Here is a 56,269-nt window from a genome sequence, read left to right as displayed (position 1 = left end):
TCGCCCGGCTTTCAATCTTCAGGCTGTCTGTCAGACTCTTCATGACAAACTCAGCCATGGGACTGCGGCAGATATTGCCCAGACATACAAATACAATTTTCTTCATAAAACTACCTCTTATCTATTATAACAGAATAATGACAAAAACTGCCCCTCAATCGTTTACAGATTGCTGCCTGCCGTAGAAAATTCATGCCAGAGATGTTTCCCAAGTCTGAGGACAAGCAAAAAACCACCTTAACGGCGGCTTTCTGTAGGGAGATTATTTTTTAAAAAAGAAAAAAGTTTTAGGAGTGTCGTTAATTTCTTAACTGTTTATAGTATAATATCCATAGCTTAAAGAAACCTTAAACCAACTCAGGTTTTTGACTCTTTTTTCCAATTTTTATTTTAAGGGCGCTCAATTTCCAGCCGAGGCCACTTCTCCTGCCAGTTTTTCTTGCTGAGACGCGCAGTATAGAGTTCTCTGCGTTCTGGATTTTCCAAAAAATGCGGCGTTGGCCGCACCTGAAAGTTTAAGATATCCTCCAGACCGTAGGGCGCAAACAGCTGCAGCTCCCCATTTGTCCGCAGACGCAGACCGACAGCTGTGCAGCGCTCAGGGTATTTGCTCATAGCATCTCTTGCATCCCTGTAAGGTACCGTTCCGGGACTATGAACATGCATATAGACCTGATTTTTGACTTCCCATTTATACTGGGGAAACTGTTCTTTCACCCCTTCTTCAATGTTCATCGTCTCTTCATATGAGACTGCCGGATCAAAGAAAATCACATCCACATCTGTGTCCGCATCAAAAGCCGGCCGATTGGACAAAGCATTCCAGATGAAGTTGCGCACAGATCCAGCTGTCAGCCAGCAGTCCTGCAAACCGAGCCCCGCTATGATCTGCAAGATGGTCATCATGTCCCGGTCTGCAGCCAAAAGCCGCAGAATACTGTCTCTGTCCATCGGTTCAGTCCTCTGCTGCGTCATACTTGGTCAGCATGTTGGGAACATACCTATCAAGGCTCTTGCGAATCTCCCCCCGAATCGCTGTATCCATCTGGCTGCTGATACTGATGATGGCTGCCTTGGTTTCAGCTGCGATTTCCTTCTTTTTTGTGAGAAAGCCCGCTTTTAATTTGCTGCGGGCAGCAGCCGCAGTCTGAGCCTCTGTCAAAGCCCGCTGACGTTCCATGGCTTTTTTCATGGCCCGCAGAGCATGTTCCTGCTCTTTGTCTGTATAGTATCCATCAATCGGTATGAGCATAGTAGTCCCTCCTCAGCTGACTGTACTCTTCTTCCAGCCTGTCCCGCTTCCTGCGGAAAGCCTTATCCTGCTAGACGACGCTTATAGGCCTGCTCTGATCTCCACAGCAGATTTTCCATTTCAGAGAAATAATCTGCCGCATCGTCCGAAGAAGCTGAAAATCGCTGTAATATAAAAGACATCCGGTCTGTCTCCGCATCTACCAGACTTCTTAACTCTCCGGCCCGGTTATCGAGCTCCTCGCAGCGCGCTTCAAAGCTTATCTTTTCAAGTCGGTATTCGTCTTCAAAATCATTCAGCTCCTGAGCTTTTTTGCTGACATCTTCCCAGCTTACATCTTTGCTTTCCATTGCTGAAATTCCCCCGCTAGCTGTGCATCTGTGGCTAGCACCTTTTCAATCGCAGCCTGCAGCTGATGGTCCAGGCGCGCAAACGCTGCTGCCGAATCAGTCATCTGGGCCGCTGCATGAGCAATCTCGGCCTTAAAGCCGTCCACATACTGCTCCCGCGTCACTCCTTGGCTGGCAAAGATGCCCTCCACCTCTTCGGCCGACAGCTCTGTATAGCTGCTAAAGTCAATCTTGGACCAGAGAGCCTCTATCTCTTCATTGGCTTCCTGGGTCAAGGCAGTGACCTCATCTGCTCCGATCTGCGCTGCACTGGCCATACTGGAGGAAAGGATCTGCCCCTGCGCTGCATCCAGATAAATCTGCTCTGTGCCGCTGATTCCCTTGGCCGACCACTTCTGTTTTAATTCCTTGTAATGAGAAAAACCTCTCAGGCTGTTCGCATAGGCCTTGTAAACACCGCTGACCAAGGGCTTGCCCCCCTTGCCATCTACAAGTTGACCAGTTACAGGATCAAACTCCCACTCTTCAATTTTATGGCTCGAACCATCAATCCAATGAATCGTGCTAGGCATAGAATTTGTAATATCAATCGGACTATCATACCATTCTGGATGGTTGAAATCATTCCCAATTACTACATCATCATTTTTTCTACGGTAATCTATAAACATAGAAGGGTTGCTTTCAATAAATGCTTTTTCTTCCAGTGTGAGTGCACCGTATTTAAACCAAGCATTAAAGGTGGTTGTAGGAATGTGGTATTTAGCTCCTACTTTTAGCATGTAGGAACCTTGTGAATAACCTGATAGTTGACTGACTTCATATCTAGGATCGTCCATAATCTCTTTTACAAATTGGTCAGCAACCTTATATTGTGGAGATAAGTAAGTTTGCCTTGCAATTATGGCACTATAGAAATCGCGTGAAAAAGGACCTTGTTTATTCACCGGACTATCAGGGTCCGTTCCAGCAGCAATCACGGCTACATTTTTATAATCCGGCTGACCATTGACAATCGGTGCAACCGCCAGACCTTGAAAACCTGTTTCTTCATCATTTTTAGTAGCAACAACTTGAAATTCTTGCTCTCCTATTTTAATTTTATCAGTTTCTTTAAGATCATTCGGAGACGGATTTGGATTTGGTGAACTAGTGATTACCGAATAACCATTTCTTTTTGCATAGTCTGGATCAACACTATATACATTGGGATATTGATTCAAACTGTTCAATTCCTTATCAGTATAGGTATACATTAGCTTGTCCCCTTTTCATCATTAGAATAGTAAACTACAACAACAGAATGCGTTATACCCTTTCTCTTATTTAAAAAATCATCCTGCTCATTTGTGATAGAACCATTATAATTTTGGGTTTCATTTAGTGCATGCCCTATTCTATATTTAATTTTTTGTTTATCTGAGAATCTAATTTCCACATCACAAGACCAAGAACCCGGCGGATAGGTATAATCAGGGTTGCTAATCTTAATCTCCTCAATCCCCTCATAGGAATTTTTAAGAGCATTGACTAAGCTAATCTCATACTCCCGATTGCGTCTTTCTTCCTGAGATTTGCCAAGCATACTGAACATAAAAATCCCTCCTGCTGTGACAACAGCTAATAATAAAACGATAAGCAGCCACTTGCGGCCTTTTGTGAACCCAGTTTTTGTCATCGTGCTTGTTCTCCTTTGTTTCTATTATACTATCATTTCAGTTAAGCCAATCACAAAAAGGAATGATTGCTGCAATCATCCCTCCATATACTCATAACCCAAATGCTCATAGGCCTTGCGGGTCGCCACGCGCCCGGTACGGGTCCGCATGACAAAGCCTTTCTGAATCAGATAGGGTTCATACATGTCCTCAACAGTTTCGCGCTCTTCAGCGATGTTAACCGAGAGAGTCCCCAGACCGACCGGCCCGCCGCCATAAACTTCAATCATGGTTTTGAGAATCTTCTGGTCGACATAATCCAGCCCTTCCCGATCCACATCCAGCATGGTCAGAGCCTGATCCGTTATCTGTCCGTCAATGAGGCCATCCCCCATAATTTGAGCATAATCCCGAACCCGCTTCAGCAGACGGTTGGCAATCCGTGGCGTCCCCCGGCTGCGCAGAGCCAGCTCCTGAGCCGCCTCATGGGTAATAGCCATCTCAAAGATCTCAGCTGTCCGCTCGACAATCTCTGTCAGGTCAGCTTCCTCATAGTATTCCATATGGCCGGTAATACCAAAACGGGCCCGCAGAGGATTGGACAGCATGCCAGCCCGGGTAGTCGCCCCAATCAAGGTAAAAGGCGGCAGATCCAGATGCACACTGCGGCTGGTTTCCCCTGTCCCAATCATAATATCAATGTAAAAATCTTCCATGGCGCTGTACAGAACTTCCTCTACAGCCATGGGCAGACGGTGGATTTCATCGATAAAGAGCACATCGCCCGGCTCCAAGTCATTGAGAATGGCCACCAAATCACCGGCCTTTTCAATGACCGGTCCCGAAGTCTGCTTGATATTGACGCCCAGCTCATTGGCAATCACAAAGGCCATGGTCGTTTTCCCCAGCCCCGGCGGTCCGAAAAGCAGGGCATGATCCAAAGCCTCATCCCGAAACTTAGCAGCCTCAATAAAAATTTTCAGCTGATTTTTGACCTTGTCCTGACCGATATATTCCTGTAAATACTGGGGACGCAGAGTGCGCTCTGCCAGCTCTTCATCGCCCAGCAATTCATTATCTAAAATTCTACTCATGCTTACTATTATAGCAGAAAATCAAGAGGCGGACGAATTTCACACATTTTGAAGAGCAAAATAGTCGGACTTCGGCAAACAAGAAAAAAAGCCACCGAATTCGGTGGCTTTTATGGGAGATTATTATGAAAAAGTTTAGGATTTCTATCAAATAAAGTTAGGAGGTCTTCATTTGATACTGATAAGTATACCGCCTTTAGCTTAAAGAAATCTTAACTCAGTATAACACCTCTTTTAAAATATAACATTCGAGTTACAATTCGATAAACATCCTGTCTTTTCTCCAAAAAAATCAAGAAAGACAGACTGCTTTTGCCAAGTCGCGGCCTCAAAACAGCAGATTTGCTGCTTCCTCTCGGGAGTTAGAGAAAGGATTTCTCGCGATAGGACGAGCAAGTCCGCTGCCATCCTGTCCGCTCCTGCCGAACCACTGCTCAAAAAACATCAAAAGCAGACTGAGACGTTAGCCGCAGACAACACTGGGGCCGGGCAAGGCGAAGCTCATCTGAATTGAATATTTTCAAAGAGTATCAATGGTGTCCTAGAGACTTTCCTCGTTTTGAAGCCCCAAAAAAAGACCACCGGATTGGGTGGCCTTTATGGGAGATTATTATGAAAAAGTTTAGGATTATCAAATAAAGTTAGGGGGCTTCATTTGATAAAGATAAGTATAGCAGTCCAAGCTTAAGAAATTCTTAAAGCAGCTGCTTTCTTTTTGCTTTTTATGATAAAAGCTTTTTCTCTTTTTAAATTGACGGACATTCTTTGAAGCTCTCTGCTTTTTCAGCAGACTTGTCCAGCCATCGGACGATTCTTTGAACAACTCAATCCCAAATCCCCCACGCAAAAGAAAGCTAGTCTTTAACACCGGCAAAATAAACTGTTGTGCTGGTGAATATCTGGCCGGCTCTCAGAATAACGTCAGCCTGCCGGTCGCTGTGGATTGCATCGGGCAGAGCCTGACTTTCTATGGCTAAGCCATTATGCTGCACCATAGGCCGACCCTTCAAGATAACCTTCTCATCCACAACATTAGCCGTATAGAGGACCAGACAGGGAGCCTGGGTCTTAAAGGTCAGCCAGCGGCCAGAGTCCGTATCATAGAGCGAGCCTGCCGTCGTCCGGCTGCTGTCCAGCTCAAAGGGATGGTCCAGACCGGAAACGATGTGGATCTGCTCATCCTGATCCGCAAAAATATCCTGAAGGCTGACACCTTCCTGCAGGCGCTTGACAAAGCCCGGCTCCCTGTCAGCCTTTTTTGCTGGTATGCCATCGGGTGCAATCGGATACACACCGCTGGTATGAAGCTGCAGGATATGGCGGTCAATGGGCTGCTGAAAATCACCGGATAGATTGAAATAGCTGTGGTTGGTCGGATTGACCAAGGTATCTCGGTCTGTCTGTACCTGATAAGAGATCTCCAGCTCTCCCTTTTCAGTCAAAGTGTAGGAAACCCAGACCTTCAGATTGCCCGGAAATCCGCCGCAGCCATGGGCCCGCTCCGTGTAAAGGGTCAGGCCGTCATCGCTGACCTCTTCCAGTTCGAAAAGACTGCTGTCCCATCCGCTTGAGCCGCTGTGGTTGCAGTTTGGGCCGTTATTGGCTTCCAGCTGATAGGCTCGGCCGTTGAGCTCGAAAGCCGCTCCGGCGATGCGGCCCGCTACCGGGCCGATACTGGCACCATACTTGGGACTGTTGCCAATGTAGTCTTCAAACCTGTCAAAACCGACTACAATATTGGCCCAGCGCCGCTCTCTGTCAGGAGTGATATACTGGACCACCGTGGCCCCATAGTTCATGACAGTCAGACGGTAGCCCAGATCATTCTCAAAGGTATAGGTCCGAACTTCCTGCCCTTTAAAGCTTCCAAAAACGGCCTCTTGGTAAGATTTCATGCAAAGCTCCTTATCAAAAATCACGAACCTGCCATTTCCTGTCCTCAAAAGGCAGGTCAAGCTTGTCCTCCCAGGAAACGGCCGTTTGGCGCAGAACCTGATTTAAGTCTTCAATATGCTGCCGGCCGGCTTCATCAAGCCAAGCCTTAGCTGCTTCAGGCCCCTCTTCTGCAAAGACAGAGACCGCTGGCTTCCAAGTTGCCCGACCACAGAGAACACCATTAAAGAGCGAGCCAGCTTCATGGGCAATTTTCAGCGTCTCTTGGAAGAGCTGAGCGGAAACACCCGCGCTGAGAAAGATAAAAGGAAGGTGGGTCGCCGCTGACTGCTCCCGAAAATAGTCTTTGACTTGGTCCAGACTGTAGACCGGATCCAGCCCTTCCGGAGCAAAGCCTTCTGCAAACTTCATATTGACAGGCACTTCTACCTTGAGAACATCAACATGGTAGCGATCTTCTGAAAAGACCTTCATGGCTTCATTGACCTTGTGCGGCTTGACCCTGGCATAGTCGGCATCCAGAACGCTGCTGTTCTGGGCATCATAGGTCAGAATTTCCAGAAAATAAGGAAGGTCTTCAGCCAAGCATTCGCTGCCGATGCGCTCCACCCAAGCCTGCTTGACGTCATTGATCTCCGGCTTGTCGTCCACATCATAGTAGAGGAGCACTTTGACCGCATCAGCACCGGCTTCCCTAATACGCCCTACAGACCAGTTGGGCAGCAGATCAGGCAGGCGGCCTTCTGCTGTCGCATCATACCCCGTCTTTTCATAGGCTACAATGAGGCCGCAGTCGGCAGCCCGCAAGTCGGCAGCCGGCAGGCCAAACTCTGGATCCAGCAAAATAGAAGTCGCATAGGGTGTCAGCTGGCTGGAGATTAATTTCTTAAAGTCAATCAGGGCTGAATCGCCTGAAAGAACCTGTTCTCCGCTGGCCAGCATTTTCTTGAGAGAACCCCGCTGGTCAATGGCTAAAGCTCCGATAATCCCCTGTTCATCTGATAATTTTTTTAAATGAGCCACCTTGCCGTGGCTGATGTTTAATTTTTTCATAACATTTCCTTTTTTATACCTGCTCCAAGGGGTGGATGAGAACTCCTTGGACCACACGGTTGACGGTCCCTGTCGGAGATGGCGTATCCGGCCGATTTTTGACCTTAAGCGAGGTCAGGAGGGCAAAGATTTGGGCATAGACGATATAAGGGAAGACCCGATAGCCGTCGTCCAAGATAGGACTCTCCAGCAGCACCTGCTCCACTTGGTCCAGATCTTCGCTGCAGTCAGTCAGCAAGACAAGCCTGCGGGCGATGCGGTCACCAGCCACTTCGCGAATCAAATCCAAATCATAGGCCTTGGTATAGGAATCTGCAGAGCCAAAGACCAGCACCAGCGTTTCTGAGTTGATGAGCGATTTAGGACCGTGGCGGAAGCCGACCGGGCTCTCATACATGGTCGCAATCTGACCGGCTGTCAATTCCAGTATTTTCAGCTGCGCTTCATGGGCCAGGCCAAAGAAAGGTCCTGCCCCCAGATAGATCACACGGCTGTAGTCCAAAGCGGCCAATCGCTGTATATCTGCTGCCTGATCCAGCACTTTTTGGCTCAGCGCCTGCACTTCTGCCACCTTTTTCTCTTTGACAGCCACACTTTCCCTGTCAAAGACCAGCAAGGCAGTCAGCAGCATGGAGCTGAAGCTGGAGGTCATAGCAAAGCCGGCATCATTCGAAGCCTCGGGCTGCAGGAGGAGGAGATTACGCTCATCTCCCTGAGCCTGCTGGGCCAGCTGCCCTTCTGCCGCACAGGTAATCGTGACCTGATAGAGCTGATCGACCAGCTGCTTGGCCAAGTCTACCGCCGCCACACTCTCCGGCGAATTGCCGCTGCGGGCAAAGGAAACCAGCACTGTCGGTACCTCTCGATGCAGATGCACCAAGGGGGTAGCTACAATATCAGTAGTGGCAACAGCGCAAAAGTTCCACTTGCGCTCATCATAAGCCTGTCTCAGATAAGGCAGCAGCGTGTCTCCCACATAAGCGGAAGAGCCTGCCCCGGCAAAAATCACCTTGATATAATCGTGCTTCTCCTCAATCTTGTGAAGAAAAGCGGCAATGGCAGCAGCCTGAGCCTTGTAAGCTTCAAAAGCCTGCTGCCAGACCTGCGGCTGCTGGTAAATTTCCCGGCTGGTGATGTCAGCCCCCAGCTCCAGCAGCTCTTCCTTTGTATAATCTAGCATTTTTTGAATCTTCCTTTCTGTCTCTTGCAAAAAGGGGGCCGGAAACAGCTCCCACCCCCTTCTTATCCTTTTCTCACTCTAGGAAGCTCAATCCTCTGCCGCCTGCCGCTTTGACAGCGGCGCTGCGAAAAGCTCACAGCTATACGGGATTTCGCTGTCCACGAGTATCCTTTTTCATCATATATTGTCTTTTCAGGCAGCCGGCCAGCACTATCCAGACGACTGCTCTCCCTTTTTATCGTCAGTTAGTTTATCTTTTATTCCGTCGTTAGCTCCCTCGGACAGTTTCACTACTAAAAGCAAACTAAAAGACTATATACTCTTTAAAAATCGAAGAGGTGGCTGATACAAAAGAACCTTGCTTCGGATATTTCTTTCGTTTGATTTACAAGCCCCTGCTTTGACAGCAGGCTTTGCTTGTCTTTCTCCACAGCCTCTTTGATGAAGACCGGCTGACACAAACTGCCCTTGCCTGATCTGCATCGGTATCCCTGCCGTCTTCGCTGTTCTTTGAGTGTTACTCGTCTTCATCATCCTGCAGGCTGGCTAAAACATCGTTGACTTTGACAATGTTTTCTGCCGCCTTGGCTGGATAATCGACCTCCAAACCTGTCAGAGAAGCATTGATAAACTCAATCACCATGGGCAGATTGACCCCAGCGTAAAGCTCAATGTCCCGGCCTTCCATAATGAAACGGCTGATTACATTGCAAGGAGTGCCGCCCAGGAGGTCCGCAAAGACCAGATAGTCATCCAGATTCTGGACTGTGTCCAAGAATTTAGCTGCGAAGTCTTCTGGACCTTCCTCCGGAAGCAGGGCTACTGCATGGATGTCCTCCTGAGGTCCCATAATCATCTCTGCGGTCTGCTTCAGCTCCTCACAGAAACGGCCGTGACTGACTAAGATTAATTGTTTGCTCATAGACTGCTCCATTATTCCATTCCCAGAACAAAATGACCAAATGCAGCAAGAGAAACCGCCAGCACAATGATAATCAAAATGGCTTTTGTAGAATTCATACCTTTCTTACCGAGAAGCCAGAAGATGAACCCTGTGAAAATAGCTGGAATCAAACGCGGGAAGATAAGGTTGAGCATATCTTGGAAATCAATGGCTTTTTCACCGATATTCAGCACCCATGATACTTCGAAGTTAATCATCGTCGCTACAAGAGCTCCAACCATGAAGATCCCCAATACAGAAGCCGCCTCAACAAGTGCTGTCAGAGTGCTTTGCATGTTGGTGATGAGATTGACCCCTTCTTTGTAGGCAAATTCCAACTGTTTCCAACGGAAAATGTCATAAGCAACCGCTACAGCAATCCAAAGGAAGATGCCAACAGGGTTTCCTGCAATCGCAAGAGTGGCAGCAATAGATCCCATGATAGCTGGTACAAGTGATCCAAAGATAGAGTCTCCAAGAGGAGCAAATGGTCCCATGAGACCGGTCTTAATACCATTGACTGCATCTTTTGATTTGACACCGTCTTTTTCTTCCATAGCTAGGTCAAAACCTGCAATAATCGTGTGGAAGAAAGGTGAAGTATTGAAGAACTGCGTATGCAGTTTCATCATTTCCTGCAATTCTGGAGTGCCGTCACCGTACATTTTACGCAGCTGAGGCAGCAGCATGTAAAGATAGCCTGAACCCTGCATCCGCTCATAGTTCCAGCCTAATTGGAAAGTAAAGAGGCTGCGCTTATTGATCTGTTTGAAATCTTCTTTGCTTAATTTATAATTAGAATTCGTCATCTTCAATTTCCCCGCTTTCTGAGTTTGTGCTGGCAGCTGGCGCAGCTGCTGCTGTTCTTTGGCTGTATTTGAAATGCTGTACTGCAAGGAAGATACCAAAGATAGCTACACCAATCATAGACAAGCCTTTGAAGTTGTTGGCAAATGTGATGGCAGCATCTTTTGGAAGAGCTCCAACAACGCTGGATACAGCTTCACCGAGTGACTGAATGTTTGAGTAAAGCACCGTCAGCATCGCAGTCAAGCCAAAACCAAGAGCTAAGTAGTGAAGATTGCGTTTAACCGGAAGGTAACGAAGTAAGATAGCAAACCCGAGTCCTGGAAGCATTCGACCTGCAAGTGTCAAGCCGTCTGCCAGCCATTTGACATTGTTTACAGCGTCAACAACCGCTTGTACAAAGTTGCCGCCCAATGCCAAAGCAAGGAAGACCGGAAGTGCACGAGAAAGTGCCCAAGGAAGTGCACCTAAGAGATAGTTGCGCTCAATACCTTTATAGTCAAAGCGTTCAACTGCTGAATCCACACGGTGTGCGAAGTAAGTAGTTGTCATACGTCCAAGGATATCTGTATAAACGAGCAAGGCAGCTACAGGTACAGCAATTGTAGAGATTGCGATATCTGGCTTGATGCCCTGTGCTACTGAAAAGGCTGTCGCAAGAACGGCACCGGAAGTGGCATCGATCCGGGAAGCACCCCCAAAGGTACCGACACCGAGTACGAAGAGCTGCAGATTTCCACCGATCAAGAGACCGGTGGTCACATCGCCCATGATCAGACCGGTGATAAAGCCGGCAAAGACAGGAGAACCTGCAGAAGAAACGATTGTCAGCTCGTCACAGATTTGATAAGCTGAGTACAAAGTAAGTAGTAAAATTTGCCACCATTGTATCATGACAATGACCTCCTAAAATTTTTCTTTATTTTAATAGTTTCATGAAGTCTTCAACTGGGTCGTTGGGAACCATTTGAGCCGTCAGTTGGACACCCTTTTCATGCAGTTTATGAAAAGCCTCCACATCTGCATCCAGGACATTGATGGAGCGGGTGATAGAGCGGGTCTCATCTGACTGAGACATATTGCCTACGTTCAGCGTTTCCAGCGGCACACCAGCCTCTACCAGACGCAGGAAGCGGTCGGGCTTCTTAGCCACGATAAAGAGGCGCTGCGAATCATACTTGCCGGCCAGGATATTCTCTGCCGCCTTGGCAACCGGCAAAATACTTAATCGGACACCGGCCGGAGTGGCTAATTTCAGGCCGCTCTTTTCGATGTCATTCTGAGCAACATCATCGTCAATGACCATAATGCGTGAGATATTGAGCTTGGTAGTCCAGAGATTGGCTACCTGTCCATGGATTAAACGCCCATCGATGCGGGCACCTACGATTGTCATAGATTTTCCCCCTTTATTGTTTTAAATGTAGGTTGGTTAACTAAGTTGATGGAATCTTTGTACTCCCCTTCGGTTTCAAAGATAATGATGCGGTTGCGGCCTTCTTTCAGCAGACTATGCGGAAGATAGAGCGACAGGGTCGGTCCGACCTTCCAGAAACGGCCGATATGGACACCGTTGACAAAGGCGACCCCCTTGCCAAAGCCGGTCAGATCCAGATAGGTGTCGTGAAGCGCTTTCATTTCAAAGTCAAAAGCGTAGAAAGCCGGCTGGTCTTGCTGCCAGTCCTTGGAAAAGTCAATCCTGTCCGTCCGATCCAGCGGCAGCGGATAGTGCTGCCAGTGGAGCAGAAAGTGCAGGTCCTTGCAGACGCCGGTCCGAATGCCCTTGCGCTGCGTCTCAGCCAGCAGCTTGTGGCCGTAGTTGACCCGACCCATATTTTCCAGCAGGATATCAATCCGCTGGCGGCCTTTCTTCTGACCGGCGGCCAGAATCTCCTGACCAATCTCTGTCTGGTACTGGCTAGCGGCCAGCTGGCCGTTGACATAGAGCTGCAGGCGGTCACGAGCGTCAATGACCCTGATCTTTTCCTGGTCAGCATCCCAGACTGCTTCTGTCCGATAGAGCAGGTAGCCGACATTCTGACCCAGCTCCTCCATTTCCAGAGGATACAGGCTTTCCTCAGGCTCTGCCAAGTCCGACAGGGTCTCAAAGAGGCTGACCTTCTGGCTGAGCGGAATATCCCTCAGCTCACAGCTTTCTTTGACCAGCGGCTCCATTTGCGGATATTCTGGATAGTAGGTCTGCAGCATCCTGCGGACAGCCTCATATTTAGGCGTCGGATTACCTGCTTCATCCAGAAGGGCATCGTAGTCATAGGAAGTCACCTGCGGCAGATCGCGAGTCCCCCGGGCTGAGCAGCCGTTCATAAAGCCAAAGTTGGTGCCGCCGTGAAACATATAGAGATTGATGGAGCCCAGCTCCAGCACCTCGCGGACAGCCTCGGCCAATTCCTCAGGGTCACGCCGGATGACCGGCTCTTTCCAGCGGTTGAACCAGCCATCCCAGAACTCCATGCACATGAGCGGCCATTTCTTGCCATGCTCTGCAAAAAATTCCTGCATCTGAGCGAAATTATAGGCGGCTTTGGAGCCAAAATTGCCGGTCACAAAGAGATCGTCATCAATCAGCGTGCCGGCCCGCAGCGTTGCCCGCCAGGGACCGTCCGAGGTGAAGAGCGGACAGGTCACCCCGCGCTCTTCCATGAGCTGCCTGACAGCCCGCAGATAGGCCTTGTCCTCACCGTAAGAGCCGTATTCATTTTCCACCTGCATCATGAGAATATTGCCGCCATTATCCAGAAGCCTTGGCACCAGCCGCGGCAGCAGCGCATCATAATAGCTGGCCACAGCCTGCAGGAAGCCCTCATCTGAGGAGCGGATGCGCAGATTTTCATTCAGCAGCCAGGCAGGCAGGCCGCCAAATTCCCACTCCGCACAGATAAAAGGCGAAGGGCGGACGATGGCATAAAGCCCCAAGTCCTGAGCTATCTGCAAAAATCTCTCAATATCCAATATCCCTTGAAAATCAAACACTCCCTTTTGAGGCTCGTGCATATTCCAAGGGAGATAAGTCTCCACTGTATTAAATCCCAGAGCTTTTAGATTATAGAGCGAGTGGTACCAATCCTGGGGCTGAACCCGAAAGTAATGAATGGCACCTGATAAAATCTTAAACTCCCGGCCATCTAAGCGAAAAGAAGGACCTATTTCAAATCTTGCCATGTCTCTATCCTCTTTGTTGAAGCCGCTTTCATTTCTTGTTAATATTAATATACTAAATTTTTGCATAAATGTCAATATTTTTTTAAAAAATATGTTAAAATCTTAATAAAGAGGGATAACTAAAAGAGAGGTGAATACAATGGCTATTCCAAAATACCAACAAATCAAAGATGAGCTCAAGCAGCAAATCATTTCTGGCAACTTTGAAAACGGTGATAAATTCTACACCGAAGCTGAGTTGATCAAGATGTTTAATGTCAGCTCCATCACTGTCGTCCGTGCTTTGAATGAACTGGCCAATGACGGCTATATCATCCGTCAGCAGGGCAAGGGCACCTTCGTTTCACGCGCCAGAAAGCACAAACTGGTTGAGTTTTCTGATGTGGAAACCTTCCCTATCCAAAAGGATAAGGTGACCGTTCTGTCCATCAAGCGCGGCAATGATCTGAAAATCCTGGATAAGCTAGAATTGGCTCCGACACAGTTCTACTACAAGATTGACCGCATCAGGAGAACCGGCGATAAAGTCTATATTTATCACCAAACCTATATTCCTGAGCAGTATATCAATCCCAACTATCCGGATCTGGACTACTACAGCTCAATCTACAACCGCTTCAAAACAGACTACCACATTCACATGAATGATGAGCACTTTGAAGAAATCAATGAGATTGTCTTTCCGACACCCAAAGAAGTTGCCAAAACATTAGAAATTGACAGCAACTTCCCGACCGTGCATCAGGTCAAAATCACCAAGCTGGAAAATACCGGACAAATCCTTGAATACAGCGAAACCTATAAACGCGGTGATTTCTTCAAGATTAAGTTCATTTCCTGCAATCGGGACCACTGATGAGAAAACGATAGCTATCTTAGCTGTCGTTTTTTTGCAGTTTGCTTACTTCTATTATAAACTGACCTATACCAATTTGCAATCCCTCTAGTTGATTTTTTATAAAAAAATGTCAAAAACAAACAAATAATGAGAGACGGTACCTTTTCAAGCTGATTCAGCGGAGAAAGAAGGGAAAATCTGTTTGTTTTCGGTCAGACTTGGACTCTTAAAGCAAGGCGACACTGATGTGGTTTGAATTTGATTTTCATTGAGTATAAGACTTGCTGGCAAGATCGGAGACTCCGCCTGACCGATTTTTTATACAGGGGCTGAGACTGACTCCCATCTCAGACTGTTGGAGCTGACGTGGTTCGAAGAGTATAAATGACTATAAAAGACCCAGACCAAAGCCTGAGTCCTGCACTGATTAGAAGGCGGCGGGCTGCTGCTTCCGCTGACATTGCCCAATCAGAAAGCAGCGAATGTTTGCCGCCTCTCTGCCCTTATTTCTTTATTTCTAACTCACGGACCTGAAGCAAAACAGCGGGCAGATCCGCTCCAGCCTGAAGAAGGGCTGCCGCTGTATAGGCCCCTTCTACCAGAGGGACAGTCTGGATGAGGATTTCCTTGTCAGAGAAGTCTGCAGCCATTTCCAGATTCATGCGGGCGGAGCCCAGATCGTAAAAGGCCAGAATCCGTTCCTTATCATTGGCGGCCAGGGCGGCCGTAATTCTGTCAAAGCTGGTCCCGATACTGCCGTCTTCCAGACCGCCCACATAGCTGACAGCCACATCGGCCGCCACCTGAGAGATCAGGTCAAAGACGCCCTGAGCCAGATTTTGGGAGTGAGAAACGATGAGAATGCCTGTATCTGCCATCAGCCTGCCTCCGTTTCTAAGAGGGCCTCAAAGAGGAGGCCGGAAGAGGCCGCCCCCGGGTCAATGTGACCAATCGAGCGCTCACCTACATAAGAAGCACGCCCCTTGGCAGCTTTCAGATCCTTGGTTGCTTCCACCAGAGAGAGGATTTTTTCATGCGTCAAGTCTCCAGACTGCAGGGCCGGAGGAATCTCCGCCCAAACGTCCACCATGGTCTTCTCACCTCTTGCTGCCTTGCCCCGCTTCTGGATCATATCCAGCCCAGCCTGAATGACTTCTGCCAAGCCCTGCCCTTCTTTTTCAGCCTTGGCCATGCCCATAAAAGCGGAGCCATAGAGAGGACCGGAGGCGCCGCCGACCTTGCTGATCAGCTGCATGGAAACGGCCTGAAAAATCTCTGCCGCGCCGGCACAGTCTTTAGCAGCCAGATCTGCTGCCGCTGCCGCCATTCCCCGAGCCATATTGGCTCCGTGGTCTCCATCGCCGATGGGTGTGTCCAATTCAGACAGGTAGTCCTTCTGCTCCTGAATCTTATCATTGAACAGCTCTATCCATTTTCTTGCTTGTGCTGCTTCCATAAATACCTCCTTACCAAGCTGCAGTTGTGACCGGACTTTCGAGAGCTGCCAGCCAGTCAGGATGGTTCAGTTTGATAAAGGTCAGGGAAATCCCCGCCATATCAATAGAGGTCATGTAATTGCCCACTTTCTTGTAAACCGCTTCGACCCCAGCCTGAGCCAGAAGATGCGCCACGTCCGCCGCAAAGACATACTGCTCCATGAGCGGCGTTGCGCCCATGCCGTTGATGAGAAGGCCAATCCGGTCTCCCGCCCGCAGATCAAAGGACTGGCTAAGCTTGTCCACCAATTCCCGGGCCAGCTCCTTAGACGGCTGCATCTTTTCCTTACGGTAGCCGGGCTCGCCGTGAATGCCGATGCCAAATTCAATCTCATCGTCAGCCAGCACGAAGCCTGGCTTGCCGACTTCCGGCACCGTGGCTCCGCTCAGAGCCAAGCCGACCGTGTGGATATTGCTGACCAAGTCATCCGCCAAAGCCTTTATTTCTGCCAAAGATTTGCCTGCACGCGCCGCATGGCCCAGAATCTTGTGAACCAAAATCGTGCCTGCCACACCGCGCCGGCCCTGAGTATAGAGGCTGTCCTCTACCGCAATGTCATCGTCCACCACGACACTGGCTGCCTCGATTCCCTCCATCTCAGCCAGTTCCTGAGCCATTTCAAAGTTCATGATGTCGCCGGAGTAGTTCTTGATGACCATGAAAACCCCAGCGCCTTCGTCTGCTTCCTTGATAGCCTGCAGGATCTGATCCGGTGTCGGTGAGGTAAAGACCGCACCGCAGACAGCTGCCGACAGCATACCATCACCGACAAAGCCGGCATGAGAAGGCTCATGCCCGCTGCCGCCGCCCGAGATCAGTCCGACCTTTCCCGTCTTCTCGCTCTTGCGGGCAATGATATCAAAACCTTCCACCCGATAGACCAAATCACTGTGCATGTAGGCCAGCCCCTCCAGCATCTCATCGACCACAGCCGCTGGCTCATTGATAATTTTCTTCATAGGTGTCCTCCGTTTCTCGACGCTTTCAGAAAAGTTCTAGAAAAGAAAGCGCTGTCATTTTTTGATGTTATTTTAACATTTTATTTTACCGAAAGCAACTGCCCGCCCTGAGTCAGAATCGGCAGGAAAAGCAAGATGATCTCAAAAGGGCAGGCTGCGGACCTAGGCTCCCTTTCATCCGCCTCTGCCAACTGCAGCCTCAAATTTCTTGACAGAAAAAAGTAGACAGTGTATACTAAAGATAGATAAGTAGACAGTGTATACTTTTAAAGGAGCAGCCAGATGAAAAGAAACACCGACCAACTCAAAGAAAAGCTGATTCAGACCGGGATTGAAGAAATCCGCAAGCACGGGATTGAGCAGTTCTCACTCAGAACCGTGGCCAAGGCCTGCGGCGTGACCCACGGCAGTCCTTACCGCCACTTTGAGAGCAAGGAGGGCTATCTGAGGGTGGTGCTGGCCCAGCTTTCGCTCTTGCTCAATCAGGAAGTCAGTCAGGGGATTGACCCTGCAGCATCTGCCCGAGACCAGCTGGCCCAGCTGGGTTTCAATTTCATCTCTTTTGCCCAGGCCTATCCTCATTATTTTGAGGCCCTCTTTATCAAATTCCCTTTTAAATATATGAAACTGACCCCGGAAACCATTCTGCTGGAGTCGGACCTGCCGGGATTTGACCGCTTTAAAACCATTGTTTTGCAGCTGCGCAGGGAGGAAGGTTTTAGCAACAGCGAAGCAGAATCCCTCTTTCACTTTTGGAGCTTTATCACCGGTCTGGCCGTTCTGGCCAACAGCCCCATTGGGCAGGACCTGGATACGCAAGCCATCCAAAGCACCATCGACCACATGCTTGACATTTATATCAAAGGAGAACGATCATGAAAGTTCTGATTATTTACAGCTATCCCAGCCCCACCGGTTTTAATCCGGCTATTCTCAAAGAAGTTCAAACCAACCTTTCTAAAAAGCACGAGGTGAAAACTGTGGACTTGTATGCCGAAAATTTCGACCCGATTTTGCGCTTTGACCAGGACCATAAACGCCGGGACTTGCACAAGGACCCTCAAATGGCACCCTACCGGGACTTGATCACTTGGGCCGACCATCTGATTTTCATTTTCCCTATCTGGTGGAGCGGCATGCCGGCCATCCTCAAGGGTTTTATCGATCGGGTCTTTGCGGCGGATTTCGCTTACTCTTATAAGAAAGTCGGTCTGGAAGGCCACCTGCAGGGCAGATCTGCCTGGATCATCACCAGCCACAATACACCCGCCTTTGCCATGCCCTTTGTCCAAGACTACGGCAAGGTCCTGAAAAATCAAATCCTGAAACCTTGCGGCATCACTCCCGTCAAGCTGACTGAGCTCTGCGGTGTGGAAAAGAAGACGGACGAGCAGCGTCAAGAAATGCTGAAGAAGATTGGGGAGATGGCACGGACTATCTAATTTTACTAAAATTATTTTTCTTAAGTGGTGACGGACGTCAGCGAACTCCGTTGGAGTTCCATGACTAATAATTGAGCCTACAGTCTCAATTATTCCGTGCTACATAGCCGAGTCTCAGCTATGTAGCTTTCACCACGGCGAAAAATAACTAGTAGTCTATGTTTTTCTCAAATCACAAAATCCTAATCTTGGCAGTCACTCTATACTTTTCCCAACAAATATATTTTAATAGCGAGCCACAAAAATAGACACTTTCCTCAAAGCGCCTATTTTTTTATGTGTTTTTAGTCCAACCCCACACGCTTGAAAATCTCATCCACGCGCTTGGTGTAGTAGACTGGGTTGAAGATTTCGTCGATTTCTTCCTGGGTCAGGCGGGAAGTGACTTCTGGGTCGGCTTCGAGGAGCGGCTTGAAGTCAATTTATTCTGAAATTAGCTGTAAAGTAATAAAATTGTTACACTCTAAAATCCTATCTTAAACGCTCGGGCATAAGCTTTGTGGAACTTGAACTGGCTAGCATCAACATTAACTTCTGGTTTAACATCACTATAACTACGTTCCTTGAAACTCCAAAATTCTTTACCGTTACTATTTTCTGCATATCCTATAATATTTGTGTCATAGAGTAATTGTAAAGTATCCTCTGGAGTCTTCATCATCACAGGGATTGTTTCTCCATAGCGCTTTTGTTTTTTTATAAACGATTCATATTTGTCTTCAAAGGTTGAATATGTAAAACGTTTCGTTTTAAAACTTTTAATAAACTTCCGAAACACATTAAACTCTTCATCTTTCATGTAGATTAGCATGAAATCCTTAAGCTCTCCAAGCAAATACTTAGAATAGTCAGACTTTACAATATCTAAAAAATTATCTTTACTGAATGTCTCACCTTGATTTTTATCTACTAAATCATTCAACATGGTAAGGATATCTCGTGGTTTATATAACGAATACCGTAAAAATTCTATAAATGAGTCCTCTTCCTCTCCATATCCTTTTCCTGAAACTTTATATGGGAAATAGTAATCCCAAGTCAGCCCCTTTTGACGACTTAAACTTTGTTGTTTTGAGAAAAAATTATCGGCAATTTCAAATAATTTAGAACTTCTATAATTGGCATAATCAGTACTCCAATTTATTAGCACCGAGTTATCCTTCAATTTTTGATTCATATTATGTATAGACATGGAATATACAATATCTGGTCTAATTAACAACGCAACTTTTATCCCTTTATTTTTCAAATTAGAATTATTTAATTCAATGACAGCATTTACAAGTCCTCGCAAGCATTCCATGTAATCGTCGTGGCTTATATCGCTGGGTCTAGCATCAATACCATCAATAAATAATATGAATTTTTTATCAAGGTGTATTTCTGAAAAAACACTTTTAAATCCCTCTAATAATTTTGTAAGAGTTAATTGATAGTTGCTTTCTGTATATTTCTCAGATACATTCACCCCCAATTGAACTGTTGGTTTAAAAATTCCCCCATCAATCATTGCATTAATTGAATTATTAGAGTTTTCTACAAATTCTATTGCCTGCACAAACTCAGGAGAAAAAGCATTGCTATAAAAATTATCAATTATTTCATTTAATTTTTTTAAAGGACCTTTGTGAAACATCTTTTGAGGGATTAAATCTTTTATTTCTTCACTTAAGACAAGATATATCACGTTCATCCAAGCATCCTTATATGATGACATATCTAAAGATTTATTATTCTTCATCCTTATAAATTTATCATATACTGTATTTTGAACAAATTTAATTTTAGACTCAATTCCGTCTATGTTCTTTTTGGCAAAATATACTGAATAGGCTGTTTTTCCAGATCCTTTTTCTCCAATGATGAAATATTTACTAGGATTTTTTATTTCGTCTACTATTTTGTCTGCTAAGAAAACTTTATTAAAAAGTTCAAATTCCTCTGCATTAGAATTATAATATTCATATGCATCGCCTTTAATTTTTTCCAGTTCTTCAATCTTTTTCATGGCTATTATCTTCCAACTCTCAACTATAATTTTAATTTTTGCAAAGCGTAAACATATATGAAGCTTAGTCCAACCCCACGCGCTTGAAGATCTCATCCACGCGCTTGGTGTAGTAGACTGGGTTGAAGATTTCGTCGATTTCTTCCTGGGTCAGGCGGGAAGTGACTTCTGGGTCGGCTTCCAGCAGCGGCTTGAAATCGACCTGATTGTCCCAGGACTGGGCGGTCTTGGGCTGGACCAGATCGTAAGCCTGCTCGCGGGTCATTCCTTTCTCAATCAAGGTCAGCATAGCCCGCTGGCTGAAGATAAGACCGAAGGTCGAGTTCATATTGCGCTTCATGTTTTCTGGGAAAACGGTCAGATTTTTGACAATATTGCCGAAGCGGTTGAGCATGTAGTCAATCAGAATGGTGGTGTCCGGCGCGATGATGCGCTCTGCAGATGAGTGGGAAATGTCGCGCTCATGCCAGAGGGAAACATTCTCAAAAGCCGTCACCAGATGACCGCGGATGACGCGAGCCAGACCGGTCATATTTTCAGAGCCGATTGGATTGCGCTTGTGGGGCATGGCCGAGGATCCCTTTTGACCCTTGGCGAAAAATTCCTCTACTTCACGCTGCTCAGACTTCTGCAGGCCGCGGATTTCCGTTGCCATGCGTTCGATGGACGTGGCAATCAGGGCCAAAGTTGAGAAGTATTCAGCGTGGAGGTCGCGCGGCAGGACCTGAGTTGAAATTTCCTGAGCCCGGATGCCCAGCTTGTCGCAGACATATTGTTCCACAAATGGCGGGATATTGGCAAAATTCCCCACTGCACCGGAGATTTTCCCAGCCTCCACACCGGCAGCCGCAAGCTCAAACCGCTCGATATTGCGCTTCATTTCGCTGTACCAGGTCGCGAGTTTCAATCCGAAAGTCGTCGGCTCCGCATGCACCCCATGGGTCCGGCCCATCATGATGGTAAACTTGTGCTCCCGCGCCCGCTCCGCAATGATGTCCGTGAAACGGCGCAGGTCCTCACGGATGATGTCATTGGCCTGCTTGTAGAGGTAGCCGTAGGCCGTATCCACCACATCGGTCGAGGTCAGGCCATAGTGGACCCACTTGCGCTCCTCACCCAGGGTCTCCGACACCGCCCGGGTGAAGGCCACCACATCATGGCGAGTCTCCTGCTCAATCTCCAAAATGCGGTCAATATCAAAATCCGCCTTCTGACGAATCAGGGCCACATCCTCCTTGGGAATCTCACCCAGCTCCGCCCAAGCCTCATCAGCCAGAATCTCGACCTCCAGCCAAGCCCGGTACTTGTTTTCCTCAGTCCAAATGTTCGCCATCTCAGGGCGTGAATAACGGTTGATCATTTTTTATTTTTCCTTTCTTTTTGATGTTTCACTTAAGTGGGGCGGACGTCAGCAGCTTCCTTCGGAATCTCATGACTAAATCTTGAGCCCAAGGTCTCAAGATTTCCGTCGCTCACGCTCTCCCCACGGCGTGAAACATCGGGTAGGCAACCTGCGGTCGCAAAGTTAAGGCTTTTCTTCAATAGCTTTAGTTTGTCTATACTCAAATGCTTCTGCATTTTCAGTCAGTTCTATTGTCAATTCTTTATGAGAATACAAAATTTCTTTTACTTTTTCAAACGGAACTTTAAAGTATTCTTTACGACCATTGACTTTATTTACTCGATATTCTGAGAGTTGATTGTGCAATGTCGTCTCTAACGCAAATGCTTCTTCACTGAAAATTAAGGCATGAACATCAAATTGGAATGGTACAGACGCACTGCTTAATTCCCGAATACGTTCCAATGGTTCTAATCGACGAGTGACGCCTATCTTGTAGACACCTTCCCCAAAGGAACCAATATTGGAAATAACATAGACATACCCTGCAGTAGCGTGACCTTCGCGATAATCTATGTCTTCCTCAATTTCATCTAATTCTGAAAGTTTGTCTTGATATTCAGCTAATTGAAGTTTCAATTCTTCAATTTCTTCATCCTTAGCGTTTTTTAACAATTCTTCCACTTTTTGAAGCATGTTCTTAAAATGGGCTCGGTCTTTTTCAAGTTGTTTTCTACGAGCTTTAATTTCCGCTTGAAGTTTTTTATCCTCACGTTCTTTTTCTCGCTGTTCACGGAGCAACTCTTTTTCTTCTTGCTTTTGAAGCTCATACTCTGCTGCTAAGCGTAACTCCTCAATTTTTAACTCCAGATATTGATAAGTTATTTCGACTAAATTTCGTGAATACATTTTATTCAGTTGTTCAAATGCTTTTCTAAGAGCCTTAACTTTTTTGTCAACATTTACCACTGAAACCTTAACTAACAAAGCATCGGCTTCTCCATTAAATCCTCTCAAAGCAGCTTTAATCAGTTGGTTTTGCATAGTTCTTCCCTTGCTTTTACTATTATCTAAAAGCATTGGAGAGATTATTCTACCAGCAGTTCCATTTTTAGTCATGGATTTTTGTTGCATCCTTAAAGTATCTAGTTTGTCTTTATATTTTACACTATCAGAAAATTTATAGTGCCTTTCAAAGAAACCAAATTCTTGTAAATTTAGATTATCATTAGCAACAGCTATTTCCTCATTCAAATGTGCTAATTCTTCTTTCTTTCGATTAAGTTCAGCATTTAATGAGATAATTTCTTTACTTATTCTTATTTCTTGTTTTAAATTTGCTAAATCAGACTTTTTTAATTCAATATCAGAAGCTAGCTTTTTTAACTTAGCCTCTAAAACTTCATCTCTTGGTTTTCCAAAATTAAATAGTCCCATAAAACCTCCCTACTCAAACTCCTCTTTCCCTATCACCACTGACGGATAATGTCCCAGTTCATTCAAGTTAGTATCCAGTGGTAAGTCACAAATTATCATATATTTATTAGGAAGTTAAGTTATCAGTTCTTGAAATTTTTCTTGCACTTTTTCATGGTCACTACTAGCGAACATGACTTCCACAATTGCATTTTCTTTGCCGTCTTCTACAAAAGCATTCACGATAATTTGAATCATAATATTTACCCAAGACCACAACTTATATTCAAGTTATTACATTCGGTGTGAGTAATCCTTCCTTTCAGTGTGAAAAGGATTTTTAAATCGAGTATAAACTTCAGCCTCTCTGATTTATTCTATTCTATCCAATTAAGTATTTCAGTTGCTTTTTCTATGGTGTACTGCTTCTTACCTGGCATCGCAAATCCAGGTAATGCTTCTACAGTAGGCCAATCAAAAAATATTGCTGAAATATTTGACGTTTCATTTCGAGCTGGATAATAATATTTTCTGGGAAGATATTTACTAAAAAACTCTTCTTTTGTGAAATTTTCAATTAGCACATCTTCTGGATTAGTATGATAAACCCAATATGCATCGTCACATGTCAAAAACAAACCTGAACTACCAGTTAAATTTTCTTGTACATAATAAAAGATTTGATTATGATTCTCATCAAATGTTCGACTAACTAAAGCGCTATTCTCTACCCTAACAATATTACTAAAACAGTTTCTGTATTCTTCATCATATCCGTTAGCGTAAAATTCTCTATAACTTTCTTGACCAGCATATCCAGTTGATTTTGATAAATCAAAATCTTTATCAAAATTTGGAACAAATACATCATTACATAGTTCAGCTTCCAAGCTCATATCTTTTGTTTTAAACGACACTCTAGTTCCAACGGGAATCTGATCATTTTTGTCATAAAAATAAACTCTTACTTGATATGATATCTTATTTTTAGTAGCCCTAAGATACTCAGCAATTCTATTTTCATAATATGCTTGACTTTGTCTAGAGAATATATTCTTTTTAGTTTGTTGCATATTAGATTCACTAAACTGAATAAAACCATTTTTGGCATTATCCTTGATTTTTCTCTTGGCCTCAGCCTCATTAGGTATAAAATTATAAAATTCTTTTGCTAAAATATGTCCTCTATGAAAGAAGTTTTGACCATTTACTTTTTGCGGATTTCCCTCTGGAAGATCTAGTGTTAAGTTTAAATCCGGAGTGTCATTATGTGATGTTTCTCCATCTAAAGTAACATGCCATCCTTGCGACTTAGATTTAGGTAATCTAGGTATGACAGTTTTTCCTCTTAGTATCTCAAAATAAGAACCTTCTTCGTGATACTTTGTTTCAAAACCAACTATGGATTCAAACTCATTTTTTCCACTCATTCCAAGTCTAGTATATACTTCTGACTCCTTCATTTGATACTTAACCTTTCATTTTTGGAAACTTCTCGATAATGTTGTCTTAATAGTTCGACTTTTAAAACTCCTGCACCTCATCCGGCTCATCACTAAAGACCGTCACATGCCCCATCTTGCGGTTGTGCTTGGCTTCTTCCTTGCCGTAGAGGTGGAGGTGGGCCTTGGGGTGCTGCTGGACATAGGTCCGGGCGGCTCCCATGTGCTGGCCCAGGACATTGAGCATGACAGCGGGGGCGTGGAGGCTGATCTCAGGCAGGGGATGGCCCAGGACGCCCAGGATATGGGTGTCAAACTGAGAAAAGTCGCAGGCCTCGATGCTGTAGTGGCCGGAGTTGTGGGGCCGCGGCGCGATTTCATTGACCAAAATCTCCTCACCCGCCACAAACATCTCTATACATAGTGTACCAGAAAGCTGCAGGTCTGTGGCGATTTTTTTGGCCATTTGGACTGCCTTATCGGCTAGGCTTTGGGAAATGCGGGCTGGGACGATGGTTTTGGATAGGATATTGTGGCGGTGGATATTTTCCTGAACGGGGAAGACCGTGATGTCCTGGCCGTTGCCGGAGACGATGACCGAGATTTCCATGCTGAAGGGCACAAAATCCTCCAGCACGCAGAGGGCCGTGTCGGCCAGGTCACGCGCAGTCACCAGACTGGCCTCATCCTTGATAACCACCTGACCGTGGCCGTCATAGCCGCCGGTAGCGGTCTTGAGGACCCGCTTGGTCTCAAAGTCATCGTTATCCAGGTCGCTGCTGGACCGGATGACCCGGTAGGGCGCCAGCGCCACACCGGTGCTGGTCAGAAATTCCTTTTCCGTCACCCGGTTTTGGGAAATGCGCAGGAGACGCGTACCCTGAGGGAGTTGCCCTTCCTTGATAACAGCATCCAAACCGTCGGCATCGACATTTTCAAATTCATAGGTCAGGACATCACAGCGGTCTGCCAGCTGGCGCAGGGCCTCCACATCGTCGTAAGGAGCTGCGATGACCTCTGAAACCCGGGAGGCCGGGCAGTCCGCCGCCGGATCCAGGGTGATGACCTTGTGGCCCATGTAGATAGCCGAGATAGCCATCATCTGGCCCAGCTGGCCGCCGCCGATAATGCCAATCGTTTTAGTTGAGCTCATTAGTCGACTCCTCTGCAATCTTGCCTTGTTCAGCGTGAAATTCTTCCAGCGCTGCTGCTAGGTCGGCATCCTCAATAGAGAGGATACGCAGGGCTGTCAAAGCCGCATTGGTGGCACCAGCTTCCCCGATAGCCATGGTCGCAACCGGCACGCCGCCCGGCATCTGAACGATGGAGTAGAGCGAGTCCAGACCGCTCAGAGCCCGAGACTTGACCGGTACACCGATGACCGGCAGGGTGGTTTTGGCTGCCACCATGCCCGGCAGATGGGCTGCCCCGCCGGCTCCAGCAATGATGACCTTGATGCCACGGCCGCGGGCTTCCTCTGCATGCTTAAACATGAGGTCCGGTGTCCGGTGGGCAGAGACAACCTTCTTTTCATAGGCCACGCCAAACTTGTCTAATATTTCAGCGCTTTTCTGCATGGTGGCCCAGTCGGATTTGGAACCCATGATGATGGAAATGAGTGGTTTCATTCTTTCTCCTTTAAATAAACTAAATTTTTTGCTCAATATTTTTCACGGTGGCTGGCTCCACGCTGTAATGTTTGACCGTCTGATCAACCAGATGTTTCACGCTCTTCGGATTGATCAAGAGACGAAGCGTAACCGTCGCAAGAGGTATAAAGCTTGGAAAATCCTGCCAGACAGGCATCAGCACTTCCTGACTATCGCTCTTCCAAAGCCACTGCCTGATGGTCTGGAGGATTTTTATCCTGCTTTTCGTCCTCTCTGCAGTGCCGATGATCAAGGCCATGAGACTATGTGTCTGTATCCCTGCCTGACCAAGTCTGACCTCAGGCTCCGCATAGCTGTGAGTGGCTAGGTCTATCATGATTTTGGGGAAATGAACCCCAGCTTTGTAAGCATTAGCCGGCTCCACCATTCGGGGATTGCACTCGATATAGTAAAACTGCCCTTCCCTGCGGATAAAATCCAAGGTCAGACTGCCGTGCCATTTTAAAAACCGGCCTAATTTTTCAGCATGTTCTCTTGTCTCCTCAGATGCTATGCTTAATCTGGCCGCAGCCGAACCGCCTGCACCTGCCCCCGCTTTTAGGCTGGTATGCACTGCCAGCAAGCGGCCATGGTCAAACACTGCCTGCACCTGACCGTAGTCCCCAGCTATATCTTGCTGGACCATCCATCTTTCGTCATTAGCGGATAAAAGCTCGGCAGCCTGCAGCAAGTCATCTTGATTGCTGATCTGATAGACCGAACGCCCGGCGGTGCCATAGTCTGCCTTCAGCCAGTAGGGGTAGTCCAGGCGGATAGAGTCTGCATCCTTGACCTGTTCCCACTTAGGGATGGGCAGACCCAGCCGATCTGCAGTCTCGGCAAAAGCAATCTTTCCGGCCAGTTTTTCAAACTGCTCCTTATCAGCCAGTGCAATCGGCAGAAATGCGGGTAAAAACGGCTTTCCATTGGCCAGCAACCAGCCCTCTTCATGGGTCGGCAGGATAGCTGTGTAGGTTTTTTGATCCAGCAGCTGCTGCACCTGCTTCAAGTAGTCTGTCGGAAAACGATTGACATCAACCGTCGGAATTCTGTGAGTCAGCCGACTGAAGGCTGCAATGGGAAATCTGCTGGGAGACAGAACATCAATTTTATAGCCTGATTTGAGCAAAACCGTCAGAGTCTCCCGCGAGGTTAGGCTGGAACCTTCTAAGAACAGTAGTCTGTTTGGCATTTTTTAAATTATTTATATGTTTAAAGCTTGATGTGTTGGCTTTACAAGGCCTTGCTTCCGATATCGGTCCGGTAAAAGAGGCCTGCGGTGTCTTGTTTTTCTAGTTGGTCGTAAATTCTTTCCTGCGCAGCCCGAACGCTGTCGGCTGTGGTGACCAGCATGTAGACCCGGCCGCCGTTGGACAGCAGGGCGGAGCCATTTTCCGCAAACTGAGCCCCGGCATAGTAGGTGATGATGTCCTCCTCGGTCTTGGCAGGAAGCTTTACGCCCTTCTCATAAGCCAGCGGGTAGCCCTCTGATGCCACGACCACGCCCAGGGTCACGCCCGCATCCAGCCAAGTAATCTTAGGCTCCTTCCCAGCCAAAATGTCCGTGATGTTCTGCGCAAAGTCAGAAGTCAGGCGGGGCAGGATGATCTGGGTCTCCGGATCGCCAAAGCGGGAATTGAACTCGATGACCTTAGGGCCGTCAGCTGTCAGGATAAGACCGGCATAGAGCACGCCCAGATAGGGCCGCCCTTCTGCTATCATGCCCTCAAGGACCGGCTTGATGATAGTCTGGATAGAAGTCTCAACCACCTCCGCAGCCAGATGGGGCACCGGTGCATAGGCGCCCATTCCGCCGGTATTGGGCCCCTTGTCGCCGTCATAGGCCCGCTTGTGGTCCTGAGCGGTCGGCAGGATATAGTAGCGCTCGCCATTGGCAAAGGCAAAAAGGGAAAACTCCTCACCGGACAGAAACTCCTCGATGACCACCCGGGCACCGCTGTCGCCAAACTTGTTATCCAAGAGCATGTCTTGGGCTGCTGCTACGGCTTCCTCCACCGTCTCCGCTACGACCACGCCCTTGCCCAGCGCCAATCCGTCCGCCTTGACCACGATGGGCGCGCCTTCCTTTTCGATGTAGGCCTTGGCCGCTGCAAAGTCAGAGAAGGTCTCGTAGCGAGCCGTCGGAACGTTGTATTTCTTCATGATGGACTTGGCAAAATCCTTGGACCACTCCAGCTCAGCTGCTAAGCGGGAGGGGCCGAAAGCCTTGAGACCGGCTGCTTCAAAGTCGTCCACAATCCCAGCCGCCAGCGCATCGTCCGGACCGATAAAGGTCCAGGCAACAGCATGGCTCTTGGCAAAGTCAATCAATTTGGAATGTTCGGAAATTCCAATATTCACCAAATCCAATCCGTCCAAGGTCATACCATCATTGCCCGGAGCCACGAAAACCTGCTCCACCTGCGGAGATTCTAACAATTTCTTGGCAATCGCATGCTCACGACCGCCCGAACCAACAACTAAAAGCTTCATGTCCAACTCCATTCACGAATTATTTATCTAAATTATATCATAATCGTTCGTTTTGTTCCATGAAAATGAGGAAAATAGGGAGAATAATCCGACCCAGCAGGAAAATTGACAAGCTGCGGCAAAAAGAAAAGGCCGTGCTCAAATAATTGAACACGGACCCATTCTCTAGTAAACATCCCTCCGACGCCCCACCGCAAAGCCTTCAATGACAATTTCGTCGTCCAGGATATGGGCCAGGATGCGGTAGTTTCCGACACGGTAGCGCCACTCACCTACACGATTGGCGGTCAGACCTTTGCCATGCTGGCGGGGGTTATCAGTGCCTTGCAGATGGCTGTCAATCCAAGTCAAAATGGAAGTTCGAGTATAAGTATCTAATTTTTTTAGCTGTTTTAAAGCTTTTTTCGTATAGATTACCTTATAGCTCATAGGCCAAATTCCTTCATCACATCTTCATGTGAGATTCTTTGACCATCATCCTCGGCCATGGCCTGTCTGAGGATCTGCAGGTCGTACTCGTCCTCGATTTTTTCCAGCATAGCCTGGCGGGCAAATTCTGAGATAGTCAGGCCGTGCAGTTGGATATAGTTTTTAATCAAATCACCGTCTTGGTCATTGATTCTAAGTGTCATTGTAGCCATCTGTCCTCTCCTTTGAATACTTTGTATTCGTATTGTACAAAAAATCTCCAAGCTTGTCAACTCTTGCCAATAAGGCGAAGCAGTCTTGCAAATCCTCAAAGAAGAGCTGTTTTTCCAATCTTTTTCCGAATAATAGAAGTGAAAGCTTTCTAAAAATTTATGCAAAGGAGATTTATGAGGAAATATAAGAAACTGCTCCTAACATCTGCCTTCCTGCTGGCTGCAGGCTGGGGATTGGTCCAGCCTGTCCAGGCCAATACCGGAATCAATGTTATCACATCCAGTCCGACTGCTGGTATATTAGAGGTACAGGTGACCAATCTGCCGGATGACATCTCTAATCTGCAGCTGCCCATCTGGTCCGAACACCAGGGTCAGGATGATTTGCATTGGTACAGCGCCAGCAAGACCGGTCCCGGCAGCTTTTCGCTCAGAGTCTATCTGAAAAATCATCATTTTGACACGGGCAGCTACCAGATTCATCTCTATACGACTGATACTGTCAACGGCCAGCTAAAGGGACTGCTGCCTGCCAGCACGCAGGTTTCTAAGGAAAATGCAGCTCCGCAACACCCCGTCATTCAACTGACCGAGCTGGATGTCAATCGAGGCACTTATAAAATTTCCGTGCAGGAAACGGACCTGACAAAGTTTATTCGCTCCGTATCTGTCGCCAGCTGGTCTGCCAGCGATCAGAGCAATCTCAAATGGTATGAAGCCAGCTCCAACGGACAGGGGGAATTTTCTGCAAGGGTGGACATTCGCAACCACCAGAAAATCAAAGGAAACTATCTCAATCATGTCTATGTGACCTATACCGACGGCAGCCGAATGGGCTATGTGGCCGAGCAAGTTGATTTTACCAATCTGCAGCTGCCGGTTGAAGTTGCTATTCAGCTTAAGCAAAAGGGGATTTTCCAATTTTCAGCTGAAAATATCCCCAGCTCTGCGCCGCTTTCCTATGCCGTTTGGTCGGATGAGGGCGGGCAGGATGACTTGCGCTGGTATTCGACCAGCCAGAGCCAGAGCGAGCTTTTTAAGGGCGAGATCTCTCTAAGCAATCACAAGGGGACAGGGACCTACCATCTGCATCTTTATCAGGAGGGACGGGGTTTGCTGCCGATGACTTTTCAGGTGAAGCAAGAAGACAGGGCAGATGCTCCCCTCGCTGCTGCTCTTGCCCTCCATGAGCCCGACTACGCCGGAGCGGGCAGCTATCCTGTGGGCCAGTGCACTTGGGGCGCCAAAGTCTTGGCACCATGGGCCGGCAGCTGGTGGGGCAACGGCGGCCAGTGGGCAGCCAGTGCTCGCGCCGCGGGATTCCGTACCGGCAGCAGTCCTCAGGTCGGAGCCATCGCCTGCTGGGATGACGGCGGTTACGGCCATGTCGGCGTTGTGACCCATGTTGAGTCCGACACCCGCATCCAAATCAAGGAAGCCAACTATCTGGGCAAGCAATACATTGACAACTTTCGCGGCTGGTTTGACCCGACGGCCTCTTACTGGGGACATCTGACTTATATCTATCCAAACTAATCATCAAAAAATCCTCGGCTGAGGATTTTTTTGATCTTCTTAATGTCTAAAGTGCCTTACACCGGTAAAAATCATGGTCAGGCCGTGCCTGTCGGCCGCTTCGATCGACTCTTGGTCCCGGACTGAGCCGCCGGGCTGGATGATAGCCTTGATGCCGGCTGCAGCGATTTCTTTGATGTAGTATGAGAAATAAATACTTACTAATATCATCTATTGATTTATTCCCATATACAATATTGGTTCAAATCCATTTTCTCTAGCATAATTATACCATGATAAAATTTTTAACCTTAATAATATAGAACGTATCTGTGAAAAGCTAAAACTATTATTTTTAACACTTTCATAAATAGATTTATTTGACTTATCAACAATCCATAGAACACTAGTCTTTTTTGAATTAATTGCACTATAAACTAAAGTTTTATCCAGAGAGTATTGTTCCATCAGATACTCAGCATTTCTCTTTTTATTTATCCTATCCCTTAATACCTGCATTGATAATATGGACTGTTCAAAACTATAAATTGATTTTGAAGTATTTAATCCCATTTTTACAGCAATTAATTCACCGGAGACTTCATCAAACAAATCTCCAATTTCCACTGCTACTCCATTATAATACACATTTTTCTTATGAAACTGTTTGTAATTTGTCGTTGTTGAGATTATTTCTGAAATAAATTTATTTTCATCCATATGAAAGCCTTTTGAAGAAAAATTATGTTGCTGTGGCAATCTTAAAACTAATCCTTCAATCTCTCTTAATTGTATATCCAATAAAGACTTAAAGGATTCATTGAACGTGGACCATCTTCCAGAATCTAAAAAATATCTTTCCCCTTTATACCCAATTTCAGCATAAATGAGATTTTTCAAGCTTATTGTCTTTCTTTCCTCTGACAAAAATTTTATACGAATACTTTGAATCTGATCAATTTTCTTCATATTAGCAACAATAAATTCCCGTATGGAATTCAAATTATAATCAACTTGTTTTTTCGTACTGTTTTTATTCTTGAATATGGATATTTCAATAGTCGAATCCCCTACAAATTCTATGTTCTCTCCTAAGGTCACTATTCTATTTAATGAAATATCACATTCTTCGTTTTTCTTCCCTTTTAAGACTCTCAATAAATACTCATCTAATTCTTGATTTAGTTTATCGTGCAGAGGCAACAATTTAAAACGTGGAAATTCTTGATCAGGTTGACTTAATATCTGTTTATCAATTTCCTTAAAAATATTTATAAAATCATCAAAATCCGATTTAGTTTCAAATTTATAATCTTTTGTAAGATGTACAGAGATATTACATTTTAAATTTTTACCAAAAATAGTATTTTGAGGTTTTCCTTCTACGTTAAAATAAGCTTCACTAGCTTGTGGAAAATCTGTTTGATTTGCTTTGTAGTTCAACACTCCTCTTAATTTGTTTCTTTCCACATAACTAATCCCCTTTACATTAATTTCAGATGGTTGTATAGAACGTTCCGCAAAATCTAAACCAAATTTTAAATCAGATAATGATGCCACAAACCAATGGCTTCTTCCTTGTGGAATAAGATAAAGCGACTTTGGTGTACCTATCATAATAATCGCATTGTGATTTTGAAAAGACTCTTCTACAAAATCTTCTCCATCAGAAATATCATTGATATCATGTAACCAACTCGTTGTTTCTTTTTTTTTGCGTTGTACATAGATTTGTACAACAAAGCCTTTTCTATGAAATTCTTTCTTCAACTTCCGAACATCATTATATCCCTCACTACAAATTTTGCCTTTTAATTCTTTCCATTTTGCTGTTTTACTTAAACTAGTCGTTTCTACACGATAAATGTTTAATCTCATAATTTTGGCCTTACCCTCTACTGTCAAATAAAATATATTGTATTAACAATTTGTTAAATACCATAAATAACTATTGACTATGTAAACTTAATTACTATTCATTCTCAATGCCTAAAATGCCTTACACCGGTAAAAATCATGGTCAGGCCGTGCTTGTCAGCCGCCTCGATCGACTCTTGGTCCCGGACTGAGCCGCCGGGCTGGATGATAGCCTTGATGCCGGCTGCAGCGATTTCTTCGATATTGTCCGCAAAGGGAAAGAAGGCGTCAGAAGCCAGAGCTGCACCCTCCAGCCGGTCCTTGGCCTGGTCGATGGCAATCTTGACTGATGCCACCCGGTTGGTCTGACCCGGGCCGACACCCAGAACCTGGTGGTCATCCGTGATGATGATGCCGTTAGACTTGACATACTTGACGGATTTCCAGGCGAATTCCAGAGCCTGGCGTTCCTGCTCACTGGGCTGGCGCTTGGTCACGACCTGCCAGTCGGATGGATTTTCCTCGACCACGTCTTGATTTTGGACCAGCAGGCCGCCTAGGACTCCGGTCACTTCTGCTTCTGCTCCAGATGCAGCTTGGGCTTCAAAAGCCAGCTGCAAAATCCGCAGATTTTTCTTTTTATTGGTCAAAATGGCTAGCGCTTCATCCGTATAGCTCGGTGCGATGATGATTTCCAGAAAAATACCATGCATCTTCTCAGCTGTCGCAGCGTCTACCTGCCGGTTGAGGACCACGATGCCGCCGAAGATCGAAACCGGGTCAGACTCATAAGCGTAGTCCCAGGCCTGCTCAATGGTCTCACCCTGGCCGATGCCGCAGGGATTCATATGCTTGAGGGCTACTACAGTCGGCTGGTCCTGAAAGTCACGGATGATGCGGATAGCCGCATCCGCATCCCGGATATTGTTAAAGGACAGTTCCTTGCCGTTGAGCTGCTTGGCAGAGGCGATGGAGTAGTCCAGAGGCAGGGCCGTTTGATAGAAATCCGCATCCTGCTGAGGATTCTCCCCGTAGCGCATAGGCTGCTTGAGCTCATAGGTTAAGGTCAGCTTTTCAGGCTTGGCTTCGCCCACCTGAGCGGTGAAATAGTCGGCAATCAGAGCATCGTAGGCCGCTGTATGGCGGAAGACCTTGGCTGCCAGACGCTTGCGGGTTTCTAAGCCGGTCTTGCCGTCTGCCGTCAGCTCAGACAAAACAAGAGCATAGTCAGCCGGATCTACCACAACGGTCACACTGGCATGGTTTTTAGCTGCTGAGCGCAGCATAGACGGTCCGCCGATGTCAATATTTTCCACCGCCTCCGCATACTCCACACCCGGCTTCAAGATGGTTTCCTTGAAAGGATAGAGGTTGACCACGACTAGGTCAATGAGGTCAATACTGTGCTGCTTGGCCGCATCCAGATGGCTGTCCAGATCTCGGCGAGCCAGAAGACCGCCGTGAATCTTGGGATGCAGGGTCTTGACCCGGCCGTCCATCATCTCAGGGAAGCCGGTCACATCATCGATGGCAATGGTTGCCACCCCTGTCTGGTCCAGGGCCACCTTGGTCCCGCCAGTTGAGATAATATCCCAGCCCAGAGCCTTGAGCTCTTTTGCAAATTCTACAATGCCTGTCTTGTCTGATACACTGATCAAGGCTTTTTTAGTCATTTTTTTCCTCTTTCTTTAGGTCTAAGCGCATAGCGACTTCTTTATATTCTTCAATCCAGCCGGTTTCCTCAAATCCCAGACTGGTCAGCAGCTGCTTCATCTTGTCATTGCCCTGGACATAGTCCGCCACCAAGTGGTCACAGGCCACATCAGCCTTCGCCTGCTCTATCAGCGCCTCCAAGGCCTTGCGTCCGTAGCCTCGCCCTTGGTATTGCTGGCCAATCATGATCCGCCAGATAAAGTATTCTGACTCTTCTTTGTCCATTTCCAGCAGGACAAAGCCGATCACTTCCCCATCCCAATAAATGGCTGTTGGAAAGACATCACCGTTTTCTCGGTAGAGCCAGGCATCGGCCAGTGAGCGGACATTAGGTGCCACAAAGCGGGCCCGCTCATCGGCTTCAGAGATTTTCAAATCCAGCACAGCCTGAAAACTGCTCTTATCTACTAGTTTCAGCTCAATCATTTTTACTACCAAGCATTCTTCACCGAATCACCACAGCAATAGCCGCTGAATAGGCTCCAATAGCTGTCACCAATCTGTCTTTAGCTTCCGGTTTATCCAGACTATGATGAGCCATCAGGATTTGCTTGTCCTTCTTGCTCTCTCCCTTGACTAAAATAGTCGCAGCACGAAGCAGGGACATGAGGAGAAGCAGCCCAGGAGCTCCGTAAACAAGCTGATTGCCCCTGCCAGAGATTTCCAGACTTTTCACCCGTTGCAGATCCGCGATGGCAAAATTTTGACTAAAAGCAAGCAGATGATTTTTGTAAATGGCCAGTCCGACCGTTTGGTCCAGATAGGCTGCGCCGCTTTCGATATTGTTCAAGTCGCCCATGAGTTCCGGATAGGCTTCAAAAAAGGCTTTTGCAGCTTTTTTGGACTTGCGCCAGCGCACCAGAATGAAGATATTGGGAAGGGCTGCAAAAATTGCATAGAAAATCAAGGCAAAAAAAGCTGCCTGAGCGAAATTCCAGACTGGATTTTCCAGATCAGAGATAGAAAAATAATCTTCCTCATTAAAATAAAGCTTTATTTCTCTGGGAATATCCGGCAACTGGCTGGTTTTCTCGACAATCTCTGTGATTTTTTCGTTCTTCCTGGAACCATTTCGGCTGCCCAAAACTCTCTGCGGCTGGTCTGACAGTTTGTCCGCATTTTTCAGGAGATTTTTGGTATCTTCACTGTTGGGATCCGCCTGCAGGACAAAATACTCCGTCAGACTATCCGACAGCCAGTAGCCCGCCAGATAAAGATTGGTCCCGTCCACATCCGTCGCCAGCGGCTCAGACTGGAGGTAGTTGATACTGATGTAGCTGTTGCCTTTGACTGCCATCCAGTTGTTGTTATGAGTTCTAATCGAATCTTTAAAAATATCCTTTGTGATCATAATCGATATGAACAGCAGCAAAGCTGACATGACCGCCATGAAGATTTCAATTTTCCCTAAATATTTCACTTTCATCTTATCTTTTCTCCACACCCAAACTCTCCAAAACTGCCGGATAGAGCTGATACTCCGCGGCATGAATCCGTTCTTCAAAACGCTCCAAAGTATCAGCTGCTAAGCGCGGCACGCGCACTTGTTTGATGACTTTCCCAGTATCAACGCCGCTGTCCACCCAGTGAACGGTCACGCCGCTCTCAGCGGCACCGGCCTGCCAGGCGTCCTCAATCCCGTGGGCACCGGGAAATTCCGGCAGATAGGCTGGATGGATATTGATGATACGGCCTTCATAGGCCGCCAGAAGAGTGGGCCCAACGATTTTCATGTAGCCGGCCAGACAAACCAGATCAATCTGGTGCTCAGCGAGCAGGGCCGCCACAGCCTCTTCATAGGCCGTCTTGCTGTCAAATTCCCTGAGCTCAAAGGCATAGGAAGGTACACTCAGCTGTTCCGCCCGCTTGAGGACATAGGCATCGCGATGGTCAGAGAAGACAAATTCCACTGGGAACTGTTCTGCTATGACCTGAAAATTAGACCCATTGCCAGAGGCAAAAACTGCTATTTTTTTCATTTAATCATGACACTTTCATTTTCCTTCTTGACAATCCGGCCGATTTCGTAAACGGGCTCCTCCAACAGTTCCTTGACCCGGTCTGCATGTTCAGGTGCCACAGCCAGAATCATGCCCAGCCCCATGTTGAAGATTTCAAACATTTCCTCATGCTTGATGCTGCCGTATTTTTCAAGAGCCTTGAAAATCGGCAGAATCGGAATCCGGTCTTCTTGGATTTCCGCAGCCAGCTCTTCCCCAAACATGCGGGGCACATTCTCGATAAAGCCGCCGCCGGTGATGTGAGCAATCCCATGAACCAGCTCTTCCTTAATCAGCGGAAGCAAAGCCTTGACATAGATGCGGGTCGGCTCCAGCAGCACTTCCTTGAGCTGTTTGCCTTCCAGTTCTGGCAGAACTTCCTCGCCTGTGTAGTCCGTAAAGACCCGGCGGACAAGCGAATAGCCGTTTGAGTGAATGCCGCTGGAAGCCAGCCCCAGCAGGACATCGCCTTCAGCCACTTTGGAGCCGTCAATGATTTGGGATTTTTCAGCCACACCGACTGCAAAACCAGCCAAATCATAGTCGTCCTGACCGTACATGCCCGGCATTTCAGCGGTTTCTCCGCCAATCAGGCCAGCACCGGCCTGGACACAGCCCTCAGCCACGCCGGCCACCACCTGCTCCAGCTTGGCTGGCTCATTTTTCCCAGTAGCGATATAGTCTAGGAAATAGAGCGGCTCAGCCCCCGCAGCGATGATGTCGTTGACACACATGGCCACGCAGTCCTGACCGATGGTATCGTGCTTATCGTACTGGATGGCCAGCATGAGCTTGGTGCCGACCCCATCCGTCCCGGAAATGAGCACCGGCTCCTTGACATCCAGCGCCGACAGGTCGAACATGCCGCCAAAGCCGCCCAGAGCGCCCAGAACACCTGCACGCTCCGTCTTTTTCACATGCTTTTTAATCCGCTCAACCACTTCATATCCCGCTTCAACGTCCACACCGGACTGAGCGTATGCATTTTTATTTGTCATCATTTCGTTCCTTATGTTTCTTTCTGCAAAAGATTGTGACAGCCCTCGTTGACCCGTTTCAATAAAAACTGGTCTGTTCTTTCAAACTCTCCAGATAGCGCTCCTCATAGTCATAAAGCGGAGTAGGATATTCCCCGTCAAAATAGGCTACGCAGAGACCGCCGTTGGGCGCATCGGTCTCAATGCCGACCGACTCAATGAGGCCCTCCAGAGACAGATAGGTCAGGCTGTCTGCCCCGATAATCTCACAGACTTCCTCTACCGTATGATTGGCCGAGATGAGCTCCCGGCGGTTCTGAATATCAATACCGTAAAAGCAAGGGTATTTGAGCTCTGGACTGCCAATCGCCACGTGAACCTCGGCCGCCCCGGCATCCCGCAGCAGCTGAACGATGCGGCGGCTGGTCGTTCCCCGTACGATGGAGTCATCTACCATGACCACGCGCTTGTCCTTGACAATGCTGGAAACAGCTGATAGCTTCATCCGAACTCCCTGCTCCCGCAGTTCCTGCGTCGGCTGGATAAAGGTCCGCTGGATATACTGATTTTTAATCAGGCCCATTTCATTGGGCAGGCCGGATTCTTCGGAAAAGCCAGAAGCCGCAGAGAGTGACGAATTGGGCACTCCGACTACAATATCCGCCTCGTGCTGAAATTCCTGCGCCAAGCGGCGGCCCATCCGCTTGCGGGCCGCATGGACATTGACGCCATGAATGACACTGTCCGGCCGGGCAAAGTAAACATACTCCATGGAGCAGATAGCCAGCTGGGTGTCATCCGTATAGCGGTCGTAAACAATGCCCTCATCATCGATAATGACCAGCTCTCCCGGCTTCAAATCACGGACCCATTCAGCTCCGACTACCTCAAAAGCACAGGTCTCACTGGACACTACCCAGGCTCCATTTTTCATACGGCCGATGGACAAGGGCCGAAAACCATTGGGATCCAGCGCTGCATAGAGCTTGTCCTCACCCATGACCAGATAGGCAAAGCCGCCCTTGACCCGATTCAGGGATTCCTTGAGCTTAGCGAGAAAAGTGTCCTGCCTGCTGTGGCGAATCAGGTGCATGAGAATTTCTGTATCCGAAGAGCTGGCAAAAATGGAACCCTGCTCCTCCAGTTCCCGCCTCAGCGAATGGGCATTGGTCAGATTGCCATTGTGGGCCAGACCCAGCTGCATATCATAAAAGCTGAAAAAGAAAGGCTGGACATTGTTGATAGAAGCGCCGCCGGCTGTCGCATAGCGCACATGGCCGATAGCTGCCTCCCCTGTCAGATTCTCCAAATCTGCCGGATGTTTAAAAACCTCTGAAACCAGACCCAAATCACGGTAGCGTTTCAGCTGCCCGTGGTCATTGGAGAGAATGCCCGCCCCTTCCTGACCGCGGTGCTGCAGACTGTGCAGCCCAAAATACGTGACCTGAGCAGCCTGTGGATGGCCCCAAATCCCAAAAATACCGCACTCTTCATTAAGTGACTTTACTTCGTATGTCATGATTAACCCTATATTCTTTACTGTTTAAAACCAGAGAGAAGCCAGCCGCTGCCGGCTAAGGCCCTCCCAGTCTCAGAAGCTGTATGCATCGACCGCTTTTTTATGAAACACCCTCTTCATGAGGAGCGTTTCTTATTTTCCTGTAAAATAACGAACGGCGCTTTCAAATAATTGCTGATCCTTCTGACCCGGAATATTTTGGAAAAGACCATCCTCATAGCGTTCAGAATGCCCCATCTTCCCGATAATTTGGCCATTTTCACTGCAAATTCCTTCAATAGCATAGACAGAACCATTTGGATTGTAGCGGCTGTCCATGCTTGGCCTGCCCTCGAAGTCCACATACTGGCTCCAGATTTGGCCCTTGTCACGCAGCTGGGCAAATTCCTCTGCGGTGACGACAAACTTCCCTTCACCATGAGAGACCGGAATAGCATGAATATCCCCCACCTGCACACCAGTCAGCCAAGGCGAATTGGTATTGGCAATGCGGGTTTCCACCATTTTAGCAACGTGCTGATTGGCATCATTGTAAAAGAGGGTCGGACTGTTTTCACCAGCTGCTTCAAAATTGCCGTAAGGCAGCAGACCGGACTTGACCAAAGCCTGAAATCCATTGCAGACCCCAATGATGAGACCGCCGCGAGCAATGAAAGCATCAATGGCTGCCTTGACCTTTTCATTGAGCAGGATGTTGACGATGAACTTAGCGGAGCCATCGGGCTCGTCGGCAGCAGAGAAGCCGCCTGCAAAGAAGATGATATTGGCCTTGACAATGTTGTCAACCATGGTGTCAACGGACTTGACAATGGCTGCTTCATCTAAAGTAACGAACGGAACTAGATCGACCTTGGCTCCAGCTGCCTCAAAGGCCTTAGCTGAGTCATACTCGGAGTTGGTCCCCGGAAAGACGGGGATATAGACCAGCGGCTGCGCAACCGTCTCTTTAGCCTTGACAACTGTGTCAGACACTACAGCCGGCACTTCCTCGATGATGGTCTCCTGCTTAAATGTTGTTGGATAGATTGGCTCCAGCCGGCCTTCAAAGCTGGCCAGAAGCTGAGCACCCTGAAGCTGGACATCATTGACCGTCAGGGCAAAGTCAGACTTGGTCTGACCGATTTTGACAGCGCCTGGAATAGCCTGCTCCGGACTGGTAAAGACAAAGCCGCCCAGCTGCGCCTGCAGGACTGAAGACAAGTCAGCCACCTGCACCTGAGCTCCGATTCGGTTTCCAAAGCTCATCAGAGCCAGACTTTCTGCCAAACCGCCGTATTTAACCGCCGCTGCCGCTGTTATCTCATGTTCCGCCTGAATGGCCGCAAAGCGCTCAAAGTTGCCCTTGATCAAGGCAAAATCAATGTCCTGAGCCAAGACCTGGCCCGGCAGATAGTAGATGCAGTCGCCGGCCGCCTTGAATTCTGGCGACAGAATGCGCTCCGCAGTGGAAGTCGTCACCCCAAAGGCCACCAGAGTCGGCGGTACGGTTAATTCCTCAAAAGTTCCGCTCATGGAGTCCTTGCCGCCAATAGAGGGCAGCCCCAGCTGAAGCTGCGCTTCAATAGAGCCCAGCAAGGCGGCCACTGGCTTGCCAAAGCGGGATGCTTCCTTGTCCATGCGCTCGAAGTATTCCTGATAAGAGAAGCGGGCCTTGTCCCAGTCAGCCCCGGCAGCCACCAAGCGGGCTGTCGCTTCAATCACTGCATAGGCCGCGCCATGGTAAGGCGACCAGGCCGCCAGATAAGGATTATAACCCTGAGCCATGACGGAGACTGTCTCTGTCTTGCCGTGCTCCACTGGAAGCTTCTGCACTGAAGCCTCAGTCGGCGTGATTTGGTAGCGGCCGCCGATTGGATGATTGACAGTTGAGCGGCCGACTGAGCTGTCAAAAATGGTCTGCAGCCCCTTTTGGCTGGCATGATTGAGATTACCAAGCAGTTCTTTGAGGTCGCGTTCCAAGGTCTCTGCGGACGTTGTCACCTGTCCCGGCAGAACTGCTTCATCATCTACCACCTGTGCATCCACCACCACGCGCACGCCATTGGTGTCTAAGAAGCTGCGCTCGATGTCTACAATGGTTTGACCATTCCAGTGCATGACCAGATTTGGCTTGTCTGTCACTCTTGCCACCACGACTGCCAAGATATTTTCCTTGGCTGCTGCAGCGATAAAGGTTTCCGCATCTTCCGGACGGACTACAACGGCCATCCGCTCCTGCGACTCAGAAATCGCGATTTCCGTCCCGTTTAGGCCCTGATACTTAAGCGGCACCTTGTCCAGCTCGATTTCCAGACCGTCGGCCAATTCTCCGATAGCCACACAGACCCCGCCAGCTCCGAAGTCGTTTGATTTCTTAATGAGACGAGTCACATTGCCATCGCGGAAGAGCCGCTGAATCTTGCGCTCCTCAATGGCATTCCCTTTTTGGACCTCTGCCCCTGCTGTCTCTACCGACTCTGCTGTCTGTACCTTGGAAGATCCGGTCGCTCCGCCGACACCGTCCCGGCCGGTCTTGCCTCCCAGCAAGATAACCAGATCACCTGCCGCTGGCTTTTCGCGGACGACATTTTCCTTAGGCGCCGCACCGACTACCGCTCCCAGCTCCATGCGCTTAGCGACAAAGCCCGGGTGGAAATACTCACGGACATAAGTCGTCGCAAGACCAATCTGATTGCCATAGGAGGAATAGCCGTGGGCCGCCGTCTTAGAAATAACCTGCTGAGGAAGCTTGCCCGGGCGGGTTTCAGCAATCGGCTGGCTAATATCGCCGGCCCCAGAAATCCGCATAGCCTGGTAAACATAAGAACGCCCTGACAGCGGATCGCGAATCGCCCCGCCGATACAGGTTGCCGCTCCGCCGAAAGGCTCGATTTCTGTCGGATGGTTGTGGGTTTCGTTTTTAAACATAAGAAGCCAAGGCTCTTTGACGCCGTTGACATCAACCTCAATCTCCACCGAGCAGGCATTGATTTCATCGGATACTTCTAAATCAGCCAAGCGGCCCTTGGCCCGCTCATAGCGACCGAAAATCGTCGCCATATCCATGAGGGTCTGCGGCCTGTCCTCACGGCCCAGCTCCTTTCGCATAGCCAGATACTTGTCATAGGTGGTCTGCAGCTGCTCTTGAAACTTAGAAGCCGAAAAATCAATCTGCCGCAGCTCGGTCTCAAACGTCGTATGCCGGCAGTGGTCAGACCAGTAAGTGTCCAGCACCTTGAGCTCGGTCTCCGTCGGAAAACGGCCCAGCGACTTGAAATAGTCCTGAATAAAGAGCAAGTCCGCCACTTCCATAGCCAGCCCCTGCTCCTTTTTATAAGCCGCAAAGTCCGCTTCTTTATAGTCTCTGAAAAAGTCCAGCACCGGAATGGTCTTGTCAGATTCTGAGAACTGCTCCAGCTCGATTGGTTTTTCAATATCCTTCAAACGAGAATCAACCGGATTGAGCAGGTATTTCTGAATAGCCGCAAAGTCTGGCTCGCTCACATCGCTGTTGACCAGATAGAGCTGGGCTGTTTTGACCTGCACATCCGTCCCGGCCCCCAGCAAAAAGAGGGCCTCCTCAGAGCTGGCTGCCCGCTGGTCAAACTGACCGGGCAGAGCTTCAATCGCAAAGAATCTGGACCCAGCCAGCGCCTGTGCCACTTCTGTATCCTGCAGAAGCTTGTCCGTCGCCTGCTCCGCAAAAACATGCCTCTCTGCCCGCGCAAAAAGCTCTTCTGCCAGATGAAACACATCATAGACCTGCACGATGCGCATTGAGCGCAGACTGCTCAGCTGCAGATTGTGCTGCAGCTCCGCTGTCAGACTCTCAGCCTTGACCTGAAAATCCGCTTTTTTTTCCACAAAAATCCGTTTGTCCATGCTTTTTATACCCTGTCCTTACTTAATCGCCTGCAGTTTTTCCCATACAATCTGATACACATCGGTCAGCTCACCCAGACCCCTGCGGAAAACATCTTTATCCATGTGGTGTCCTTCTGCATCCCAGAGCCGGCAGTTGTCCGGTGAAAATTCATCCGCCAGAATGATCCGGCCGTCCTGATCAAAGCCAAACTCCAGCTTGAAATCAATCAAACGAAGCCCGATTTGACGGAACCAGTCCGATAGAAGCTCATTGATGCGGCGAGTTTCTTCCTTGAGAAAGGCAATCTCCTCATCGCTGGCAATTTTCAGGAATTTGACATGCTCATCATTGATGAAGGGATCGTCCAGGTCGTCATTCTTGTAGTAAAATTCTACGATAGGCTGGTCCAGCCGAATCCCTTCTTCCACGCCGAAACGCTTAGAAAAAGAGCCTGCCGTATAGTTGCGCAGCACCACTTCCAGAGGAATGATGTTCACTTTTTTATTGAGCTGGTCCGTATCTGAAATCTTTTCGATAAAGTGCGTGGCCACACCCGCAGCATTCAGCTTTTCAAAAATAAAGGCCGAAATCTTGTTGTTGAGCACTCCCTTACCGGCAATCTGCTCTTTCTTCACACCGTTAAAAGCTGTCGCCTGATCCTTGTAGCGTGCCAGAATGACCCCTTCAACATCTGTCGCAAAGATATCTTTCGCTTTTCCCGAATATAACAAGTTGTTAGACATTTTAATATTCGCCTTTCGTAATTTTATAACCTAAGTCTATCATTTTTAAATTAAATTTACAAGAAATTCCGTATAAACTTTCGGTTTTTAACAAAAAAAACCGCTTCCGCTTTGAAGACAGAAAAAAGACCGAACAAAACTCGGTCTTGACTGATATAGTCTTTTAGTTTGCTTTTAGTGCGAGGCTGGGACGAAAGTCCTTCAGTCTCGCTTTGTTTTGGTAAAAAACTCTTGACGCGGTAGCTGATTGCTCAAAAGCTCCAGTGGAGCTTTTGAGGTTATAGATAAAGCTTCTGAGAGGAAGCAGCAAAAGCACTGCTTTGAGGTTGCGGATAGGACTTGCGAAGCAAGTCTCAACTTTGTTCGTCTTTTAGACTCCAAAAAGCTCCTACAAGCCGCTGCTTTGACAGCGATCGTTGCCTGACTTTACTCACTGCTAAAAGACTGTATTAGCTGTGTTTTTTCGCTTTGCTATGAATATAGGCCACCACATCGGAAATGGTGGTGAAATCATCCATGTCGTCATCCGGAATCTCGATTTCAAAAGCGTCTTCCAGATGAATAATAAATTCCATCAAGTCAACAGAATCCACTCCCAGTTCTTCCTTTAATTTCAGCTCAGGAGTAATGTCCAGCTTGCTGCTGTCATGTTCTTGAATGATGTCGACAATTTTTGCATAAATTTCTTTTTCGCTCATTTTTCCTCCTTGGCATCGCTAAATTCGATGACTGACTTACCGACCACATCGGACTCCAGCATGGTCCTGATCTGGCGAATCGTGCTGTAAACGGCTTTGGCATCACTGGATCCGTGCGTTTTAACAACCGGCGCCTTGAGGCCAAATAGAACAGCCCCGCCCGCACTGGAATAGTCCAGACTGTTTTTCAGATCCCGCAGACTGTCCTTGAGCAGCCAAGCTCCTAGCTTCGCCTTCAAACCACCACCCAAAATCGACTTCTTGAGCTGGCCCATGATGCTGATAGCTGTGCCTTCGATAGATTTGAGAACGGCATTGCCGGTAAAGCCGTCAGCAACCACCACGTCGGCTACCCCCTCCATCAAATCACGCGCTTCAACATTGCCGATAAAGTTAAGGGAAGAGTCCGCCGCCAGCAATTCATAAGCCTCCTTGCGCAGAGGATCTCCCTTGCTGCTTTCCGTTCCGTTATTGAGAAGTCCGACCCTTGGCTTGGCAACTCCCCGAACACTTTCCGCATAGAAAGAGCCCAGCGTCGCATACTGATGCAGGTGGTGAGCGGTGTTTTCTGCATTGGCCCCCAAATCCAGCATATCAAAGCCCTGACCGCTGACCGTCGGCAAAGTGGACAGGAGACCCGGCCGGTCGATATTCTTGATACGGCCGACAATAAAGAAACCTGCAGCCAGTAAGGCTCCCGTATTGCCGGCAGACAGCATGGCATCTGCTTCGCCAGCCTTGACAGCCTTGGCAGCCAGTACCATACTGGCCTGTTTTTTCTGACGGATAGCCTTGGTCGGCTCATCATCAGAAGCGATTTTTTCATCCGTATGGATTATGCGGACCCGTTCACTGGCTGTCAGATATTTCTTGATGCTCGCTTCATCACCGTAAAGCTGAATTTCAATATCCGAAAACTCCTGCAAAGCACGGTTGGCCCCTTCGACCAAAGCCTGAGGAGCATGATCCCCTCCCATAGCATCAATGGCTATTCTTTTCATGTGAATCTTCCTCGTTCCTATTTTTTAAGATACTGCCCCAGTCGCCCAGAGAGTCAATAAATTTCTTGGATTTGAGATGAATACCGACATATTCATCATAGAGCTGGTCAATGAAAGCACGCAGCTGCTGCTTCATATCCGCCTTAAGAGAAATGCTTTCCAGCTCGCTGAATTTGACGGCCTGAAACTGCTCCAGCAAAAAAGGTACATTGGGATTGAGATGGCAGCGCCGTTCATCTTTATGATAATGGTCAGGACAAAGCAGTCCGCTGTACCGAAAGGAGAAGTCAAAGGGCAGACCCGTTCGGTGGCAAAAGACACAGTCATGAAAATTCAGGGCAATTCCAAAACGGGACAGAATCTGAATCTCAAAAATATTAGTCAGCACCTCATAGTCCAGACCCTCATCCATCAATTCCAAAGTCTTCTGCAGAAAGACAAAGAGCGCCGAATCCGCCTGATTGTCCGGCAGACTGGCATCCGCCAGAGCTGCGACATAGCTGGCATAAGCCATGATAAAGAGGTCTTCATTGATATGGCTGTAAACCGTCACATCTTGATAATCCTCAATATAGCTCAGACCGTCATCATTGACCTTAACCAGCAAATCCGCTGCTGTCAGGGGCTGAATAACCGGTGCCAGCTTGGATTTTCCAGCATGTTTCACGAAAAACATCCGCTTGCCAGCCTGCTCAGTAAAGATTTTGACCAGCTTGTCATCCTCGCGGTAATTGCGGTTATACAGGACCAGACCCTTGCTGGCCAGCGATTTAAGCATGTTCCTCCATATAATCTTTCAGGCGTTTCAGGGCTTCCTCAATGGTATCCATAGCAGCAGCATAGGACAGGCGGATATAGCCCTCGCCGTAACGGCCAAAAGCAGCTCCCGGAATCAAGGCCACCGCCTTTTTCTCCGCCAAGTCCTGCAGAAAGGCAAAGGAGTCCTGACTGTATCCTGAGGGAATCTTGGCAAAGATATAGAAAGCACCATCCGGCTTAATGATTTTGAAGCCCAGCTCTGCCATTTTCTCTAAAATATAGTCCCGACGCTTGATATACTGGACCTTCATCAGCTCTGCATCATTCTTGCCAGCTGTCAGAGCTTCAATACCTGCATACTGGGCCATCGTGTTGGCCGCTGTCACCAAATACTGGTGACTCTTAATCAGCTGAGCCGTGAAAGCCGCCGGCGCAAAGATTAATCCCAGCCGCCAGCCGGTCATGGCATGGGACTTGGACAGCCCATTGATGACAATAGTCTGCTCAGGCAGATACTCCGCTAGGGAAACATGTCCCTGGCCCGTATAGGTCAGCTCAGAGTAGACCTCATCACAGACAACAAAGATCTCATATTTTTTCAGCACAGCAGCTAAAGCCGCTATCTGATCCCGCGAATAAGTCACCCCTGTCGGGTTGGCCGGGTAGTTGAGAATGACTGCTTTCAGCCGATCGCCCTGCTCTAAAATCGCTGTTTCCAGCATTTCCGGTGTCAGGACAAAGTCATTTTCCGTCGTATCAATTTCGACAATCTCAGCCCCGACCAGATTGACAATCGGCTCATAGCCCGGATAGGCAGGAGCCGGCAGCAGCACCCTGTCTCCCTCCTCTAAAATAGCTGTCAAGGTCGCTGATAGAGCTTCCGTCGCTCCAATGGTCACCAAAATTTCATTATCAGGATTATAGGTCAGATTGTATTTTTCCTGTACAAAATCTGCTGCAGCCTGCCGCAGCTCTAAAAGTCCGCTCATGCCCGTATAATGGCTCTGATTAGCATCAATTGCCGCCTTGGCCGCCTCCTTGATATGGTCTGGTGTCGTAAAATCCGGCTCCCCCAGCGTCAGACGCAGCACACCCGGAATAGCAGCAATCGATTGGTCAAATTGACGAATCAGCGACACTTCAATCTTATCCAAATTCTTATTAAATTTTTTACATAAATCCATAGACACCTCCGACCGGTCAATAGAACTATTATACTATAATACTCTTCGAAAATCAAAATGCCGTGACTGACTACCGCCCTTTTAAAGAGCATGCCCCTCAGACTATCCGGATGGACACTGCATTTTCTCTGCTCCTGCAGTCCTTAGCTCATGATCAAGCAGCCTCAGAGGCCGGCGGCTTTTGCTGCTCCATGAAGCTTCTCTGACTCTGACACTAAGTTTTGCTATTAAAAAAGATTCAATGGCAAAACTGCCGCAAACCGATGCAGCTCCAACAGACAATATGTAAAGACCCCCAGTTGAGCATTCGTGGATTTGCCTGTACACTAGAATAAAAAACAATCAGCTTCTAACAGGAATTACCACACTCAATTGGAGGCCTTATCTGTTTCATTTTACCACACTTTTCATCGGAATGGAGGTTCACAAAGAAAGTTTTTCTCTCTGCTGCTACGATAGGATGGACCATCGGTTCAAACACCAAATCAAAATGGATGCAAATGCCAAATACCTTGTCAACTAGGTGCAGGAACTTCGGAAACTCTACAGTCAAGAGACAGTCCCTCGGACTGAACGAAAGCCGGTAACTGCCTTCCCCTTATCCCCAGCCTCCAACAGTCTTCCGGACTGTTTTGACACAAACTCCGTTTGTTTTATCTCCAACCTCCAACAGTCTCCCAGACTGTTTTGACACAAACTCCGTTTGTTTTATCTCCAACCTCCAACAGTCTCCCAGACTGTTGGAGCAAGGCGGCGCTGACATAGTTTGAAGAGATCTTCGAAGAGGATCAATTTCTGAAGCTCTCAGCTTTTTCAACAGCTCTCTGATTCGAGTCTGTCTTTGCTTTAGCGCGTAGGAGCATAGGCAAGCTGATCCCCGTGCTGAGCCAGAAACTCCTCCAGTTCAGTATCCGGAATCTGACGCAGGTACAGATTAGATCGGATAGTATCGTCTTCCTCACGGCAGGTGGAGAGGACCAAATACTTATCCTCAGCCCGGATGTCAATCGCTGAATTTTTGGTCCGCGACTCCTCATAAATCTTTCGGAGCTGACCAGTAAAATCCTCATCATTCTTAAATTCTGTCCGGTAGAAGGCCGTTTCCTCAGGGACAATGACCAAGCCCATAGCCTCATAGTAAAGCCTGCGCTCCGGTGTCTCAATCACCACATATTTGTGCTGATCAAAATAATCCTGACGATCGTAATAGTTGACATCATTAAACATACGATGATCTCCAGCCTTGCTGCCACGGGCATGGCCAAAAAGCCAGGTTAGACGGTCGCTGAAGTCTTTCTGATTATCCTTGTCCATAAAGACAGTCCCCATATAGGCATCGCGGCCGCCCTCAAAGGTCTTGACCAGATAGGAAGCATTGTCATTGGTCTGCACGACCGGCTCATCCAGCTTTGTTCCTGGAGCATAGACATATGCAATGGTATCCGCATTAACAGCTTTCAGCGGCTTGAAACGATTCGCTAAATAGTCTTTTTCGCTCTGGCTGGAAGCAGAAGTCTGCTCAGGATACAGTCGGACTGACGGCTTTGCGGCCTGCTGGCTGCTGACATGTTTGAAATGCTGAGACAGTAAGACAGCAGCCAATATCACAAATATCAGCCCCCATAAAACTCTCAGCAGCTTCTTGCCGCTGTCAGCTCTTTTTTTACTATTTGTTTCCATAATTTTAAGAAATTTCTCTCTTTCAGTTTGAAAATTAGAAGCAGCTTTCGCAAACTTGTATAAGGGCTGAGCACTGACGTTCGAACGATGAACATTCACACTCGGCAAAGAACCGCTCCACAGCTCCAGCGGAGATTTGCAGAGTGCGGAAGAGTTTTCTGACAGAAAGCAGCAAAAACACCGCTTTGAGCTGTCAGATAAAGCTGCCATTCGGTTCGCTCTTTTGGCCTGATTTGCTGATGATTTCATTGAGTATCAAATCATCATGAGCCAGACAGGACAGCCCGCTTGCAGAGACCTGTCCTAAAAAATATCACCGAACCAAGGAGGGGTTCAGTGACATTGATAGGTTAGCACAAATGAAAGAAGGGACTATTTAACAGCACTTGTTTTTGGAAGGGTATTGTCTCCTTCATCATTTTCTTCACTGTCTGCTGTTTTTTCTTCTTTAGCCGAAGCCTGACTCGATTTTTTCTTATCAGCGGATTTGACTGCTTTTGCTGCCCTAGATGGTACAGTCCCAGCTTTTTTGGCTGGTACATCTACAGTCTTCGTATTGGTACTGCCGCCAGCGGCTTTTGGTGGTGCCGTATCAGTGTTCTGATTAGCAGCTGAACCGGCATTATCAACAGAAGGAGCCGCTGCAGCATTATGTTCATCCGACTGCTGAGGAGCTGGTGTTGTTGATGCTGTTGCACCTTCTCCTATAACGAGGACCTTGTTGCCGTCTCTGTCTTCCATAACAGTGTTTTGGCCAATCGGAGCTCTTCTAGCTTCAGCAACCTGCTGATCCAAAGCTGACTGCGCAGCCTTGTATTCTAATAAGGCATCCATGACTTTGCGGGCTTCCTCATCTGTAGTCCCCTGCACAATTTCGTTCTTTTCAATATTAGGAACATACATACTTCCTTCTTCAGCCGATATAGGAACGACGGTTCCAAAAAGCAAAAGGACCACAATGTTGGACAATAAAACCTTTTTCACTTTTATCTCCTTCTTTTCCTTTTAAAAATCTCTGTAACTCCTAGCCACCTACTATTAGTATAGTGTTATCCCTATCAAAAGTCAAGAAATTTTAAGCCTTTTTTAAGTTTCGAAAAGAGAATTTTAAGCTGAAAATCCTATAACAGCAGGCATTAGACAGTTTGTTATATAAAACTATTTTATTTTCCTTTTCTCCATTCATAATAAGTTTTCATTCCTTTCGCTAGTCAAATGCAAAAAAGAAAGCAGATACTCTATGAACATCATCAGCAAACTAGACAGGAGCAGACACGGCGGTGGGACAGAACTAAATTTTTAAAAATTTAGTTCCCTTCACTCTTTTGTTTCTAAGCTCAGGCTGAAAAGGTCTCCCAGACCTTTTCACTCCCAGCCCGCGAGGCTCTCCCAGTCCGGGGGACTGGGAGAGGTTGGCGATAAAACAAACGCAGTTTGTGTCAAAACAGTCCGGGGGATTGGGAGAGGTTGGAGATAAAACAAACGCAGTTTGTGTCAAAACAGCCCGGGGGACTGGGAGAGGTTGGGGATGAGGAAAACTCTGTTTTCCTCAATGTAGGAGCTTTTTGGAGTCCAAAAGACGAACAAAGTTGAGACTTGCTTCGCAAGTCCTATCCGCAACCTCAAAGCGGTACTTTTGCTGCTTCCTCTCAGAAGCTCTATCTATAACCTCAAAACCTCCATTGGAGCTTTTGAGCAATCAGCTGCCGCGTCAAGAGTTTTTTACCAAAACAAAGCGAGGCTGAAAGACTTTTATACAGTATCTTCCAAAAGATGCATCCCTCTGTGGGTGAGGACTCAGCCATCATGGGAGTCTGTCTCAGCCTCCAGCTCGCTGCCCTATCGTCCTGTACGTTAATCAATAGGCTGAAACTGTCCCCCGGACAGTTTCACTACTAAAAGACTATCCATCAATTTTGCAAGCCAGCGGAGGCGGAACGGCAAAATCAAAGACCCGTCTTACCGATTTCTGACCCGCCGACCAGTCTGCCTTGTCCGCAGTCATCTGCAGAGTGTTCCTCGAACTTGACAAAAACTGGAAGAAGCCCTCTCTCTATTCGCAGCCGCCGACCGTTCGCCAAATTGGTGGAGAAAAGGGAAGCTGACAACGGTTGAATCTAAACGAAATGGAGCATAGAAACGAAAAGACGGGGAGCAAAAGCTTGCAAAATGCGCTTTTGGCCACCGTCATTTCCTTATTTTTTACCAATTTCAAACAGGGGGGATAAAGGGCGTTTTTCATGAATCCGCACAATAGCCTCCGCTAAAAGATGAGCAATGGAAATCTGCTCAATCTTGTCAATCAGCCGCTCTTCCGGCAAGTAAATTGTATCTAAGACAACGAGCTTTTTAATAGCTGATTTCTGAATATTTTCCATAGCAGGCCCTGATAGGACAGGATGTGTACAGCTGGCATAGACTTCAACCGCACCTGCCTCAGCCAAGGCATCAGCAGCATGGCAAATTGTTCCTGCAGTATCAATCATGTCATCAATCAGTATACAGGTCTTGCCCTTTACCTTACCGATAATATTCATCACCTCACTGCTGTTCATCTTATCCACACTGCGGCGTTTATCAATAATTGCAATCGGAGTTTTCAGGAATTCAGCTAATTTTCGTGCCCGGGTCACCCCACCGTGGTCAGGGCTGACCACCACATAATCGCTGCCGACCATGTTCCGGCGCTCAAAATAATCCGCAATCAAAGGAGCACCCATCAAATGATCAACTGGAATATCAAAGAAACCTTGAATCTGAGCAGCATGCAGATCAATCGTCAGCATCCGATCGACACCGGCAATCTCCAGCATATTCGCAACTAACTTAGAAGTAATCGGCTCACGCGCTCTGGCCTTGCGATCTTGACGGGCATAACCGTAATAGGGCATCACCACATTCACCGATTCAGCACTAGCCCGTTTTAAAGCATCTACCATAATAAGAATTTCCATCAGATTATCATTGACGGGCGAACTGGTAGACTGCAAGATAAAGACATGCTTGCCTCGGATTGATTCCTCAATATTGACCTGAATCTCTCCATCGGAAAACTGCCGAACGATTGACTTTCCAAGCGGCAGTCCAATTTCTTGAGCCACACGTTGTGCCAGCTCCTGATTAGAAGAAAGAGCAAAGAGCTTTAAATCAGAAAAAGACATGATTTCCTCCAGATTCTAAATCGTCTTCCATTGTATCCAATTACAATTTTTCCCAACTACCATTGTAACCCTTTTTGGGCAATTTTTCAATCAAAAATAAAAAACGCCAGAGGCGCTTTTCATTCATTAATTTGGATAAATGTAAGAAACTGTACCTTGCGCAGTTGTTGGGTTAAACCAACCACGGTAGTTACCGATTGACTGTTGGCCAAGATAGTTCGCTTCTGACACTTGGATACTTGTTGCTGATTGAACAGCTGTTACAACTGCAACGTGACCATATCCTCCGTCAGTCCAGCATGCAATTGCTCCGACTTCTGGCTGTGAGCCTGTACGGAAGCCTGCTGCTGCTGCGCTCGCAGTCCACTGTCCGCCGTTACCCCAGTAATCACCAGCCCAAGGTGCCAATGTTTTAGCTCCCCAAGTACACTGACCTACTGGATAAGTGCTGGCAGATGAGCTGTAAGTTGGACGTGAAGCTGCTGCCGGAGTTGACTGAACTGTAGCAGCAGGAGCTGCTGCAGCTTGACCGGATGAAGGGTTGCTGATAGTCGCTTGAACCTGTGCTTCAAAAGTCGTGTTGGCAGATGCAAGATTTGCTTGTTGCTGTGCTTCTTGCTGTGCTTTGTAAGCTGCTTCGCGGGCTGCTGCTTCTTCAGCTGCTTTTTGAGCTGCTGCTTTTTCTTCAAGAAGAGCATTCTTTTCACCTTCAGCAGTTGCTTTTTCAGCAGCAAGAGCTGTTTGTGCAGCTTTCAATTCAGCCTGCTTTGTTGCCAAAGCCTGCTCATCGTCAGCAAGCTGCTGTTGGTTAGCAATAACCGTGTTAATCGCTTGGTTGTTGGCTACTTGCTTTTCAGCAATAGCTTCTTTATCCGTTTTTTGCTGTTCCAGCATTTTGTTATTAGCTGAAACAATTTCGCTCATCGCTGTTACACGTGAAATAGCTTCAGTGATTGAGCTAGAGTTCACTACAGTGTTGATGTAGCTGGTAGCAGTTCCGCTTGTTTGAGCACTGCGCGCTTGATTAGCAAGTGACTCATTGCGTGCTACGATGTTTTTAGACAATTCATCAATTTCAGCAGAAAGTCTAGCAGACTCAGCAGATAATTTTTCATTTTCTGCTTTCAGCTCTTCTTGTTGCTTTTGAATAGCTGATACCTGACCTTGAATCGTATCAACCTGCGCTTGTGTAGATTGCTGCTGTTCAGTCAGACTGTTAATCTTGCTGTCTTGAGCAGCAATTTTTTCATCTGTCGTTTCAGCTTTTACACTCACAAGTGCAGCTCCCTGCGAAAGGACAACTGTGCTCAATAAAATTGATGTCAGTAGTTTTTTCTTCATAAAAATAATACACTCCTTCTTATAAGACATTATCTAGTATATCAAAAAATACCGTGTCTTATGTTACGCGTTCATTACATTTTTATTTCTTGTTCATCATAAATAGACTTTTTCAAACATCGGCTGAAACAGCAGAAGAATCAGGCTGTTGAGCAAGAGTGTCGGAACCAAACTATAAATAACAAAAATTTGCAGACTGACGGTTGCCATGCCCAAAATTACAGCAGCAGCAAAGCTGATGAGCTCAAATAGAAAAATAGCTGTGATAACAGATAAAAAGCGGGTCCCTCTGTTTAAAAGCATGACCGAACCTGCCTGACAGACTAAAAAACTCAAAACCGGAAACAGGATAAGGGCAATTCCTACCGTATGAAAATAGTAGACATCATAGATGATTCCCAATCCAAGAAACAGAACAATATTATAATTTTTCGGAAGGTTAATGGACACGAAAATCATAAAAATCAGGATAAAATGACTGACCAGATTCCATCCCAGCGGAAACAAGCCCGTCAGAAAAGTTGACAGCTGACCATCTATCAGCAATACAAAAAACAGAATAAAAGGCGTCAGAATATTCTCTTTAATCGTTCTCATACTAATTTCTCACTAACATGACAGCACGAAGATCGGACAGATCAGCAGCTGGCTGGACCAGCACTTCCTTGTTTAATTGATCCTTAGATTCAGAAACCGACAAAACCTTGCCCACAGGAAGATTTTCTGCATTGTAGGCTCCCAAACCGCTGGTGACAACCGAATCTCCTTCTTTAATCTCCTCAGAACGATTTAACTGACTGACAACATAGGCAGATTTTTCAGCATCATAGCCCGTAATAATCCCATAAATCAGACCAGACTTGGTTTGAATCCGCACTGAAATCTTTGCAGTGCTCTTATCATTAGTCAGCAGCGAAACAATACTGGAACCATCTGCAACATCTGTGACGCTGCCAATCAAGCCGCCATTGGAAACCACCAACATCGAATCCGTTATATTATCAGCTGACCCTTTATCGACGGTTAAATCTTTATTCCAGGAAGAAGGACTCCGTGAAATAACCTCCGCAACCACTTTTACCTCATTCGTATCCGAATCCTTCAGATCCAGCAGCTGCCTCAGCTGCTTATTTTCAACCTGCAGTGAATCTGCCGCAGCAGCTTTTTCGCTTATATTGTACAGTTCACCTTTTAATACCTCGTTTTCTTTATATGTATTCAGCAGGTCAGACATACCTTCCTTTTGTTCAGAAAGAAAGCTGAAAGGAACCGCAATCACCCTATCGAAGATTGAAATAAGATTGGAACCGCTAGATACAAACCAACCGGAAGCCATTGAAAAGAGTAAAACAGTCACAATAAGCAGGACAAAGAGAAAGGAAATCAGAAATTTTGAAGTTTTAAATTTATTCATATTAGAAGAACCTCAGACAAAGAAAAGCAAAAAAATACAAGAAAAGGAGATAGCAACTGCTAAACTCCTTATTTTACGGAGAATGGGGGATTCGAACCCCCGCGCCGGTTACCCGACCTAACGATTTAGCAAACCGTCCTCTTCAGCCTCTTGAGTAATTCTCCAATATTTTATGGGCACGAGTGGACTCGAACCACCGACCTCACGCTTATCAGGCGTGCGCTCTAACCACCTGAGCTACGCGCCCAAGTTAACACTAACTTGGTATGAACTTTAGTTCAAAGCGGGTGACGAGAATCGAACTCGCGACAACAGCTTGGAAGGCTGTAGTTTTACCACTAAACTACACCCGCTCATTCATATATGGCGCGAGACGGAATCGAACCGCCGACACATGGAGCTTCAATCCATTGCTCTACCAACTGAGCTACCGAGCCAAAATTGCGGGAGCAGGATTTGAACCTACGACCTTCGGGTTATGAGCCCGACGAGCTACCTAGCTGCTCCATCCCGCGTTAGTAGTATTGCACTAAAGGAGGATGTGGGATTCGAACCCACGCACGCTTTTACACGCCTGACGGTTTTCAAGACCGTTCCCTTCAGCCGGACTTGGGTAATCCTCCAAGATAACAGTATGGACCTTGTAGGACTTGAACCTACGACCACTCGGTTATGAGCCGAGAGCTCTAACCAGCTGAGCTAAAGGTCCGACAAGATCATTATAGCGGCGAAGGGGATCGAACCCCCGACCTCCCGGGTATGAACCGGACGCTCTAGCCAGCTGAGCTACACCGCCATTTATCGGGAAGACAGGATTCGAACCTGCGACACCTTGGTCCCAAACCAAGTACTCTACCAAACTGAGCTACTTCCCGAACAATTATGGAAATCTTCCAATGCACCCTAGAGGAGTCGAACCTCTAACCGCCTGATTCGTAGTCAGGTACTCTATCCAGTTGAGCTAAGGGTGCTGCTTGTCTTCTTCTCTCGCTTCATGCCGAGGACCGGAATCGAACCGGTACGATCGTTGCCAATCGCAGGATTTTAAGTCCTGTGCGTCTGCCAGTTCCGCCACCCCGGCCTCCTCAAGCGAACGACGGGATTCGAACCCGCGACCCCCACCTTGGCAAGGTGATGTTCTACCACTGAACTACGTTCGCATCTTCTTCTATTATGCCGGCTACATGACTTGAACACGCGACCCTCTGATTACAAATCAGATGCTCTACCAACTGAGCTAAGCCGGCTTATCCTATATGCGGGTTAAGGGACTTGAACCCCCACGCCCTAAAGCGCCAGATCCTAAATCTGGTGCGTCTGCCAATTCCGCCAAACCCGCCCTTATGACCCGTACTGGGCTCGAACCAGTGACCCTTTGATTAAAAGTCAAATGCTCTACCAACTGAGCTAACGAGTCTCTTCCTGCTTGAAATCTACTTATCTTTTAGACTCCAACGGTCCCGACGGGAATCGAACCCGCGATCTTCGCCGTGACAGGGCGACGTGATAACCGCTACACTACGGGACCTATTCTATTTTTAAGAATATATGGGAGTTAACGGGATCGAACCGCTGACCCTCTGCTTGTAAGGCAGATGCTCTCCCAGCTGAGCTAAACTCCCAAAGGGCGGAACCCTGCGGTTCCTGCTGCTAAGCGACTTCCATATCTCACAGGGGGCAGCCCCCAACTACTTCCGGCGTTCTAGGGCTTAACTGCTGTGTTCGG

General features: G+C 47.4%; 51 protein-coding genes, 17 tRNA genes and 4 pseudogenes (1 of these 72 cut by a window edge). 5 read left to right on the top strand and 67 right to left on the bottom strand.

The features are described 5' to 3' along the window. The 15 genes from DHL47_RS06420 to DHL47_RS06350 all read right to left on the bottom strand — a co-directional run. Positions 1 to 106, bottom strand: partial view of a low molecular weight protein-tyrosine-phosphatase gene (locus DHL47_RS06420; RefSeq protein ID WP_128837557.1) — the start only. 317 nt of this gene lie to the left of the window's left edge; only the first 106 of its 423 coding nucleotides appear in the window; it begins with the start codon at positions 104 to 106; the stop codon falls past the left edge of the window. Positions 107 to 390: 284 nt separating this feature from the next. Next, a complete protein-coding gene (locus DHL47_RS06415) occupies positions 391 to 951 on the bottom strand; it encodes a nucleotidyltransferase family protein (RefSeq protein ID WP_209551277.1) in 561 nt (186 codons plus the stop codon). Between the two features lie 4 nt (positions 952 to 955). Beyond that, positions 956 to 1,252: a hypothetical protein gene (locus DHL47_RS06410; protein ID WP_209551276.1), complete on the bottom strand. Its 297-nt coding sequence runs from the start codon at positions 1,250 to 1,252 to the stop codon at positions 956 to 958. Positions 1,253 to 1,314: 62 nt separating this feature from the next. After that, positions 1,315 to 1,602: a hypothetical protein gene (locus DHL47_RS06405; RefSeq protein WP_209551275.1), complete on the bottom strand. Its 288-nt coding sequence runs from the start codon at positions 1,600 to 1,602 to the stop codon at positions 1,315 to 1,317. Further along, entirely contained in the window at positions 1,584 to 2,858 is a 1,275-nt protein-coding gene (locus tag DHL47_RS06400; RefSeq protein ID WP_209551274.1) for a hypothetical protein, read from the bottom strand. The genes DHL47_RS06405 and DHL47_RS06400 overlap by 19 nt, the downstream gene beginning before the upstream one ends. Next, positions 2,858 to 3,280, bottom strand: a complete 423-nt coding sequence (locus DHL47_RS06395; protein ID WP_209551273.1) for a hypothetical protein — start codon at positions 3,278 to 3,280, stop codon at positions 2,858 to 2,860. Before DHL47_RS06395 ends, DHL47_RS06400 begins: the two co-directional genes overlap by 1 nt. 75 nt (positions 3,281 to 3,355) lie before the next feature. After that, on the bottom strand, positions 3,356 to 4,354 hold the full coding sequence (gene ruvB, locus DHL47_RS06390; RefSeq protein WP_209551272.1) for a Holliday junction branch migration DNA helicase RuvB: 999 nt from the start codon (positions 4,352 to 4,354) through the stop codon (positions 3,356 to 3,358). Positions 4,355 to 5,208: 854 nt separating this feature from the next. Beyond that, positions 5,209 to 6,249, bottom strand: coding sequence for an aldose epimerase family protein (locus tag DHL47_RS06385; protein ID WP_209551271.1), 1,041 nt, complete (start codon positions 6,247 to 6,249; stop codon positions 5,209 to 5,211). Between the two features lie 13 nt (positions 6,250 to 6,262). Then, entirely contained in the window at positions 6,263 to 7,300 is a 1,038-nt protein-coding gene (gene lacD / locus DHL47_RS06380) for a tagatose-bisphosphate aldolase (RefSeq protein WP_209551270.1), read from the bottom strand. 13 nt (positions 7,301 to 7,313) lie between these two features. Then, a complete protein-coding gene (locus DHL47_RS06375) occupies positions 7,314 to 8,480 on the bottom strand; it encodes an SIS domain-containing protein (protein ID WP_209551269.1) in 1,167 nt (388 codons plus the stop codon). A 517-nt stretch (positions 8,481 to 8,997) separates the two neighbouring features. Next, the gene (locus tag DHL47_RS06370; RefSeq protein ID WP_209551268.1) at positions 8,998 to 9,402 is read right to left on the bottom strand and encodes a PTS sugar transporter subunit IIA; all 405 of its coding nucleotides are present in this window, start codon (positions 9,400 to 9,402) and stop codon (positions 8,998 to 9,000) included. An 11-nt stretch (positions 9,403 to 9,413) separates the two neighbouring features. Beyond that, positions 9,414 to 10,232 (bottom strand): PTS system mannose/fructose/sorbose family transporter subunit IID, encoded by an 819-nt coding sequence (locus tag DHL47_RS06365; protein ID WP_128837617.1) that lies wholly within the window; start codon positions 10,230 to 10,232, stop codon positions 9,414 to 9,416. Further along, complete coding sequence (locus DHL47_RS06360; RefSeq protein ID WP_128837542.1) at positions 10,219 to 11,124, bottom strand: PTS mannose/fructose/sorbose/N-acetylgalactosamine transporter subunit IIC; 906 nt, start codon at positions 11,122 to 11,124, stop codon at positions 10,219 to 10,221. The genes DHL47_RS06365 and DHL47_RS06360 overlap by 14 nt, the downstream gene beginning before the upstream one ends. Positions 11,125 to 11,149: 25 nt before the next feature. Continuing rightward, on the bottom strand, positions 11,150 to 11,626 hold the full coding sequence (locus tag DHL47_RS06355; RefSeq protein WP_128837541.1) for a PTS sugar transporter subunit IIB: 477 nt from the start codon (positions 11,624 to 11,626) through the stop codon (positions 11,150 to 11,152). Then, positions 11,623 to 13,410 (bottom strand): glycoside hydrolase family 35 protein, encoded by a 1,788-nt coding sequence (locus tag DHL47_RS06350; protein ID WP_209551267.1) that lies wholly within the window; start codon positions 13,408 to 13,410, stop codon positions 11,623 to 11,625. The genes DHL47_RS06355 and DHL47_RS06350 overlap by 4 nt, the downstream gene beginning before the upstream one ends. A gap of 139 nt (positions 13,411 to 13,549) precedes the next feature. On the opposite strand from DHL47_RS06350, the gene DHL47_RS06345 reads away from it, so the two are divergent. Further along, positions 13,550 to 14,266 (top strand): GntR family transcriptional regulator, encoded by a 717-nt coding sequence (locus DHL47_RS06345; protein WP_128837539.1) that lies wholly within the window; start codon positions 13,550 to 13,552, stop codon positions 14,264 to 14,266. 485 nt (positions 14,267 to 14,751) lie between these two features. Here DHL47_RS06345 and dhaM read toward each other — a convergent pair whose 3' ends face one another. From dhaM to dhaK, 3 genes are read right to left on the bottom strand one after another with little or no spacing between them, the layout of a single operon-like run. Beyond that, the gene (gene dhaM, locus DHL47_RS06340; protein ID WP_209551266.1) at positions 14,752 to 15,126 is read right to left on the bottom strand and encodes a dihydroxyacetone kinase phosphoryl donor subunit DhaM; all 375 of its coding nucleotides are present in this window, start codon (positions 15,124 to 15,126) and stop codon (positions 14,752 to 14,754) included. After that, a complete protein-coding gene (gene dhaL / locus DHL47_RS06335; RefSeq protein ID WP_209551265.1) occupies positions 15,126 to 15,704 on the bottom strand; it encodes a dihydroxyacetone kinase subunit DhaL in 579 nt (192 codons plus the stop codon). Before dhaL ends, dhaM begins: the two co-directional genes overlap by 1 nt. Positions 15,705 to 15,714: 10 nt before the next feature. Next, positions 15,715 to 16,704 carry a dihydroxyacetone kinase subunit DhaK gene (gene dhaK / locus DHL47_RS06330; protein WP_209551264.1) on the bottom strand — a complete coding sequence of 330 codons (990 nt, stop codon included), beginning with the start codon at positions 16,702 to 16,704 and terminating at the stop codon, positions 15,715 to 15,717. Positions 16,705 to 16,986: 282 nt separating this feature from the next. On the opposite strand from dhaK, the gene DHL47_RS06325 reads away from it, so the two are divergent. Beyond that, complete coding sequence (locus tag DHL47_RS06325) at positions 16,987 to 17,583, top strand: TetR/AcrR family transcriptional regulator (protein ID WP_209551263.1); 597 nt, start codon at positions 16,987 to 16,989, stop codon at positions 17,581 to 17,583. After that, complete coding sequence (locus tag DHL47_RS06320; protein ID WP_209551262.1) at positions 17,580 to 18,146, top strand: NAD(P)H-dependent oxidoreductase; 567 nt, start codon at positions 17,580 to 17,582, stop codon at positions 18,144 to 18,146. The genes DHL47_RS06325 and DHL47_RS06320 overlap by 4 nt, the downstream gene beginning before the upstream one ends. A 284-nt stretch (positions 18,147 to 18,430) precedes the next feature. Here DHL47_RS06320 and DHL47_RS06315 read toward each other — a convergent pair. The 12 genes and pseudogenes from DHL47_RS06315 to relB form a co-directional block, all read right to left on the bottom strand. Beyond that, a pseudogene (locus DHL47_RS06315) lies at positions 18,431 to 18,568 on the bottom strand (adenylosuccinate lyase); the annotation flags it as partial. Positions 18,569 to 18,609: 41 nt separating this feature from the next. Then, on the bottom strand, positions 18,610 to 20,154 hold the full coding sequence (locus DHL47_RS06310; protein ID WP_209551261.1) for a P-loop ATPase, Sll1717 family: 1,545 nt from the start codon (positions 20,152 to 20,154) through the stop codon (positions 18,610 to 18,612). Between the two features lie 64 nt (positions 20,155 to 20,218). Then, on the bottom strand, positions 20,219 to 21,514 hold the full coding sequence (gene purB / locus DHL47_RS06305; RefSeq protein ID WP_209551260.1) for an adenylosuccinate lyase: 1,296 nt from the start codon (positions 21,512 to 21,514) through the stop codon (positions 20,219 to 20,221). Between the two features lie 165 nt (positions 21,515 to 21,679). After that, positions 21,680 to 22,933 carry an SNIPE associated domain-containing protein gene (locus tag DHL47_RS06300; RefSeq protein WP_209551259.1) on the bottom strand — a complete coding sequence of 418 codons (1,254 nt, stop codon included), beginning with the start codon at positions 22,931 to 22,933 and terminating at the stop codon, positions 21,680 to 21,682. 9 nt (positions 22,934 to 22,942) lie between these two features. Next, positions 22,943 to 23,170 (bottom strand): annotated as a pseudogene (locus DHL47_RS06295) (phosphoribosylaminoimidazole carboxylase). A gap of 119 nt (positions 23,171 to 23,289) precedes the next feature. After that, positions 23,290 to 24,375, bottom strand: a complete 1,086-nt coding sequence (locus DHL47_RS06290; protein WP_209551258.1) for a DNA/RNA non-specific endonuclease — start codon at positions 24,373 to 24,375, stop codon at positions 23,290 to 23,292. Between the two features lie 61 nt (positions 24,376 to 24,436). Then, complete coding sequence (gene purK, locus DHL47_RS06285) at positions 24,437 to 25,507, bottom strand: 5-(carboxyamino)imidazole ribonucleotide synthase (RefSeq protein ID WP_209551257.1); 1,071 nt, start codon at positions 25,505 to 25,507, stop codon at positions 24,437 to 24,439. Next, positions 25,494 to 25,982 carry a 5-(carboxyamino)imidazole ribonucleotide mutase gene (purE, locus tag DHL47_RS06280; protein WP_209551256.1) on the bottom strand — a complete coding sequence of 163 codons (489 nt, stop codon included), beginning with the start codon at positions 25,980 to 25,982 and terminating at the stop codon, positions 25,494 to 25,496. Before purE ends, purK begins: the two co-directional genes overlap by 14 nt. 19 nt (positions 25,983 to 26,001) lie before the next feature. After that, positions 26,002 to 27,195, bottom strand: a complete 1,194-nt coding sequence (locus DHL47_RS06275) for an ATP-grasp domain-containing protein (RefSeq protein WP_209551255.1) — start codon at positions 27,193 to 27,195, stop codon at positions 26,002 to 26,004. A 41-nt stretch (positions 27,196 to 27,236) separates the two neighbouring features. After that, positions 27,237 to 28,496, bottom strand: coding sequence for a phosphoribosylamine--glycine ligase (gene purD / locus DHL47_RS06270; protein ID WP_209551254.1), 1,260 nt, complete (start codon positions 28,494 to 28,496; stop codon positions 27,237 to 27,239). A 165-nt stretch (positions 28,497 to 28,661) separates the two neighbouring features. After that, positions 28,662 to 28,925, bottom strand: a complete 264-nt coding sequence (locus DHL47_RS06265; protein ID WP_209551253.1) for a type II toxin-antitoxin system RelE family toxin — start codon at positions 28,923 to 28,925, stop codon at positions 28,662 to 28,664. Next, on the bottom strand, positions 28,922 to 29,137 hold the full coding sequence (gene relB / locus DHL47_RS06260) for a type II toxin-antitoxin system RelB family antitoxin (RefSeq protein ID WP_128837522.1): 216 nt from the start codon (positions 29,135 to 29,137) through the stop codon (positions 28,922 to 28,924). The genes DHL47_RS06265 and relB overlap by 4 nt, the downstream gene beginning before the upstream one ends. Before the next feature lie 174 nt (positions 29,138 to 29,311). On the opposite strand from relB, the gene DHL47_RS06255 reads away from it, so the two are divergent. Further along, positions 29,312 to 30,673: a GBS Bsp-like repeat-containing protein gene (locus tag DHL47_RS06255; protein ID WP_209551252.1), complete on the top strand. Its 1,362-nt coding sequence runs from the start codon at positions 29,312 to 29,314 to the stop codon at positions 30,671 to 30,673. Between the two features lie 39 nt (positions 30,674 to 30,712). On the opposite strand, the pseudogene DHL47_RS06250 reads toward DHL47_RS06255, so the two are convergent. From DHL47_RS06250 to DHL47_RS06185, 14 genes and pseudogenes are all read right to left on the bottom strand, one after another. Further along, positions 30,713 to 30,847, bottom strand: a pseudogene (locus tag DHL47_RS06250) (IMP cyclohydrolase); the annotation flags it as partial. 36 nt (positions 30,848 to 30,883) lie between these two features. Then, positions 30,884 to 32,530 (bottom strand): DUF6119 family protein, encoded by a 1,647-nt coding sequence (locus tag DHL47_RS06245; RefSeq protein ID WP_209551251.1) that lies wholly within the window; start codon positions 32,528 to 32,530, stop codon positions 30,884 to 30,886. A 104-nt stretch (positions 32,531 to 32,634) separates the two neighbouring features. After that, entirely contained in the window at positions 32,635 to 34,182 is a 1,548-nt protein-coding gene (gene purH / locus DHL47_RS06240; protein ID WP_209551250.1) for a bifunctional phosphoribosylaminoimidazolecarboxamide formyltransferase/IMP cyclohydrolase, read from the bottom strand. Then, a complete protein-coding gene (locus DHL47_RS06235; RefSeq protein ID WP_209551249.1) occupies positions 34,175 to 34,648 on the bottom strand; it encodes a GNAT family N-acetyltransferase in 474 nt (157 codons plus the stop codon). Before DHL47_RS06235 ends, purH begins: the two co-directional genes overlap by 8 nt. A 19-nt stretch (positions 34,649 to 34,667) precedes the next feature. Next, positions 34,668 to 35,648 (bottom strand): hypothetical protein, encoded by a 981-nt coding sequence (locus DHL47_RS06230; RefSeq protein ID WP_209551248.1) that lies wholly within the window; start codon positions 35,646 to 35,648, stop codon positions 34,668 to 34,670. Between the two features lies 1 nt (position 35,649). After that, positions 35,650 to 36,201 carry a phosphoribosylglycinamide formyltransferase gene (gene purN, locus DHL47_RS06225; RefSeq protein ID WP_209551247.1) on the bottom strand — a complete coding sequence of 184 codons (552 nt, stop codon included), beginning with the start codon at positions 36,199 to 36,201 and terminating at the stop codon, positions 35,650 to 35,652. Beyond that, positions 36,198 to 37,220: a phosphoribosylformylglycinamidine cyclo-ligase gene (gene purM / locus DHL47_RS06220; protein WP_209551301.1), complete on the bottom strand. Its 1,023-nt coding sequence runs from the start codon at positions 37,218 to 37,220 to the stop codon at positions 36,198 to 36,200. The genes purN and purM overlap by 4 nt, the downstream gene beginning before the upstream one ends. Before the next feature lie 58 nt (positions 37,221 to 37,278). Next, positions 37,279 to 38,718: an amidophosphoribosyltransferase gene (gene purF, locus DHL47_RS06215; RefSeq protein WP_128837518.1), complete on the bottom strand. Its 1,440-nt coding sequence runs from the start codon at positions 38,716 to 38,718 to the stop codon at positions 37,279 to 37,281. A 132-nt stretch (positions 38,719 to 38,850) separates the two neighbouring features. Next, entirely contained in the window at positions 38,851 to 42,579 is a 3,729-nt protein-coding gene (locus DHL47_RS06210; RefSeq protein WP_209551246.1) for a phosphoribosylformylglycinamidine synthase, read from the bottom strand. Between the two features lie 18 nt (positions 42,580 to 42,597). Next, entirely contained in the window at positions 42,598 to 43,305 is a 708-nt protein-coding gene (purC, locus tag DHL47_RS06205; RefSeq protein ID WP_209551245.1) for a phosphoribosylaminoimidazolesuccinocarboxamide synthase, read from the bottom strand. A gap of 449 nt (positions 43,306 to 43,754) precedes the next feature. After that, a complete protein-coding gene (locus DHL47_RS06200) occupies positions 43,755 to 44,003 on the bottom strand; it encodes an acyl carrier protein (protein WP_128837516.1) in 249 nt (82 codons plus the stop codon). Continuing rightward, on the bottom strand, positions 44,000 to 45,004 hold the full coding sequence (gene plsX / locus DHL47_RS06195) for a phosphate acyltransferase PlsX (RefSeq protein WP_128837515.1): 1,005 nt from the start codon (positions 45,002 to 45,004) through the stop codon (positions 44,000 to 44,002). Before plsX ends, DHL47_RS06200 begins: the two co-directional genes overlap by 4 nt. Beyond that, the gene (gene recO / locus DHL47_RS06190; RefSeq protein WP_209551244.1) at positions 44,985 to 45,782 is read right to left on the bottom strand and encodes a DNA repair protein RecO; all 798 of its coding nucleotides are present in this window, start codon (positions 45,780 to 45,782) and stop codon (positions 44,985 to 44,987) included. The genes plsX and recO overlap by 20 nt, the downstream gene beginning before the upstream one ends. Further along, on the bottom strand, positions 45,775 to 46,947 hold the full coding sequence (locus DHL47_RS06185) for a pyridoxal phosphate-dependent aminotransferase (protein WP_128837513.1): 1,173 nt from the start codon (positions 46,945 to 46,947) through the stop codon (positions 45,775 to 45,777). Before DHL47_RS06185 ends, recO begins: the two co-directional genes overlap by 8 nt. A gap of 385 nt (positions 46,948 to 47,332) precedes the next feature. Here DHL47_RS06185 and DHL47_RS13690 point away from each other — a divergent pair. Then, a pseudogene (locus DHL47_RS13690) lies at positions 47,333 to 47,467 on the top strand (IS110 family RNA-guided transposase); the annotation flags it as partial. Positions 47,468 to 47,793: 326 nt separating this feature from the next. Here DHL47_RS13690 and srtB read toward each other — a convergent pair. From srtB to DHL47_RS06070, 23 genes are all read right to left on the bottom strand, one after another. Further along, complete coding sequence (gene srtB / locus DHL47_RS06180) at positions 47,794 to 48,627, bottom strand: class B sortase, LPKTxAVK-specific (protein ID WP_209551243.1); 834 nt, start codon at positions 48,625 to 48,627, stop codon at positions 47,794 to 47,796. A 372-nt stretch (positions 48,628 to 48,999) separates the two neighbouring features. Further along, the gene (locus DHL47_RS06175) at positions 49,000 to 49,611 is read right to left on the bottom strand and encodes a hypothetical protein (protein WP_209551242.1); all 612 of its coding nucleotides are present in this window, start codon (positions 49,609 to 49,611) and stop codon (positions 49,000 to 49,002) included. A 1,211-nt stretch (positions 49,612 to 50,822) separates the two neighbouring features. Continuing rightward, positions 50,823 to 51,788 (bottom strand): ribose-phosphate diphosphokinase, encoded by a 966-nt coding sequence (locus DHL47_RS06170; protein WP_128837510.1) that lies wholly within the window; start codon positions 51,786 to 51,788, stop codon positions 50,823 to 50,825. Between the two features lie 126 nt (positions 51,789 to 51,914). Continuing rightward, positions 51,915 to 53,129, bottom strand: coding sequence for a peptidoglycan hydrolase PcsB (pcsB, locus tag DHL47_RS06165; RefSeq protein ID WP_128837508.1), 1,215 nt, complete (start codon positions 53,127 to 53,129; stop codon positions 51,915 to 51,917). Between the two features lie 96 nt (positions 53,130 to 53,225). Then, positions 53,226 to 53,726 carry a rod shape-determining protein MreD gene (mreD, locus tag DHL47_RS06160; protein ID WP_209551241.1) on the bottom strand — a complete coding sequence of 167 codons (501 nt, stop codon included), beginning with the start codon at positions 53,724 to 53,726 and terminating at the stop codon, positions 53,226 to 53,228. Position 53,727: 1 nt separating this feature from the next. Then, positions 53,728 to 54,543 carry a rod shape-determining protein MreC gene (gene mreC / locus DHL47_RS06155; protein ID WP_209551240.1) on the bottom strand — a complete coding sequence of 272 codons (816 nt, stop codon included), beginning with the start codon at positions 54,541 to 54,543 and terminating at the stop codon, positions 53,728 to 53,730. A gap of 76 nt (positions 54,544 to 54,619) precedes the next feature. Next, positions 54,620 to 54,707 (bottom strand) — tRNA-Ser (locus DHL47_RS06150). Between the two features lie 9 nt (positions 54,708 to 54,716). Then, a tRNA-Ile gene (locus DHL47_RS06145) sits at positions 54,717 to 54,790 on the bottom strand. Positions 54,791 to 54,825: 35 nt separating this feature from the next. Continuing rightward, positions 54,826 to 54,896 (bottom strand) — tRNA-Gly (locus tag DHL47_RS06140). A gap of 11 nt (positions 54,897 to 54,907) precedes the next feature. Then, positions 54,908 to 54,980 (bottom strand) — tRNA-Phe (locus tag DHL47_RS06135). Positions 54,981 to 54,984: 4 nt separating this feature from the next. After that, positions 54,985 to 55,058 (bottom strand) — tRNA-Met (locus DHL47_RS06130). A gap of 18 nt (positions 55,059 to 55,076) precedes the next feature. Further along, positions 55,077 to 55,166 (bottom strand) — tRNA-Ser (locus tag DHL47_RS06125). Between the two features lie 12 nt (positions 55,167 to 55,178). After that, a tRNA-Ile gene (locus DHL47_RS06120) sits at positions 55,179 to 55,252 on the bottom strand. A 13-nt stretch (positions 55,253 to 55,265) separates the two neighbouring features. Further along, positions 55,266 to 55,339 (bottom strand) — tRNA-Met (locus DHL47_RS06115). A 5-nt stretch (positions 55,340 to 55,344) separates the two neighbouring features. Further along, positions 55,345 to 55,418 (bottom strand) — tRNA-Pro (locus tag DHL47_RS06110). Positions 55,419 to 55,440: 22 nt separating this feature from the next. Continuing rightward, a tRNA-Arg gene (locus tag DHL47_RS06105) sits at positions 55,441 to 55,514 on the bottom strand. 24 nt (positions 55,515 to 55,538) lie between these two features. Next, positions 55,539 to 55,624: transfer RNA gene (locus DHL47_RS06100), tRNA-Leu, on the bottom strand. A 7-nt stretch (positions 55,625 to 55,631) separates the two neighbouring features. Next, positions 55,632 to 55,703 (bottom strand) — tRNA-Gly (locus DHL47_RS06095). Positions 55,704 to 55,717: 14 nt separating this feature from the next. Further along, positions 55,718 to 55,790, bottom strand: a tRNA-Thr gene (locus DHL47_RS06090). A gap of 10 nt (positions 55,791 to 55,800) precedes the next feature. After that, a tRNA-Leu gene (locus DHL47_RS06085) sits at positions 55,801 to 55,882 on the bottom strand. Positions 55,883 to 55,887: 5 nt separating this feature from the next. After that, positions 55,888 to 55,960, bottom strand: a tRNA-Lys gene (locus DHL47_RS06080). Positions 55,961 to 55,998: 38 nt separating this feature from the next. Then, a tRNA-Asp gene (locus tag DHL47_RS06075) sits at positions 55,999 to 56,071 on the bottom strand. A gap of 21 nt (positions 56,072 to 56,092) precedes the next feature. Further along, a tRNA-Val gene (locus tag DHL47_RS06070) sits at positions 56,093 to 56,165 on the bottom strand. Between the last annotated feature and the right edge of the window lie 104 nt (positions 56,166 to 56,269).

The sequence above is a fragment of the Streptococcus panodentis genome (genome assembly GCF_017884005.1).
GTDB lineage: Bacteria > Bacillota > Bacilli > Lactobacillales > Streptococcaceae > Streptococcus > Streptococcus panodentis.
Note: the sequence above shows the minus strand (reverse complement) of the source record. Positions and strands in the feature narration are given on the sequence as shown.

Excerpts from the sequence above, each read along its gene's own strand:
- DHL47_RS06415 (WP_209551277.1), bottom strand. The coding sequence starts at position 951 with ATGGACAGAGACAGTATTCTGCGGCTTTTGGCTGCAGACCGGGACATG.
- DHL47_RS06410 (WP_209551276.1), bottom strand. The coding sequence starts at position 1,252 with ATGCTCATACCGATTGATGGATACTATACAGACAAAGAGCAGGAACAT.
- DHL47_RS06405 (WP_209551275.1), bottom strand. The coding sequence starts at position 1,602 with ATGGAAAGCAAAGATGTAAGCTGGGAAGATGTCAGCAAAAAAGCTCAG.
- DHL47_RS06400 (WP_209551274.1), bottom strand. The coding sequence starts at position 2,858 with ATGTATACCTATACTGATAAGGAATTGAACAGTTTGAATCAATATCCC.
- DHL47_RS06395 (WP_209551273.1), bottom strand. The coding sequence starts at position 3,280 with ATGACAAAAACTGGGTTCACAAAAGGCCGCAAGTGGCTGCTTATCGTT.
- ruvB (WP_209551272.1), bottom strand. The coding sequence starts at position 4,354 with ATGAGTAGAATTTTAGATAATGAATTGCTGGGCGATGAAGAGCTGGCA.
- DHL47_RS06385 (WP_209551271.1), bottom strand. The coding sequence starts at position 6,249 with ATGAAATCTTACCAAGAGGCCGTTTTTGGAAGCTTTAAAGGGCAGGAA.
- lacD (WP_209551270.1), bottom strand. The coding sequence starts at position 7,300 with ATGAAAAAATTAAACATCAGCCACGGCAAGGTGGCTCATTTAAAAAAA.
- DHL47_RS06375 (WP_209551269.1), bottom strand. The coding sequence starts at position 8,480 with ATGCTAGATTATACAAAGGAAGAGCTGCTGGAGCTGGGGGCTGACATC.
- DHL47_RS06370 (WP_209551268.1), bottom strand. The coding sequence starts at position 9,402 with ATGAGCAAACAATTAATCTTAGTCAGTCACGGCCGTTTCTGTGAGGAG.
- DHL47_RS06365 (WP_128837617.1), bottom strand. The coding sequence starts at position 10,232 with ATGACGAATTCTAATTATAAATTAAGCAAAGAAGATTTCAAACAGATC.
- DHL47_RS06360 (WP_128837542.1), bottom strand. The coding sequence starts at position 11,124 with ATGATACAATGGTGGCAAATTTTACTACTTACTTTGTACTCAGCTTAT.
- DHL47_RS06355 (WP_128837541.1), bottom strand. The coding sequence starts at position 11,626 with ATGACAATCGTAGGTGCCCGCATCGATGGGCGTTTAATCCATGGACAG.
- DHL47_RS06350 (WP_209551267.1), bottom strand. The coding sequence starts at position 13,410 with ATGGCAAGATTTGAAATAGGTCCTTCTTTTCGCTTAGATGGCCGGGAG.
- DHL47_RS06345 (WP_128837539.1), top strand. The coding sequence starts at position 13,550 with ATGGCTATTCCAAAATACCAACAAATCAAAGATGAGCTCAAGCAGCAA.
- dhaM (WP_209551266.1), bottom strand. The coding sequence starts at position 15,126 with ATGGCAGATACAGGCATTCTCATCGTTTCTCACTCCCAAAATCTGGCT.
- dhaL (WP_209551265.1), bottom strand. The coding sequence starts at position 15,704 with ATGGAAGCAGCACAAGCAAGAAAATGGATAGAGCTGTTCAATGATAAG.
- dhaK (WP_209551264.1), bottom strand. The coding sequence starts at position 16,704 with ATGAAGAAAATTATCAATGAGCCAGCGGCTGTGGTCGATGAGATGCTG.
- DHL47_RS06325 (WP_209551263.1), top strand. The coding sequence starts at position 16,987 with ATGAAAAGAAACACCGACCAACTCAAAGAAAAGCTGATTCAGACCGGG.
- DHL47_RS06320 (WP_209551262.1), top strand. The coding sequence starts at position 17,580 with ATGAAAGTTCTGATTATTTACAGCTATCCCAGCCCCACCGGTTTTAAT.
- DHL47_RS06310 (WP_209551261.1), bottom strand. The coding sequence starts at position 20,154 with ATGAAAAAGATTGAAGAACTGGAAAAAATTAAAGGCGATGCATATGAA.
- purB (WP_209551260.1), bottom strand. The coding sequence starts at position 21,514 with ATGATCAACCGTTATTCACGCCCTGAGATGGCGAACATTTGGACTGAG.
- DHL47_RS06300 (WP_209551259.1), bottom strand. The coding sequence starts at position 22,933 with ATGGGACTATTTAATTTTGGAAAACCAAGAGATGAAGTTTTAGAGGCT.
- DHL47_RS06290 (WP_209551258.1), bottom strand. The coding sequence starts at position 24,375 with ATGAAGGAGTCAGAAGTATATACTAGACTTGGAATGAGTGGAAAAAAT.
- purK (WP_209551257.1), bottom strand. The coding sequence starts at position 25,507 with ATGAGCTCAACTAAAACGATTGGCATTATCGGCGGCGGCCAGCTGGGC.
- purE (WP_209551256.1), bottom strand. The coding sequence starts at position 25,982 with ATGAAACCACTCATTTCCATCATCATGGGTTCCAAATCCGACTGGGCC.
- DHL47_RS06275 (WP_209551255.1), bottom strand. The coding sequence starts at position 27,195 with ATGCCAAACAGACTACTGTTCTTAGAAGGTTCCAGCCTAACCTCGCGG.
- purD (WP_209551254.1), bottom strand. The coding sequence starts at position 28,496 with ATGAAGCTTTTAGTTGTTGGTTCGGGCGGTCGTGAGCATGCGATTGCC.
- DHL47_RS06265 (WP_209551253.1), bottom strand. The coding sequence starts at position 28,925 with ATGAGCTATAAGGTAATCTATACGAAAAAAGCTTTAAAACAGCTAAAA.
- relB (WP_128837522.1), bottom strand. The coding sequence starts at position 29,137 with ATGGCTACAATGACACTTAGAATCAATGACCAAGACGGTGATTTGATT.
- DHL47_RS06255 (WP_209551252.1), top strand. The coding sequence starts at position 29,312 with ATGAGGAAATATAAGAAACTGCTCCTAACATCTGCCTTCCTGCTGGCT.
- DHL47_RS06245 (WP_209551251.1), bottom strand. The coding sequence starts at position 32,530 with ATGAGATTAAACATTTATCGTGTAGAAACGACTAGTTTAAGTAAAACA.
- purH (WP_209551250.1), bottom strand. The coding sequence starts at position 34,182 with ATGACTAAAAAAGCCTTGATCAGTGTATCAGACAAGACAGGCATTGTA.
- DHL47_RS06235 (WP_209551249.1), bottom strand. The coding sequence starts at position 34,648 with ATGATTGAGCTGAAACTAGTAGATAAGAGCAGTTTTCAGGCTGTGCTG.
- DHL47_RS06230 (WP_209551248.1), bottom strand. The coding sequence starts at position 35,648 with ATGAAAGTGAAATATTTAGGGAAAATTGAAATCTTCATGGCGGTCATG.
- purN (WP_209551247.1), bottom strand. The coding sequence starts at position 36,201 with ATGAAAAAAATAGCAGTTTTTGCCTCTGGCAATGGGTCTAATTTTCAG.
- purM (WP_209551301.1), bottom strand. The coding sequence starts at position 37,220 with ATGACAAATAAAAATGCATACGCTCAGTCCGGTGTGGACGTTGAAGCG.
- purF (WP_128837518.1), bottom strand. The coding sequence starts at position 38,718 with ATGACATACGAAGTAAAGTCACTTAATGAAGAGTGCGGTATTTTTGGG.
- DHL47_RS06210 (WP_209551246.1), bottom strand. The coding sequence starts at position 42,579 with ATGGACAAACGGATTTTTGTGGAAAAAAAAGCGGATTTTCAGGTCAAG.
- purC (WP_209551245.1), bottom strand. The coding sequence starts at position 43,305 with ATGTCTAACAACTTGTTATATTCGGGAAAAGCGAAAGATATCTTTGCG.
- DHL47_RS06200 (WP_128837516.1), bottom strand. The coding sequence starts at position 44,003 with ATGAGCGAAAAAGAAATTTATGCAAAAATTGTCGACATCATTCAAGAA.
- plsX (WP_128837515.1), bottom strand. The coding sequence starts at position 45,004 with ATGAAAAGAATAGCCATTGATGCTATGGGAGGGGATCATGCTCCTCAG.
- recO (WP_209551244.1), bottom strand. The coding sequence starts at position 45,782 with ATGCTTAAATCGCTGGCCAGCAAGGGTCTGGTCCTGTATAACCGCAAT.
- DHL47_RS06185 (WP_128837513.1), bottom strand. The coding sequence starts at position 46,947 with ATGGATTTATGTAAAAAATTTAATAAGAATTTGGATAAGATTGAAGTG.
- srtB (WP_209551243.1), bottom strand. The coding sequence starts at position 48,627 with ATGGAAACAAATAGTAAAAAAAGAGCTGACAGCGGCAAGAAGCTGCTG.
- DHL47_RS06170 (WP_128837510.1), bottom strand. The coding sequence starts at position 51,788 with ATGTCTTTTTCTGATTTAAAGCTCTTTGCTCTTTCTTCTAATCAGGAG.
- pcsB (WP_128837508.1), bottom strand. The coding sequence starts at position 53,129 with ATGAAGAAAAAACTACTGACATCAATTTTATTGAGCACAGTTGTCCTT.
- mreD (WP_209551241.1), bottom strand. The coding sequence starts at position 53,726 with ATGAGAACGATTAAAGAGAATATTCTGACGCCTTTTATTCTGTTTTTT.
- mreC (WP_209551240.1), bottom strand. The coding sequence starts at position 54,543 with ATGAATAAATTTAAAACTTCAAAATTTCTGATTTCCTTTCTCTTTGTC.